Origin of the sequence: Peribacillus muralis (assembly GCF_001645685.2) — a bacterium.
Lineage (GTDB): Bacteria > Bacillota > Bacilli > Bacillales > DSM-1321 > Peribacillus > Peribacillus muralis_A.
Window position 1 is genome coordinate 1 of the sequence record NZ_CP017080.1, and the last position, 57,671, is coordinate 57,671.

General features: G+C 44.2%; 52 protein-coding genes, 1 tRNA gene, 5 rRNA genes, 1 other RNA gene and 1 other annotated feature (1 of these 60 running past the window's edge). Of the genes, 53 read left to right on the plus strand and 6 right to left on the minus strand.

The genetic code is table 11. The features are described 5' to 3' along the window. Positions 1 to 2,906 (plus strand): 23S ribosomal RNA (locus ABE28_RS00005). Between the two features lie 64 nt (positions 2,907 to 2,970). Continuing rightward, positions 2,971 to 3,086, plus strand: a 5S ribosomal RNA gene (rrf, locus tag ABE28_RS00010). A 71-nt stretch (positions 3,087 to 3,157) separates the two neighbouring features. Here rrf (ABE28_RS00010) and ABE28_RS00015 read toward each other — a convergent pair. Further along, entirely contained in the window at positions 3,158 to 4,123 is a 966-nt protein-coding gene (locus ABE28_RS00015; protein ID WP_064462564.1) for a YaaC family protein, read from the minus strand. 112 nt (positions 4,124 to 4,235) lie between these two features. Here ABE28_RS00015 and guaB point away from each other — a divergent pair, with 112 nt between their 5' ends. The 4 genes from guaB to ABE28_RS00035 all read left to right on the plus strand — a co-directional run bounded on the left by guaB (position 4,236) and on the right by ABE28_RS00035 (position 9,058). Then, entirely contained in the window at positions 4,236 to 5,699 is a 1,464-nt protein-coding gene (gene guaB / locus ABE28_RS00020) for an IMP dehydrogenase (protein WP_064462565.1), read from the plus strand. 174 nt (positions 5,700 to 5,873) lie between these two features. Further along, complete coding sequence (locus ABE28_RS00025) at positions 5,874 to 7,193, plus strand: D-alanyl-D-alanine carboxypeptidase family protein (protein WP_156775653.1); 1,320 nt, start codon at positions 5,874 to 5,876, stop codon at positions 7,191 to 7,193. A 68-nt stretch (positions 7,194 to 7,261) separates the two neighbouring features. After that, positions 7,262 to 7,487: a binding site (T-box leader), on the plus strand. Between the two features lie 62 nt (positions 7,488 to 7,549). Further along, on the plus strand, positions 7,550 to 8,827 hold the full coding sequence (gene serS / locus ABE28_RS00030) for a serine--tRNA ligase (protein ID WP_064462566.1): 1,278 nt from the start codon (positions 7,550 to 7,552) through the stop codon (positions 8,825 to 8,827). A gap of 138 nt (positions 8,828 to 8,965) precedes the next feature. Next, a tRNA-Ser gene (locus ABE28_RS00035) sits at positions 8,966 to 9,058 on the plus strand. 105 nt (positions 9,059 to 9,163) lie between these two features. Here the strand turns inward: ABE28_RS00035 and ABE28_RS24790 are convergent. From ABE28_RS24790 to ABE28_RS00050, 4 genes are all read right to left on the minus strand, one after another. Further along, positions 9,164 to 9,304, minus strand: coding sequence for a hypothetical protein (locus ABE28_RS24790; RefSeq protein WP_156775654.1), 141 nt, complete (start codon positions 9,302 to 9,304; stop codon positions 9,164 to 9,166). Between the two features lie 63 nt (positions 9,305 to 9,367). Beyond that, positions 9,368 to 10,039: a deoxynucleoside kinase gene (locus ABE28_RS00040; protein ID WP_064462567.1), complete on the minus strand. Its 672-nt coding sequence runs from the start codon at positions 10,037 to 10,039 to the stop codon at positions 9,368 to 9,370. After that, on the minus strand, positions 10,017 to 10,676 hold the full coding sequence (locus ABE28_RS00045; protein ID WP_064462568.1) for a deoxynucleoside kinase: 660 nt from the start codon (positions 10,674 to 10,676) through the stop codon (positions 10,017 to 10,019). Before ABE28_RS00045 ends, ABE28_RS00040 begins: the two co-directional genes overlap by 23 nt. A 174-nt stretch (positions 10,677 to 10,850) precedes the next feature. Next, positions 10,851 to 11,396, minus strand: a complete 546-nt coding sequence (locus ABE28_RS00050) for a cysteine hydrolase family protein (RefSeq protein ID WP_064462569.1) — start codon at positions 11,394 to 11,396, stop codon at positions 10,851 to 10,853. 140 nt (positions 11,397 to 11,536) lie between these two features. Between ABE28_RS00050 and tadA the strand changes: the two genes are divergently transcribed. The 21 genes from tadA (at position 11,537) to rsmI (ending at position 29,038) form a co-directional block, all read left to right on the plus strand. Further along, positions 11,537 to 12,034, plus strand: coding sequence for a tRNA adenosine(34) deaminase TadA (tadA, locus tag ABE28_RS00055; RefSeq protein ID WP_257390784.1), 498 nt, complete (start codon positions 11,537 to 11,539; stop codon positions 12,032 to 12,034). A 118-nt stretch (positions 12,035 to 12,152) separates the two neighbouring features. Then, positions 12,153 to 12,417, plus strand: an RNA gene (ffs, locus tag ABE28_RS00060) — signal recognition particle sRNA large type. Between the two features lie 184 nt (positions 12,418 to 12,601). Next, positions 12,602 to 14,290 (plus strand): DNA polymerase III subunit gamma/tau, encoded by a 1,689-nt coding sequence (gene dnaX, locus ABE28_RS00065; protein ID WP_064462571.1) that lies wholly within the window; start codon positions 12,602 to 12,604, stop codon positions 14,288 to 14,290. A 20-nt stretch (positions 14,291 to 14,310) separates the two neighbouring features. Next, positions 14,311 to 14,628: a YbaB/EbfC family nucleoid-associated protein gene (locus ABE28_RS00070; protein WP_053348895.1), complete on the plus strand. Its 318-nt coding sequence runs from the start codon at positions 14,311 to 14,313 to the stop codon at positions 14,626 to 14,628. 60 nt (positions 14,629 to 14,688) lie between these two features. Beyond that, positions 14,689 to 15,285 (plus strand): recombination mediator RecR, encoded by a 597-nt coding sequence (recR, locus tag ABE28_RS00075; RefSeq protein WP_034316264.1) that lies wholly within the window; start codon positions 14,689 to 14,691, stop codon positions 15,283 to 15,285. A 20-nt stretch (positions 15,286 to 15,305) separates the two neighbouring features. Then, positions 15,306 to 15,524, plus strand: coding sequence for a YaaL family protein (locus ABE28_RS00080; RefSeq protein WP_064462572.1), 219 nt, complete (start codon positions 15,306 to 15,308; stop codon positions 15,522 to 15,524). Between the two features lie 102 nt (positions 15,525 to 15,626). Next, positions 15,627 to 15,896 (plus strand): pro-sigmaK processing inhibitor BofA family protein, encoded by a 270-nt coding sequence (locus ABE28_RS00085; RefSeq protein WP_373921310.1) that lies wholly within the window; start codon positions 15,627 to 15,629, stop codon positions 15,894 to 15,896. Positions 15,897 to 16,253: 357 nt separating this feature from the next. Further along, positions 16,254 to 17,804, plus strand: a 16S ribosomal RNA gene (locus ABE28_RS00090). A gap of 173 nt (positions 17,805 to 17,977) precedes the next feature. After that, positions 17,978 to 20,910: ribosomal RNA gene (locus tag ABE28_RS00095) — 23S ribosomal RNA — on the plus strand. A 63-nt stretch (positions 20,911 to 20,973) separates the two neighbouring features. Next, positions 20,974 to 21,089: ribosomal RNA gene (rrf, locus tag ABE28_RS00100) — 5S ribosomal RNA — on the plus strand. The 16S, 23S and 5S rRNA genes sit together here, the layout of an rRNA operon. Positions 21,090 to 21,297: 208 nt before the next feature. Further along, positions 21,298 to 21,516: a sigma factor G inhibitor Gin gene (locus ABE28_RS00105; RefSeq protein WP_083231904.1), complete on the plus strand. Its 219-nt coding sequence runs from the start codon at positions 21,298 to 21,300 to the stop codon at positions 21,514 to 21,516. Between the two features lie 208 nt (positions 21,517 to 21,724). Then, positions 21,725 to 23,179: an aminotransferase class I/II-fold pyridoxal phosphate-dependent enzyme gene (locus ABE28_RS00110; RefSeq protein WP_064462575.1), complete on the plus strand. Its 1,455-nt coding sequence runs from the start codon at positions 21,725 to 21,727 to the stop codon at positions 23,177 to 23,179. Between the two features lie 39 nt (positions 23,180 to 23,218). Further along, positions 23,219 to 23,860 carry a dTMP kinase gene (gene tmk, locus ABE28_RS00115; RefSeq protein WP_064462576.1) on the plus strand — a complete coding sequence of 214 codons (642 nt, stop codon included), beginning with the start codon at positions 23,219 to 23,221 and terminating at the stop codon, positions 23,858 to 23,860. A gap of 102 nt (positions 23,861 to 23,962) precedes the next feature. Continuing rightward, positions 23,963 to 24,292 (plus strand): cyclic-di-AMP receptor, encoded by a 330-nt coding sequence (locus tag ABE28_RS00120; protein WP_064462577.1) that lies wholly within the window; start codon positions 23,963 to 23,965, stop codon positions 24,290 to 24,292. Positions 24,293 to 24,316: 24 nt separating this feature from the next. Beyond that, entirely contained in the window at positions 24,317 to 24,757 is a 441-nt protein-coding gene (locus tag ABE28_RS00125) for a YaaR family protein (protein WP_064462578.1), read from the plus strand. Positions 24,758 to 24,765: 8 nt separating this feature from the next. Beyond that, a complete protein-coding gene (gene holB / locus ABE28_RS00130; protein WP_156775655.1) occupies positions 24,766 to 25,770 on the plus strand; it encodes a DNA polymerase III subunit delta' in 1,005 nt (334 codons plus the stop codon). Between the two features lies 1 nt (position 25,771). Continuing rightward, positions 25,772 to 26,602, plus strand: a complete 831-nt coding sequence (locus ABE28_RS00135) for a competence/sporulation regulator complex protein RicT (protein WP_061144047.1) — start codon at positions 25,772 to 25,774, stop codon at positions 26,600 to 26,602. 14 nt (positions 26,603 to 26,616) lie between these two features. Further along, entirely contained in the window at positions 26,617 to 26,991 is a 375-nt protein-coding gene (gene yabA / locus ABE28_RS00140) for a DNA replication initiation control protein YabA (protein ID WP_064462579.1), read from the plus strand. A 167-nt stretch (positions 26,992 to 27,158) separates the two neighbouring features. Then, entirely contained in the window at positions 27,159 to 27,902 is a 744-nt protein-coding gene (locus ABE28_RS00145) for a tRNA1(Val) (adenine(37)-N6)-methyltransferase (protein ID WP_064462580.1), read from the plus strand. Continuing rightward, entirely contained in the window at positions 27,889 to 28,149 is a 261-nt protein-coding gene (locus ABE28_RS00150) for a GIY-YIG nuclease family protein (RefSeq protein ID WP_064462581.1), read from the plus strand. The genes ABE28_RS00145 and ABE28_RS00150 overlap by 14 nt, the downstream gene beginning before the upstream one ends. Position 28,150: 1 nt before the next feature. Beyond that, entirely contained in the window at positions 28,151 to 29,038 is an 888-nt protein-coding gene (gene rsmI / locus ABE28_RS00155) for a 16S rRNA (cytidine(1402)-2'-O)-methyltransferase (protein ID WP_064462582.1), read from the plus strand. Between the two features lie 48 nt (positions 29,039 to 29,086). Here rsmI and ABE28_RS00160 read toward each other — a convergent pair whose 3' ends face one another. After that, a complete protein-coding gene (locus tag ABE28_RS00160) occupies positions 29,087 to 29,371 on the minus strand; it encodes a transition state genes transcriptional regulator AbrB (protein ID WP_064462583.1) in 285 nt (94 codons plus the stop codon). A 606-nt stretch (positions 29,372 to 29,977) separates the two neighbouring features. On the opposite strand from ABE28_RS00160, the gene metG reads away from it, so the two are divergent. The 26 genes from metG to ABE28_RS00295 all read left to right on the plus strand — a co-directional run. After that, complete coding sequence (metG, locus tag ABE28_RS00165; RefSeq protein WP_064462584.1) at positions 29,978 to 31,939, plus strand: methionine--tRNA ligase; 1,962 nt, start codon at positions 29,978 to 29,980, stop codon at positions 31,937 to 31,939. Positions 31,940 to 32,111: 172 nt separating this feature from the next. Continuing rightward, a complete protein-coding gene (locus ABE28_RS00170; protein WP_064462585.1) occupies positions 32,112 to 32,879 on the plus strand; it encodes a TatD family hydrolase in 768 nt (255 codons plus the stop codon). A 278-nt stretch (positions 32,880 to 33,157) separates the two neighbouring features. Next, the gene (locus ABE28_RS00175; RefSeq protein WP_257390676.1) at positions 33,158 to 34,312 is read left to right on the plus strand and encodes a G5 and 3D domain-containing protein; all 1,155 of its coding nucleotides are present in this window, start codon (positions 33,158 to 33,160) and stop codon (positions 34,310 to 34,312) included. A 257-nt stretch (positions 34,313 to 34,569) separates the two neighbouring features. Then, the gene (gene rnmV, locus ABE28_RS00180) at positions 34,570 to 35,133 is read left to right on the plus strand and encodes a ribonuclease M5 (protein WP_257390677.1); all 564 of its coding nucleotides are present in this window, start codon (positions 34,570 to 34,572) and stop codon (positions 35,131 to 35,133) included. Next, entirely contained in the window at positions 35,126 to 36,004 is an 879-nt protein-coding gene (gene rsmA / locus ABE28_RS00185) for a 16S rRNA (adenine(1518)-N(6)/adenine(1519)-N(6))-dimethyltransferase RsmA (RefSeq protein ID WP_064462587.1), read from the plus strand. The genes rnmV and rsmA overlap by 8 nt, the downstream gene beginning before the upstream one ends. Before the next feature lie 192 nt (positions 36,005 to 36,196). Continuing rightward, a complete protein-coding gene (gene yabG / locus ABE28_RS00190) occupies positions 36,197 to 37,075 on the plus strand; it encodes a sporulation peptidase YabG (RefSeq protein ID WP_064462588.1) in 879 nt (292 codons plus the stop codon). Between the two features lie 313 nt (positions 37,076 to 37,388). Continuing rightward, positions 37,389 to 37,640 (plus strand): biofilm formation stimulator Veg, encoded by a 252-nt coding sequence (gene veg / locus ABE28_RS00195; protein ID WP_034316343.1) that lies wholly within the window; start codon positions 37,389 to 37,391, stop codon positions 37,638 to 37,640. 149 nt (positions 37,641 to 37,789) lie between these two features. Next, a complete protein-coding gene (locus ABE28_RS00200) occupies positions 37,790 to 37,966 on the plus strand; it encodes a protein sspF (RefSeq protein WP_155645575.1) in 177 nt (58 codons plus the stop codon). Positions 37,967 to 38,252: 286 nt separating this feature from the next. Beyond that, the gene (gene ispE, locus ABE28_RS00205) at positions 38,253 to 39,122 is read left to right on the plus strand and encodes a 4-(cytidine 5'-diphospho)-2-C-methyl-D-erythritol kinase (protein WP_064462589.1); all 870 of its coding nucleotides are present in this window, start codon (positions 38,253 to 38,255) and stop codon (positions 39,120 to 39,122) included. A 61-nt stretch (positions 39,123 to 39,183) separates the two neighbouring features. Further along, complete coding sequence (gene purR, locus ABE28_RS00210) at positions 39,184 to 40,008, plus strand: pur operon repressor (protein WP_064462590.1); 825 nt, start codon at positions 39,184 to 39,186, stop codon at positions 40,006 to 40,008. A 13-nt stretch (positions 40,009 to 40,021) separates the two neighbouring features. Then, positions 40,022 to 40,396, plus strand: a complete 375-nt coding sequence (locus tag ABE28_RS00215) for a RidA family protein (RefSeq protein ID WP_064462591.1) — start codon at positions 40,022 to 40,024, stop codon at positions 40,394 to 40,396. Between the two features lie 192 nt (positions 40,397 to 40,588). Further along, the gene (spoVG, locus tag ABE28_RS00220; RefSeq protein ID WP_064462592.1) at positions 40,589 to 40,885 is read left to right on the plus strand and encodes a septation regulator SpoVG; all 297 of its coding nucleotides are present in this window, start codon (positions 40,589 to 40,591) and stop codon (positions 40,883 to 40,885) included. 579 nt (positions 40,886 to 41,464) lie between these two features. After that, the gene (gene glmU / locus ABE28_RS00225) at positions 41,465 to 42,838 is read left to right on the plus strand and encodes a bifunctional UDP-N-acetylglucosamine diphosphorylase/glucosamine-1-phosphate N-acetyltransferase GlmU (protein ID WP_064462593.1); all 1,374 of its coding nucleotides are present in this window, start codon (positions 41,465 to 41,467) and stop codon (positions 42,836 to 42,838) included. A gap of 15 nt (positions 42,839 to 42,853) precedes the next feature. Further along, the gene (locus ABE28_RS00230; RefSeq protein ID WP_064462594.1) at positions 42,854 to 43,807 is read left to right on the plus strand and encodes a ribose-phosphate diphosphokinase; all 954 of its coding nucleotides are present in this window, start codon (positions 42,854 to 42,856) and stop codon (positions 43,805 to 43,807) included. A gap of 304 nt (positions 43,808 to 44,111) precedes the next feature. After that, positions 44,112 to 45,101, plus strand: a complete 990-nt coding sequence (locus tag ABE28_RS00240; protein WP_064462596.1) for a sulfonate ABC transporter substrate-binding protein — start codon at positions 44,112 to 44,114, stop codon at positions 45,099 to 45,101. Further along, positions 45,098 to 46,270 carry an FMNH2-dependent alkanesulfonate monooxygenase gene (gene ssuD / locus ABE28_RS00245; protein ID WP_064462597.1) on the plus strand — a complete coding sequence of 391 codons (1,173 nt, stop codon included), beginning with the start codon at positions 45,098 to 45,100 and terminating at the stop codon, positions 46,268 to 46,270. The genes ABE28_RS00240 and ssuD overlap by 4 nt, the downstream gene beginning before the upstream one ends. After that, the gene (gene ssuC / locus ABE28_RS00250) at positions 46,239 to 47,018 is read left to right on the plus strand and encodes an aliphatic sulfonate ABC transporter permease SsuC (RefSeq protein ID WP_156775656.1); all 780 of its coding nucleotides are present in this window, start codon (positions 46,239 to 46,241) and stop codon (positions 47,016 to 47,018) included. The genes ssuD and ssuC overlap by 32 nt, the downstream gene beginning before the upstream one ends. A gap of 13 nt (positions 47,019 to 47,031) precedes the next feature. Then, the gene (locus tag ABE28_RS00255) at positions 47,032 to 47,784 is read left to right on the plus strand and encodes an ATP-binding cassette domain-containing protein (protein ID WP_083231905.1); all 753 of its coding nucleotides are present in this window, start codon (positions 47,032 to 47,034) and stop codon (positions 47,782 to 47,784) included. Between the two features lie 176 nt (positions 47,785 to 47,960). Continuing rightward, entirely contained in the window at positions 47,961 to 48,599 is a 639-nt protein-coding gene (locus tag ABE28_RS00260; RefSeq protein WP_064462600.1) for a 50S ribosomal protein L25/general stress protein Ctc, read from the plus strand. A gap of 249 nt (positions 48,600 to 48,848) precedes the next feature. Continuing rightward, positions 48,849 to 49,409 (plus strand): aminoacyl-tRNA hydrolase, encoded by a 561-nt coding sequence (gene pth, locus ABE28_RS00265; protein ID WP_064462601.1) that lies wholly within the window; start codon positions 48,849 to 48,851, stop codon positions 49,407 to 49,409. 112 nt (positions 49,410 to 49,521) lie between these two features. Further along, positions 49,522 to 49,752 (plus strand): anti-sigma-F factor Fin, encoded by a 231-nt coding sequence (locus tag ABE28_RS00270; RefSeq protein WP_057915364.1) that lies wholly within the window; start codon positions 49,522 to 49,524, stop codon positions 49,750 to 49,752. A 145-nt stretch (positions 49,753 to 49,897) separates the two neighbouring features. Further along, entirely contained in the window at positions 49,898 to 53,434 is a 3,537-nt protein-coding gene (mfd, locus tag ABE28_RS00275) for a transcription-repair coupling factor (RefSeq protein WP_064462602.1), read from the plus strand. 190 nt (positions 53,435 to 53,624) lie between these two features. Next, positions 53,625 to 54,161 (plus strand): stage V sporulation protein T, encoded by a 537-nt coding sequence (gene spoVT / locus ABE28_RS00280; RefSeq protein WP_064462622.1) that lies wholly within the window; start codon positions 53,625 to 53,627, stop codon positions 54,159 to 54,161. A gap of 224 nt (positions 54,162 to 54,385) precedes the next feature. Next, complete coding sequence (locus tag ABE28_RS00285; protein ID WP_064462603.1) at positions 54,386 to 56,002, plus strand: putative polysaccharide biosynthesis protein; 1,617 nt, start codon at positions 54,386 to 54,388, stop codon at positions 56,000 to 56,002. Then, positions 55,999 to 57,471: a bifunctional methyltransferase/pyrophosphohydrolase YabN gene (gene mazG, locus ABE28_RS00290; protein ID WP_064462604.1), complete on the plus strand. Its 1,473-nt coding sequence runs from the start codon at positions 55,999 to 56,001 to the stop codon at positions 57,469 to 57,471. The genes ABE28_RS00285 and mazG overlap by 4 nt, the downstream gene beginning before the upstream one ends. 24 nt (positions 57,472 to 57,495) lie before the next feature. Next, positions 57,496 to 57,671: the 5' portion of an RNA-binding S4 domain-containing protein gene (locus tag ABE28_RS00295; protein ID WP_034316386.1), read on the plus strand. 88 nt of this gene lie beyond the right edge of the window; the window shows 176 of its 264 coding nt (coding positions 1–176); the start codon lies at positions 57,496 to 57,498; its stop codon lies off the right edge, out of view.

The following is a 57,671-nucleotide window of genomic DNA, read 5'->3' on the forward strand; positions in this document are numbered from 1 at the left end:
ATGCCTTGGCACTAGGAGCCGATGAAGGACGGGACTAACACCGATATGCTTCGGGGAGCTGTAAGTAAGCTTTGATCCGGAGATTTCCGAATGGGGAAACCCACTGTTCGTAATGGAACAGTATCTTTACCTGAATACATAGGGTACTGAAGGCAGACCCGGGGAACTGAAACATCTAAGTACCCGGAGGAAGAGAAAGCAAATGCGATTTCCTGAGTAGCGGCGAGCGAAACGGAATTAGCCCAAACCAAGAGGCTTGCCTCTTGGGGTTGTAGGACACTCAACATGGAGTTACAAAGGAACGGGGTAAATGAAGCGATCTGGAAAGGTCCGTCAAAGAAGGTAAAAACCCTGTAGTTGAAACTTCGTTCCCTCCTGAGTGGATCCTGAGTACGGCGGGACACGAGAAATCCCGTCGGAAGCAGGGAGGACCATCTCCCAAGGCTAAATACTCCCTAGTGACCGATAGTGAACCAGTACCGTGAGGGAAAGGTGAAAAGCACCCCGGAAGGGGAGTGAAATAGATCCTGAAACCGTGTGCCTACAAGTAGTCAGAGCCCGTTAATGGGTAATGGCGTGCCTTTTGTAGAATGAACCGGCGAGTTACGATTTCATGCGAGGTTAAGTTGATGAGACGGAGCCGCAGCGAAAGCGAGTCTGAATAGGGCGAATGAGTATGAGGTCGTAGACCCGAAACCAGGTGATCTACCCATGTCCAGGGTGAAGTTCAGGTAACACTGAATGGAGGCCCGAACCCACGCACGTTGAAAAGTGCGGGGATGAGGTGTGGGTAGCGGAGAAATTCCAATCGAACCTGGAGATAGCTGGTTCTCTCCGAAATAGCTTTAGGGCTAGCCTCAAGATGAGAGTATTGGAGGTAGAGCACTGATTGGACTAGGGGCCCCCAACGGGTTACCGAATTCAGTCAAACTCCGAATGCCAAATACTTATTCTTGGGAGTCAGACTGCGAGTGATAAGATCCGTAGTCGAAAGGGAAACAGCCCAGACCACCAGCTAAGGTCCCAAAGTATACGTTAAGTGGAAAAGGATGTGGAGTTGCTTAGACAACCAGGATGTTGGCTTAGAAGCAGCCACCATTTAAAGAGTGCGTAATAGCTCACTGGTCGAGTGACTCCGCGCCGAAAATGTACCGGGGCTAAACGTATCACCGAAGCTGTGGATTGACACCATTAGGTGTCGATGGTAGGAGAGCGTTCTAAGGGCGTTGAAGTCAGACCGGAAGGACTGGTGGAGCGCTTAGAAGTGAGAATGCCGGTATGAGTAGCGAAAGAAGGGTGAGAATCCCTTCCACCGAATGCCTAAGGTTTCCTGAGGAAGGCTCGTCCGCTCAGGGTTAGTCGGGACCTAAGCCGAGGCCGAAAGGCGTAGGCGATGGACAACAGGTTGATATTCCTGTACCACCTATACATCGTTTGAACGATGGGGGGACGCAGAAGGATAGGGTAAGCGCGCTGTTGGATATGCGCGTCCAAGCAGTTAGGCCGGAAACGAGGCAAATCCCGTTTCCATCAAGGCGGAGCTGTGATGGCGAGGGAAATATAGTACCGAAGTTCCTGATTCCACGCTGCCAAGAAAAGCCTCTAGTGAGATGTAAGGTGCCCGTACCGCAAACCGACACAGGTAGGCGAGGAGAGAATCCTAAGGTGTGCGAGAGAACTCTCGTTAAGGAACTCGGCAAAATGACCCCGTAACTTCGGGAGAAGGGGTGCTTTTTAGGGTGAATAGCCCAGAAAAGCCGCAGTGAATAGGCCCAGGCGACTGTTTAGCAAAAACACAGGTCTCTGCGAAGCCGCAAGGCGAAGTATAGGGGCTGACACCTGCCCGGTGCTGGAAGGTTAAGGGGAGAGGTTAGCGCAAGCGAAGCTTTGAACCGAAGCCCCAGTAAACGGCGGCCGTAACTATAACGGTCCTAAGGTAGCGAAATTCCTTGTCGGGTAAGTTCCGACCCGCACGAAAGGTGTAACGATCTGGGCACTGTCTCAACGAGAGACTCGGTGAAATTATAGTACCTGTGAAGATGCAGGTTACCCGCGACAGGACGGAAAGACCCCGTGGAGCTTTACTGCAGCCTGATATTGAATTTTGGTACAGCTTGTACAGGATAGGTAGGAGCCTGAGAAGCCGGAGCGCTAGCTTCGGTGGAGGCGTTGGTGGGATACTACCCTGGCTGTATTGAAATTCTAACCCGCGCCCCTTATCGGGGTGGGAGACAGTGTCAGGTGGGCAGTTTGACTGGGGCGGTCGCCTCCTAAAGAGTAACGGAGGCGCCCAAAGGTTCCCTCAGAATGGTTGGAAATCATTCGTAGAGTGTAAAGGCACAAGGGAGCTTGACTGCGAGACCTACAAGTCGAGCAGGGACGAAAGTCGGGCTTAGTGATCCGGTGGTTCCGCATGGAAGGGCCATCGCTCAACGGATAAAAGCTACCCCGGGGATAACAGGCTTATCTCCCCCAAGAGTCCACATCGACGGGGAGGTTTGGCACCTCGATGTCGGCTCATCGCATCCTGGGGCTGTAGTCGGTCCCAAGGGTTGGGCTGTTCGCCCATTAAAGCGGTACGCGAGCTGGGTTCAGAACGTCGTGAGACAGTTCGGTCCCTATCCGTCGCGGGCGCAGGAAATTTGAGAGGAGCTGTCCTTAGTACGAGAGGACCGGGATGGACGCACCGCTGGTGTACCAGTTGTCTTGCCAAAGGCATAGCTGGGTAGCTACGTGCGGACGGGATAAGTGCTGAAAGCATCTAAGCATGAAGCCCCCCTCAAGATGAGATTTCCCATGGCGCAAGCTAGTAAGATCCCTGAAAGATGATCAGGTTGATAGGTCAGAGGTGGAAGCGTGGCGACATGTGGAGCTGACTGATACTAATAGATCGAGGACTTAACCAACGCTTTTCAAAAAATGAAATACCTTCTCATTATCTAGTTTTGAAGGAACAACGTTCCTCATATGTTTGGTGGCGATAGCGAAGAGGTCACACCCGTTCCCATTCCGAACACGGCAGTTAAGCTCTTCAGCGCCGATGGTAGTTGGGGGTCTCCCCCTGTGAGAGTAGGACGCCGCCAAGCACAATAAAAAGATCAGCCATCCGGCTGGTCTTTTTCGCATTTTGGGGGCGTTTCCAAAATAGATGGAAGAATCAAAAGCCGAACCTTTCGGACTTCAGCCATTCAAATATTAGTAATGGCACCTTAGCTTGGCTTATTTTGAGGAATTGCACAATGCAAGGGTAATCATCGTTTGGCATTGTTTTCAGCAGTTCTGCCCACCATTCTGTTTCATAACGGGCTATAATACTTAGATTATAAGAAATCAAATAATGCAGCAAAAGTTCAGGTAATGAAAAAGCCGTGGACTCTTTATTTATAGAGAGCATGAATCGTCCTTCTGCCCAATTATAACGAATGGGAGAAGAGGCATTATGCAGTAGGCCATGATCAGTTTTTAGCAGGACGACCCCGGGACCTTCCGTAATATGGTAGCCTTGATTCGTTTTGGAATTTAAAAATTCCTCCAAACGGCTGCTGGACATCCGGTAGTTATCCAGTACGACAGGTGATAATTGAAATCCATCGGAGTACTGCAAAAGAGGAATGAAGCTTTTTCGGCTAGCGTCCCATGAGAGTGTTTCCATATCAGGTATCTCCTTCAATAGTGTATCCATGGAATATTTTTCACCTTCAAGATGTTTGATATGGAACATTTTTTCCGATATGCAGGTGAACAACCCGTTCTTTTGCGTTTTCACTTCATCCTTTAAAAACTCGTATTGCTGCTTTTTTCTTTTTCTCGTCGTGACCCCATGGGCAAGTAACGAAGTCGATTCAGGATAGTTAGGATCAATTGTGAGCAGACAAGCCTTTAGTAGTTGAGCAAGGCCATAAAAGGATAGGATTGGCTGGATGGAAAGCGGGGATATCGCAGCCTGTAAATAATAAGTTTTTGCATGCTCCAGGTGGTATATGAATGGATAACAATTTTCGTAACTTTTCATTTCCGCATCTGCAATTTTTTCGCGGTTGTAACATTTCTGTAAAAAAATTTGGGAGGAAGATGCGGAAAAAAAAGGTGTATATTTATTGAAATTATCATTGTTTTCAGGCATTGCAGCCTCTCCTTTGAATTAATAGAATAATCTAACATTTACTTCTCTTCTTGACAGTAGTATGTCCTATTGATAACCTACAAATAATATTTTTAAGCAGGAGGGGAAAATAATGTGGGAAAATAAATTTGCAAAAGAGGGTCTAACCTTTGATGATGTCCTATTAATTCCAGCGAAATCAGAGGTTTTACCGAAAGATGTTAACCTTCAAGTCAGTTTGGCCGAAAATTTAAAGCTTAACCTTCCTATCATCAGTGCAGGAATGGATACCGTGACAGAGGCTGAAATGGCGATTGCCATGGCTCGTCAAGGTGGACTGGGCATCATTCATAAAAATATGTCTATTGAAGCACAGGCTGAGCTAGTCGATAAAGTGAAGCGTTCAGAAAGCGGCGTTATTACAGACCCGTTTTTCTTAACCCCAGATCATCAAGTTTTTGATGCAGAGCATTTAATGGGCAAATATCGAATTTCCGGAGTACCGGTCGTAAACAATATTGAGGATCAAAAGCTTGTTGGTATCATTACTAACCGTGACTTGCGATTTATTTCCGATTTTTCCTTAAAGATTTCCAGTGTCATGACGGTAGAAAATCTGGTGACAGCACCTGTTGGCACTAACTTGGAACAAGCAGAGAAAATTCTTCAAAAATATAAAATCGAAAAACTTCCCCTAGTAGATGATCACGGCGTTCTTAAAGGACTTATTACGATCAAGGATATCGAGAAGGTCATTGAGTTCCCGAACTCGGCTAAAGACAAGCAAGGAAGATTACTTGCAGGTGCAGCTGTCGGCGTAACTAAAGATACGATGAAGCGTGTAGAAATGCTAGTTAAGTCCCACGTCGATGCAATTGTCCTTGATACTGCCCATGGTCATTCTGCTGGCGTCCTGGATGTGGTGAAGGAGATCCGTGAGACATATCCTGAATTAACGATCATTGCTGGTAACGTGGCAACTGCCGAAGGAACGAAAGCATTGATTGAAGCGGGAGCTGACGTGGTGAAGGTTGGAATCGGACCTGGGTCGATCTGTACGACAAGGGTTGTAGCCGGAGTTGGCGTCCCTCAAATCACGGCAGTATTCGATTGTGCGACGGAAGCAAGGAAACATGGTAAAACGATCATCGCCGATGGAGGGATTAAATACTCTGGAGATATCGTTAAAGCGTTAGCGGCAGGCGGACATGCAGTCATGCTCGGCAGCATGCTTGCCGGTGTAACCGAAAGCCCAGGCGAAACGGAGATTTTCCAAGGCCGACGCTTTAAGGTATATCGCGGCATGGGTTCTGTAGCTGCCATGGAAAAGGGATCTAAGGATCGTTATTTCCAAGAGGATAATAAGAAATTCGTTCCCGAGGGCATTGAGGGCAGGCTTCCATACAAAGGGCCGTTGTCCGATACTATCTTCCAGCTGCTGGGTGGCATCCGTTCCGGCATGGGTTATTGCGGTACAGCCTCATTGGAAGAACTAAGGGAAAACTCCCAATTCGTGAAAATGACTGGAGCTGGATTAAGAGAAAGTCATCCACATGATGTCCAAATTACTAAAGAAGCACCGAACTATTCCTTGTAATGGTTTTAACATCTAATCGTCATTAAAATTTATTGTGAAAATAGACAGAGTCCTCGATTACTCTGTCTATTTTTTTTATTTTTTCTGTGATAAACTAGACAAGGTGTCAAGGGAATTACATAAAGATTTTTCTTTGTTAATAGAGATTAGCTTAAAAGTTGGAGGTATTGGAAATTGAAAAAAATCAGCAAGATAACCCTCATTTTCACTTTTGTTTTTGTTCTTGTTATGTCGCAATTTGCCTATCAACCGGGGGAAGCTGTTGCTGAATCTGATAATTTAGGTTTAAAAGCAGAAGCAGCCATCATAATTGATGGTAAAACAGGTCAAATCGTGTATGAAAAAAATGCCGATAAAGTATTGGGCATTGCATCCATGTCGAAAATGATGACTGAGTACATCATTATGGAGTCAATTAAAAACGGGAAAATCAGTTGGGATCAGAAAGTAAAAATCAATAAGTATGTACATGATCTTTCAAAAGCACCGAATCTGTCGAATGTTGGTTTGACGGAAGGTGAGGACTATACAGTTAAGGAACTCTATCAAGCTATGGCTGTCTATTCAGGAAATGCAGCGACAGTGGCGTTGGCTCAGTTAGTTTCCGGAAGTGAAAAGAATTTCGTTAAATTAATGAACGAAAAAGCGAAAAAATTAGGCTTGAAAAATCATAGATTCGTTAATGCCAGCGGTTTAAACAATACCGATTTATTGGGTGAATACCCTACTGGTAAAGCAGATGATGAAAACGTCATGACAGCAAAGGATACGGCGCTGCTTGCTTATCGTTTAATCAACGATTATCCTGAAGTATTAAAAATCGCCAGCATCTCCAAATTGAAATTCCGTGATGGTAAGGAATATCCGAACTTCAACTGGATGCTGCCAGGCCTGATATTCGAATATAAAGGCGTGGATGGGCTGAAAACGGGATCGACTGACTATGCCGGTTATGGCCATACAGGAACGGTTATACAGAACGGTCAACGCTATATCACGGTAGTCATGAAGTCCACTAACAAGAATGAACGTTTCGCGGACAGCACCAAGCTGATGAACTATGCGTATTCAACCTTCAAAAAGGAAAAAATCCTTCCAGCCAAATATCAGGTGAAAGGCAAAGAAACCCTTTCAGTTGTTAAAGGTAAGGAAAAAAGCGTCAAGATCGAATCAGAAAAAGCAATTGAGCTGCTAGTTGAAAATGGCGGCAAAGATAACTATAAAACCGATCTAGTGATCGATAAAAACAAATTGAACGAAGATGGTAAGCTGACGGCACCAATCAAAAAAGGTGAAAAGCTTGGTTACATCACGATCACTCCTAAAAAGGGTGAAGATTACGGGTACATTAACGGCAATCAAACGAAAGTCAATGTCGTAGCTGCCGAAACGGTTGAAAAGGCAAATTGGTTCGTATTATCCATGCGGGCAGTTGGCGGATTCTTCGGGGATGTTTGGAGCAGTGTAGCTTCTACTGTAAAAGGCTGGTTTTAATATTCGTGTATAAAAGTGTTGCGTAATGTATAAAATTATAGTACATTATGGAAAACAATTTGATAATAAGAAAAGCAATGACAGGAATCAGTAACAATTATTTCTTTCTGAAGAGAGCCGATGGTTGGTGGGAATCGGTGTGGGAATGTTGTGAATCCCTCCTGGAGCAGAGTATGGAAAGCCTTTTTGGGTCAGTAATTACTTTCGGTTAAAAGCCGTTATCTTGGTAAGTGGTAGGCGTTTTTCATATGCCTTCAACTAGGGTGGCAACGCGGGTTAACTCTCGTCCCTTCTTTAGGGGACGGGAGTTTTTTGCGTTCATTTATAGATAGTGAAAAATAAGGAGGAACCAAAAGATGTTGGATTTGAAATATGTAAGAAATAATTTTGAAGAAGTAAAACGAGTGCTTCAATTCAGAGGAGAAGATTTAACCGATTTAGGTAAGTTCGAGGAGCTTGATGTCAAGCGCCGTACGCTGATTGCCGAAACGGAAAAATTGAAAAGCAAAAGAAATGAAGTTTCACAGCAAGTGGCCGTGTTAAAAAGAGAGAAAAAGGACGCGGATCAATTGATTGCCGAAATGCGTGAAGTGGGCGATCAAATCAAAGGTTTCGATGATGAGCTCCGTGTAGTGGAGGACCAATTGGGCATGTTACTGCTTTCCATCCCCAATATCCCTCATGAAAGTGTGCCAGTGGGCGAGATGGAAGACGACAATGTCGAAATCCGCAAATGGGGGGAATTGCCGGAGTTCAAGTTCGAACCTAAACCGCATTGGGATGTAGCTGGAGATTTAGGTATCCTCGATTTTGAAAGGGCGGCAAAGGTAACAGGAAGCCGATTTGTTTTTTATCGTGGTCTTGGCGCTCGATTGGAGCGTGCCTTAATTAGTTTCATGCTGGATCTTCACGTCGAAGAACACGGATATGAGGAAATGCTGCCTCCATACATCGTGAATCGTGCAAGCATGACCGGTACTGGTCAATTGCCTAAATTCGAGGAAGATGCCTTTCGGATCGAAAGTGAAGATTATTTCTTGATCCCTACTGCAGAAGTACCAGTGACGAATTACCACCGTGATGAAATCATGAGTGGCGACGATTTGCCGATTAGCTACGCGGCATACAGTGCTTCTTTCCGTTCCGAGGCTGGATCTGCCGGGAGAGATACGCGCGGGTTGATTCGCCAGCATCAATTCAACAAAGTCGAACTAGTGAAATTCGTGAAGCCGGAAGATTCTTATGCCGCGTTGGAGACACTTACAGGTCATGCTGAAAAAGTCCTGCAATTGCTAGGTCTTCCATATCGAGTGTTAAGCATGTGCACGGGCGACCTTGGTTTCACGGCTGCCAAGAAGTATGATATCGAGGTTTGGATTCCTAGCTATGATACGTATCGTGAAATTTCTTCTTGCAGTAACTTTGAGGCATTTCAGGCTAGACGGGCCAATATTCGCTTTAGACGTGATGCAAAAGGTAAACCGGAGCACGTCCATACTTTAAATGGCTCTGGGTTGGCGATTGGCCGTACTGTGGCAGCCCTTTTGGAGAATTATCAGCAGGAAGATGGAAGTGTCATCATTCCTGAAGTATTACGACCATATATGCGCGGTGTGGAAGTCATTAAACCGTAAGTATCAGTGTAAAAGGAAAATCAGCCGAGAAAAGAGGCTGATTTTCCTTTTTATTTGCGCTTATAAATTATTTCAAAAAAACGTTCAAGAGTGCTTGACTTTGGTTTTAAATGATTGTATTATAATAAATGTTGATACGGAGGTATACCCAAGTTCGGCTGAAGGGATCGGTCTTGAAAACCGACAGGGGAGTCAAATCCCGCGGGGGTTCGAATCCCTCTACCTCCTCCATAACTTATTAATAACCACAGCGCATAAATTGGATATCGATGAATCCCGTTACAGAAATGTAACGGGATTTTTGTTTGTTTTCTGCTATATTATTTGGCGGCTTTTTTAAGACATATGAATCCATTGATCAGCCGGTGCAGGCTTATTGATTTTACCGGATACATTCATAAGTGCCTGGTAGTTCAGGCGTGCTTGGAATTTGGCAAAAGCTTTAGGACAAGTTACATCGATCATATTGACAGCCAAAAAACGGCACCTTGGAATCATTAGCATGCAACTAACGCTTCCGCGGTGCCGTTTCATTATCGTTTACTTATTCCGTAATAAACTCGTTTGCTCCATATATTCGGCGATTCGCTTTATGAGAGGCTCAATGTTCGCTTCATCCTGCATAAGGTCATATTCGTTTATATTTAAACGGAGGACAGGGCAGGCGTTGAATTGATCGATCCATTCTTCATATCGGCCGTGCATCTCTTGCCAGTATTCAATGGGTGTATGCTGCTCCATCGGACGTCCGCGTTCCTGGATTCTTTCAAGGATATCATCGAGGGAACCTTCAAGATAAATCAGTAAATCAGGATGTGGGAAGTAGGGCGTCATGACCATTGCATTGAAAAGACTTGTATATGTTTCGTAGTCGACTTCATTCATTGTCCCTTTTTCATAGTGCATTTTTGCAAATATGCCTGTGTCTTCATAAATGGAACGGTCTTGGATAAAACCTCCGCCATACTCAAAGATTTTCTTTTGTTCTTTAAACCGTTCAGCGAGGAAGTAGATTTGCAGGTGGAAACTCCAACGATCAAAATCATCGTAAAATTTATCCAGGTAGGGGTTCGTATCAACCTTTTCGAAGGATGTCCTGAATTGAAGGGCATCGGCTAAAGCATTTGTCATGGTCGATTTTCCCACTCCAACCGTCCCTGCTATCGTAATGACGGCGTTGTTTGGAATATTATATTTCTTTCGTAAGTTCATTTGACTTTACTCCTTTTTGCAGGGCATTCTCTATTTGGCTGATTATCGTTTTCAAATCACCCTCGTTCCCGACGAAATCCAGTTCATCTCCATTAAAGGTGAGAACAGGTATGTCGGGGTGCTGTTTCTCGAACCTTTCCATGAATGTCTGATAATCCGCGGATAACTGCTCTAAATAAATGGAGGATATGTTCTTTTCAATCTCGCGGCCTCTTTTTCCAATCCGGGAAAGAAGTGTGTCTAGACTTGCATGTAAATAAATAACCATATTAGGTCTTGGCATATCTCGTGTTAAAATATTGAATATTTCAAGGTATTTGTTATATTGTTCGTTTTTTAACGTACGCTCAGCAAATATCAAGTTCTTGAATATATGGTAATCAGCCACCACGGCCTGTTCATTAGTGAGGTAATTTTTTTCGATATCTTCCAATTGTTTATACCGGTTACATAGAAAAAACATTTCTGTTTGAAAGCTCCACTCTTCGATATTGTCGTAGAATTTCCCCAGAAACGGGTTCTCATCTACGATTTCCCTCAAAAGTGATATCTGAAAGTGTTCTGCAATAACCTTTGCCAGTGATGTTTTTCCCACGCCGATTGGACCTTCGACTGTGATAAATGGGGTGGATTTCATCCAATCTGTCCTCCTTCAATGAGGTATCAAGCTGCAATTCCCAGTTTATTAGGTTTTTCAGCCAAGAGATATTGTATCACAGACTCGGGACTTTAGTGATATTTTTGTCAGGTTGATAATGAAGGAGAATGCAAGAGTATTGAGCGGGGAGCTTTGGAAGGTGTAATTTCTACCTTATTTGTCCCCGCTTTTCCTGATGGAAGCCTTGAGTACATGGTCCATCATTTTTAAGGCATAGTTGTTATCCGCCTCTGATGCCGATGCGATGCAATCCTCGGGTATCCATAATTGATATTCCCGCATATAAGCATCGTTTGCGGTAAAAAGCACGCAGATGTTGCCAGCTATGCCCGTGATGATCAAGGTCTCGACCTTCAGCCGTTTAAGCAATGTGTTAAGGGCTGTCCCATAAAATGCTGAGTGCTTCGGTTTGATGAGGAAAAACTCATCCTGCTGTGGCTTTATCCTTTCGATTAAAGAAGCATTTCCATCATTTTTACATCTATCGATTATTTTATCGAAGTCGGCCTGCCATAAATCGTAATGATCATTGACATAGATGATCGGGAAGCCTTGTTCTTTCATCTGCTTTTTCAACGTCAAGATCGGATCGATGATAAGCTTCGTATGTTCAAGGAGCATATCACCGTGCTTGAACTGAAAATCATTGATCATATCAATGATGAGCAAGGCGAAGGACGTTGATTTGTGTCGTTTCATGTTATATCCTCCTTATAGGGTGAGAATTTACTTGCGGCTCGGCTGCAGCTTGCGTTACTATTCATTAGAATAAGTAGTATGACCTTTATTTTGTCTTATATTTGTCTGTTTACTCCTACTTAATACGAGGGGGTTTTTTTATCAAGGATGATGTGTATTACATGAATTTAGCCTTAGAGGAAGCAGTAAAGGCACAGAGGCTGAATGAAGTCCCGATTGGAGCCTTAATAGTCATGAATGATCAAGTCGTAGCGACGGGGCATAATCTGAGGGAAACGGAACAGAACGCAACGGCTCATGCTGAGCTGCTTGCAATAAATGAGGCTTGCCGTGCCACTGGCAGTTGGCGCCTTGAGGATGCGACGTTATATGTCACGCTGGAGCCTTGTCCCATGTGTGCAGGGGCAATTCTGCAGTCCAGGGTAAAGCGGGTCGTATTTGGTGCGCATGATCCGAAGGCAGGCTGTGCCGGTACGTTCATGGATTTGCTTCAAGATGACCGATTCAATCATCAATGTGAGGTTACGAGCGGCGTATTAAGTAAAGAATGCGGTAGGATATTGACTGCTTTTTTTAGAGAGCTCAGGAATCGCAAGAAGGCGTTGAAAAAGGAAAAGGCCCTCAAGAGTGCAGAATGAAATGATTGCACGCGTTTTAGGATCTAACCGTTCAATGAACAACACTTGCGTTTTTTTTGTTACCTTAGTATAATGAATTATGCGTCGTTAAGATGCTTGAAAATTGGTATTACATTTGCCGTGCTAGACGGGGAGGTAGCGGTGCCCTGTACTCGCAATCCGCTCTAGCGAGGTTGAATTCCTTCTCGAGGTTAGCATTCTGTAGGGTCTGCCTTAAGTAAGTGGTGTTGACGCCCGGGTCCTGCGCAATGGGTCTCCATGAACCATGTCAGGTCCGGAAGGAAGCAGCATTAAGTGGAAGTTCTCATGTGCCGCAGGGTTGCCTGGGCCGAGCTAACTGCTTAAGTAACGCTTATGGCTGCTAATCGACAGAAGGTGCACGGCAGTTATTTTACATAATCAAAAAACTCATTCGTAGCGAGTGGGTTTTTTTTTGCGCAAAGAAAGTGCTTGGCTTGACGGTTCTTAAAAAAATGAGCCTTTCCATTAATTTTCGATATAGACTTTGAAATTAAGGAAATCAGTAATGTATAATAAAAAAGATGGAGAAAACAAGGAGGGATTTCCGTGGGGTATCAAGCATTATACCGGGTATGGCGGCCACAACAGTTCATTGATGTAGTGGGGCAGGAACATGTAACCAAAACGTTGCAGAATGCCTTGCTCTCCCAGAAGGTTTCGCACGCCTATTTATTCTCCGGTCCACGAGGAACAGGGAAAACGAGTGCTGCCAAAATTCTATCCAAAGCAGTGAATTGTGAGCATGCACCGACAAGCGAGCCCTGTAACGAATGTGCTACCTGCCGCGGAATCACTGATGGCTCCATATCAGATGTGATAGAAATTGATGCAGCATCCAATAATGGTGTCGAAGAAATCCGTGACATTCGTGATAAAGTAAAATATGCACCGAACGCGGTCACATATAAAGTTTATATCATCGATGAAGTACATATGCTTTCGCAAGGGGCCTTCAATGCGCTGCTGAAGACATTGGAAGAGCCTCCAAAGCACGTTATCTTCATTTTGGCGACTACAGAGCCGCATAAGATACCGCTGACGATCATTTCGCGTTGCCAACGATTCGATTTTAAAAGGATCCAGCCACAGGATATAGTCGGCAGGATGTCACAAATCATCGAAGAGACAGGTGTATCGTGCGATGACCAAGCCTTGCATATCATAGCCAGGGCGGCCGAAGGCGGAATGCGGGATGCACTAAGCCTGCTTGATCAAGCGATTTCCTTCAGTTCCGAGACTGTAACTGTGGAAGATGCACTAACTGTCACCGGGTCCGTTTCGCAGGCGTTTTTAAGTCGGTTGGCCAAAGCGATATATGATAAGGAAGTGGCAGTGGCCCTTGAGGTCCTTGAAGAATTGCTGGCGATGGGAAAAGACCCGGCCAGGTTCATAGAAGACATGATTTATTATTTCCGTGACATGCTTTTGTATCAAACGGCACCAGCTCTCGCAGAGTCCTTCGAGCGAGTATTGATAGATCCCCAATTTAAGGAATTGGCAGAAGTGATAGCCGCGGAAACCATTTACTCCATTATTGAAAGCTTCAATCAAACCCAGCAGGATATGAAGTGGACAAACCATCCAAGGATATTCCTGGAGGTCGCACTCGTAAAGCTATGCAATGAGCAGCGAATAAATCAATTGGATAATGGCCAGCTTCAGCAATTGCAGCTGAAAATTGAGGAGCTGGAGTCGAAATTACAGGAAATGCAGAAAAATGGCATTCCCGCGGCCATGATTGATAGACCTGCAGAACAGCCGAAAACGCAGAGGGCCGTAAAAAAGGCGTATAAAGCACCTGCCGGCAAAATCAATCAAGTTTTGAAACAAGCTACAAAGGCAGACCTTAATACTGTGAAAGGCAAGTGGGGCGAAGTGCTTGAACAGCTGGGCATGCAAAACCAAAAGTCTTTGGCAGCTTTATTGTCGGAGGCGGAACCTGTTGCTGCGTCAACTGAAGCTTTTGTGGTAAAATTCAAATATGATATTCATTGTCAAATGGCAATGGAAAATAACCGTTTCGTGGAAGTGATCGCCTCGATCATGCAACAATTGACCGGTCATCGAATGGAGATAGCCGGTGTTCCGGATAGTCAGTGGCAAGGGTTGCGTGAGGACTTCATTTCAACCCAGCAGCTTGATGGTCAGGAAGAAACGGATTCAAAAGAAGAAGACCCTTTTATCGCGGAGGCCAGAAAACTAGTCGGCGATGATTTACTTGAAATTAAAGAATAATTGGAGGTTAGGAAATGGGAATGCGTGGCGGTAATATGCAAAATATGATGAAACAAATGCAAAAGATGCAAAAGAAAATGGCAGAAGCACAAGAAGAACTAGGTGAAAAAAAGATTGAAGGAACGGCAGGCGGCGGAATGGTAACGGTTATCGTGACGGGCCATAAAGAAATAGTCGATGTAATCATCAAGCCGGAAGTTGTTGATCCAGATGATATTGATATGCTTCAGGATTTAGTTCTTGCTGCAACTAATGATGCCCTGAAAAAGGCGGAAGAACTGACAAATCAAACGATGGGACAATTCACTAAAGGGATGAACCTTCCAGGTATGTTTTAAGCAAGTTCAAAAGAAACTTCCTTTCAGGAAGTTTCTTTTGGGATTTTTAGGAGGAATACGATGCATTATCCAGAACCAATTTCCAAGCTTATTGATAGTTTTATGAAATTGCCGGGGATTGGGCCAAAAACGGCTGCACGTTTAGCCTTTCATGTATTGAGCATGAAGGAAGATACTGTTTTGGATTTTGCAAAGGCACTCGTTAATGCTAAGCGGAATCTGATGTATTGTTCAGTCTGCGGTCATATTACCGATCAAGATCCCTGTTATATCTGCGAGGACCAAAAAAGGGATAGAAGCTTGATTTGTGTTGTGCAGGACCCCAAGGATGTAATAGCGATGGAAAAGATGAGGGAATTCAATGGCTTATATCATGTCCTGCATGGCAGTATTTCACCGATGGACGGAATCGGTCCGGAAGATATAAATATTCCCGATTTACTGAAGCGTCTGCAAGATGAAACGGTGCTGGAGGTCATTTTGGCGACGAACCCTAACATTGAAGGCGAAGCGACCGCCATGTATATTTCGCGGCTGCTTCGACCATCTGGAATCAAAGTGACCCGGATAGCCCACGGTCTCCCTGTTGGCGGCGATTTGGAATATGCGGATGAAGTGACGCTATCAAAAGCAATAGAAGGAAGAAGAGAAATATAAGATAGCTGGGAGGACCTCACTTGTTCTTTCGTAAAAAAAAGAGGCTTCGAAATGAATTCAATGAGTCATTGATGGAAGAGCTGGAACAATTGAAATGGAATTGGCATAATCAAAAATCACTGCTTGAAAAAAGCGTGGATCCATCCGAGGAAGTAATCGCACAGGCGAGGCTCGCGGAAGTGAAATATTTCTATTTATTTAGGGAAGTTAAAAGAAGGAATGTCCGCCTTAAGAGGTAATGGGGGTGGCTATGAAGGAATGCGCTTCATAGCCATTTTTTTGTTTAAGTTCTTAATCCGAACTTCTCCACATATAAGTGTAGTACAAGCTTGCGGGGAGGAATGAGATTGGAACCTGTTGTCTTTGTTGCTGTAATTGGCGGCCTGATTTTGATGTTACTCATTATCGGGGCTCCTTTAAGGCCTGTCCGATTCATCGGGCAGGGAATTATCAAGCTCATTATCGGGGCAGCCTTTTTGTTCTTTTTGAATACACTAGGGAATCAGGCGGGAATTCATGTACCCATCAACCCCGTTACCTCCGCAGTGGCCGGCCTGTTAGGGATTCCAGGAGTCGCAGCGTTGGCGGCCATCGGGTATTGGATCATTTAACCGGTTTGTTTTGGTGTCATCTTGACGAAAAAGCCGCATGGATAATCCCATGAGGCTTTTTATCAATGCGTTCATCAATTTATGTTTTTTGAAAAAAAACAAATTAAACATTGACGGAATCAAATCAAGCTGATAATATATTAGGAGTCGCCAATAACGACAGTGCTACATAAACTATAAATCGAAAAAATCTTGAAATAAACATTGACTTAAGGTTTTATAGATGATAAGATTACAAAGTCGCTTACGAAGTAACGACAACAAATCGCTCTTTGAAAACTGAACAAAACAAAGCGCCAACGTTAAATTTTAAGTGAGCACACACTATCAAAAAAGCAAATGAGCAAGTCAAACATTTCTTCGGAGAGTTTGATCCTGGCTCAGGACGAACGCTGGCGGCGTGCCTAATACATGCAAGTCGAGCGAATGGATGGGAGCTTGCTCCCTGAAGTTAGCGGCGGACGGGTGAGTAACACGTGGGCAACCTGCCTATAAGACTGGGATAACTTCGGGAAACCGGAGCTAATACCGGATACGTTCTTTTCTCGCATGAGAGAAGATGGAAAGACGGTTTACGCTGTCACTTATAGATGGGCCCGCGGCGCATTAGCTAGTTGGTGAGGTAATGGCTCACCAAGGCGACGATGCGTAGCCGACCTGAGAGGGTGATCGGCCACACTGGGACTGAGACACGGCCCAGACTCCTACGGGAGGCAGCAGTAGGGAATCTTCCGCAATGGACGAAAGTCTGACGGAGCAACGCCGCGTGAACGAAGAAGGCCTTCGGGTCGTAAAGTTCTGTTGTTAGGGAAGAACAAGTACCAGAGTAACTGCTGGTACCTTGACGGTACCTAACCAGAAAGCCACGGCTAACTACGTGCCAGCAGCCGCGGTAATACGTAGGTGGCAAGCGTTGTCCGGAATTATTGGGCGTAAAGCGCGCGCAGGTGGTTCCTTACGTCTGATGTGAAAGCCCACGGCTCAACCGTGGAGGGTCATTGGAAACTGGGGAACTTGAGTGCAGAAGAGGAAAGTGGAATTCCAAGTGTAGCGGTGAAATGCGTAGAGATTTGGAGGAACACCAGTGGCGAAGGCGACTTTCTGGTCTGTAACTGACACTGAGGCGCGAAAGCGTGGGGAGCAAACAGGATTAGATACCCTGGTAGTCCACGCCGTAAACGATGAGTGCTAAGTGTTAGAGGGTTTCCGCCCTTTAGTGCTGCAGCTAACGCATTAAGCACTCCGCCTGGGGAGTACGGCCGCAAGGCTGAAACTCAAAGGAATTGACGGGGGCCCGCACAAGCGGTGGAGCATGTGGTTTAATTCGAAGCAACGCGAAGAACCTTACCAGGTCTTGACATCCTCTGACAACCCTAGAGATAGGGCGTTCCCCTTCGGGGGACAGAGTGACAGGTGGTGCATGGTTGTCGTCAGCTCGTGTCGTGAGATGTTGGGTTAAGTCCCGCAACGAGCGCAACCCTTGATCTTAGTTGCCAGCATTCAGTTGGGCACTCTAAGGTGACTGCCGGTGACAAACCGGAGGAAGGTGGGGATGACGTCAAATCATCATGCCCCTTATGACCTGGGCTACACACGTGCTACAATGGATGGTACAAAGGGCTGCGAACCTGCGAAGGTAAGCGAATCCCATAAAGCCATTCTCAGTTCGGATTGCAGGCTGCAACTCGCCTGCATGAAGCCGGAATCGCTAGTAATCGCGGATCAGCATGCCGCGGTGAATACGTTCCCGGGCCTTGTACACACCGCCCGTCACACCACGAGAGTTTGTAACACCCGAAGTCGGTGAGGTAACCTTCATGGAGCCAGCCGCCTAAGGTGGGACAGATGATTGGGGTGAAGTCGTAACAAGGTAGCCGTATCGGAAGGTGCGGCTGGATCACCTCCTTTCTAAGGATAATACGAGTGCGCTTTTGTTTTGTTCAGTTTTGAATGAGTAATTCATTCAATCACGGAAGAAGCATCACGTTGTGATGGGTTCTCTCCACTTTGTTCCTTGAAAACTAGATAATAGATAGAAGGCAATTAATTTTTTTTCAAAGCATCTGTAAGACTTTTTTAACGGTTAAGTTAGAAAGGGCGCACGGTGGATGCCTTGGCACTAGGAGCCGATGAAGGACGGGACTAACACCGATATGCTTCGGGGAGCTGTAAGTAAGCTTTGATCCGGAGATTTCCGAATGGGGAAACCCACTGTTCGTAATGGAACAGTATCTTTACCTGAATACATAGGGTACTGAAGGCAGACCCGGGGAACTGAAACATCTAAGTACCCGGAGGAAGAGAAAGCAAATGCGATTTCCTGAGTAGCGGCGAGCGAAACGGAATTAGCCCAAACCAAGAGGCTTGCCTCTTGGGGTTGTAGGACACTCAACATGGAGTTACAAAGGAACGGGGTAAATGAAGCGATCTGGAAAGGTCCGTCAAAGAAGGTAAAAACCCTGTAGTTGAAACTTCGTTCCCTCCTGAGTGGATCCTGAGTACGGCGGGACACGAGAAATCCCGTCGGAAGCAGGGAGGACCATCTCCCAAGGCTAAATACTCCCTAGTGACCGATAGTGAACCAGTACCGTGAGGGAAAGGTGAAAAGCACCCCGGAAGGGGAGTGAAATAGATCCTGAAACCGTGTGCCTACAAGTAGTCAGAGCCCGTTAATGGGTAATGGCGTGCCTTTTGTAGAATGAACCGGCGAGTTACGATTTCATGCGAGGTTAAGTTGATGAGACGGAGCCGCAGCGAAAGCGAGTCTGAATAGGGCGAATGAGTATGAGGTCGTAGACCCGAAACCAGGTGATCTACCCATGTCCAGGGTGAAGTTCAGGTAACACTGAATGGAGGCCCGAACCCACGCACGTTGAAAAGTGCGGGGATGAGGTGTGGGTAGCGGAGAAATTCCAATCGAACCTGGAGATAGCTGGTTCTCTCCGAAATAGCTTTAGGGCTAGCCTCAAGATGAGAGTATTGGAGGTAGAGCACTGATTGGACTAGGGGCCCCCAACGGGTTACCGAATTCAGTCAAACTCCGAATGCCAAATACTTATTCTTGGGAGTCAGACTGCGAGTGATAAGATCCGTAGTCGAAAGGGAAACAGCCCAGACCACCAGCTAAGGTCCCAAAGTATACGTTAAGTGGAAAAGGATGTGGAGTTGCTTAGACAACCAGGATGTTGGCTTAGAAGCAGCCACCATTTAAAGAGTGCGTAATAGCTCACTGGTCGAGTGACTCCGCGCCGAAAATGTACCGGGGCTAAACGTATCACCGAAGCTGTGGATTGACACCATTAGGTGTCGATGGTAGGAGAGCGTTCTAAGGGCGTTGAAGTCAGACCGGAAGGACTGGTGGAGCGCTTAGAAGTGAGAATGCCGGTATGAGTAGCGAAAGAAGGGTGAGAATCCCTTCCACCGAATGCCTAAGGTTTCCTGAGGAAGGCTCGTCCGCTCAGGGTTAGTCGGGACCTAAGCCGAGGCCGAAAGGCGTAGGCGATGGACAACAGGTTGATATTCCTGTACCACCTATACATCGTTTGAACGATGGGGGGACGCAGAAGGATAGGGTAAGCGCGCTGTTGGATATGCGCGTCCAAGCAGTTAGGCCGGAAACGAGGCAAATCCCGTTTCCATCAAGGCGGAGCTGTGATGGCGAGGGAAATATAGTACCGAAGTTCCTGATTCCACGCTGCCAAGAAAAGCCTCTAGTGAGATGTAAGGTGCCCGTACCGCAAACCGACACAGGTAGGCGAGGAGAGAATCCTAAGGTGTGCGAGAGAACTCTCGTTAAGGAACTCGGCAAAATGACCCCGTAACTTCGGGAGAAGGGGTGCTTTTTAGGGTGAATAGCCCAGAAAAGCCGCAGTGAATAGGCCCAGGCGACTGTTTAGCAAAAACACAGGTCTCTGCGAAGCCGCAAGGCGAAGTATAGGGGCTGACACCTGCCCGGTGCTGGAAGGTTAAGGGGAGAGGTTAGCGCAAGCGAAGCTTTGAACCGAAGCCCCAGTAAACGGCGGCCGTAACTATAACGGTCCTAAGGTAGCGAAATTCCTTGTCGGGTAAGTTCCGACCCGCACGAAAGGTGTAACGATCTGGGCACTGTCTCAACGAGAGACTCGGTGAAATTATAGTACCTGTGAAGATGCAGGTTACCCGCGACAGGACGGAAAGACCCCGTGGAGCTTTACTGCAGCCTGATATTGAATTTTGGTACAGCTTGTACAGGATAGGTAGGAGCCTGAGAAGCCGGAGCGCTAGCTTCGGTGGAGGCGTTGGTGGGATACTACCCTGGCTGTATTGAAATTCTAACCCGCGCCCCTTATCGGGGTGGGAGACAGTGTCAGGTGGGCAGTTTGACTGGGGCGGTCGCCTCCTAAAGAGTAACGGAGGCGCCCAAAGGTTCCCTCAGAATGGTTGGAAATCATTCGTAGAGTGTAAAGGCACAAGGGAGCTTGACTGCGAGACCTACAAGTCGAGCAGGGACGAAAGTCGGGCTTAGTGATCCGGTGGTTCCGCATGGAAGGGCCATCGCTCAACGGATAAAAGCTACCCCGGGGATAACAGGCTTATCTCCCCCAAGAGTCCACATCGACGGGGAGGTTTGGCACCTCGATGTCGGCTCATCGCATCCTGGGGCTGTAGTCGGTCCCAAGGGTTGGGCTGTTCGCCCATTAAAGCGGTACGCGAGCTGGGTTCAGAACGTCGTGAGACAGTTCGGTCCCTATCCGTCGCGGGCGCAGGAAATTTGAGAGGAGCTGTCCTTAGTACGAGAGGACCGGGATGGACGCACCGCTGGTGTACCAGTTGTCTTGCCAAAGGCATAGCTGGGTAGCTACGTGCGGACGGGATAAGTGCTGAAAGCATCTAAGCATGAAGCCCCCCTCAAGATGAGATTTCCCATGGCGCAAGCTAGTAAGATCCCTGAAAGATGATCAGGTTGATAGGTCAGAGGTGGAAGCGTGGCGACATGTGGAGCTGACTGATACTAATAGATCGAGGACTTAACCAACGCTTTTAAAAAATGAAATACCTTCTCATTATCTAGTTTTGAAGGAACAACGTTCCTCATATGTTTGGTGGCGATAGCGAAGAGGTCACACCCGTTCCCATTCCGAACACGGCAGTTAAGCTCTTCAGCGCCGATGGTAGTTGGGGGTCTCCCCCTGTGAGAGTAGGACGCCGCCAAGCACAATAAAAAGATCAGCCATCCGGCTGGTCTTTTTTCGTTTTGGTTAAAAATCCTCGGATATCACTCATTTAGTCATTATCGAAACTTTTATATAGAGACATACACGTATTGAAAACCTTCATCATACATTGTTAAAAGCAGCCCCGGTTCTCTTAAACTATTTAAAATCGATGTATGTGAACGATGGTTTTTGGGGAGAATGCAGGTATGGAGGTGGAGATGTTGGGGACAACAACAACCAAAACAACGGCAGGGGAATCGTGCGTGGTTTGTGAACAGATAAAGGAAATGGGAATACATGTTTACACGACTTTCATTTGTGAGGAATGCGAGAGGGATATGATTGGTACGGATACAAATGATCCTAGGTATAAATATTACTTAAAGCAATTAAGAAAAATAACCCATCCGGAAATATTTTCATGAATGGATAGCTATGGAAAGTCGAAGAGTCAGAGAATGAAGAAATGCAATGTTTCTTCATTCTCTGACTCTTTTTATAGTACTTTAGCAAAAAAACTTGGTGACAGCGGCTGGCCGCGTTAAGGACTGGATTTCCTTTTAATCGCCAGAAGAGATAAAATCGAACTTATTTGATAAAATAAAAAAATAAAATGATTTGAGGGAAGATTAAATGAATCAATTACAGACACCATTGTTCGATGCGATGAGTGCTTTTTATAAAAATGAACCAATTTCCCTCCATGTCCCCGGACATAAAAATGGACGGGTGTTTAGTGAAAAAGGACAAGCGTTATATAACCCTCTGCTGGGCATTGATGCTACGGAACTGAATGGCCTGGATGATCTGCATGCCCCTGAGGGTGCCATTTTGGAGGCCGAGCAGTTGCTTGCGGCCTTATATGGAGTAAAGAAGAGTTATTTTCTGGTCAATGGGTCAACCGTAGGCAACATGGCGATGATCCTCGCGACCTGCAACGAAGGAGATAAAGTGCTTGTCCAAAGGAACTGCCATAAGTCGATATTACATGCCTTGATGCTGGCGAATGTACAGCCGATTTTTCTGAGACCGGTTTTTCATGAGGAGTGGGGGATTGCAGGCGGGGTGGCACCAAAGTTGATTGGTGAAGCTTTGCGTGCCCACCCAGATGCAAAGGCCATCGTCGTAACCTATCCCAATTATTATGGACTAGGTGAGGATATGAGCGAAGTGGTGAAGCTTGCCCATCAAAAGGGAATACCAGTGCTTGTTGATGAGGCACATGGGGCACACTTTCAACTGGGAGATCCGTTTCCCAATACCGCTATTATGGCCGGAGCGGATGCCGTCGTTCATTCAGCACATAAAACATTGCCAGCCATGACCATGGGTTCATATCTTCATATTCATTCGGCTTACATTGATGTCGATCAAGTATCCTTCTATTTACAAATGCTTCAATCAAGCAGTCCATCCTACCCAATCATGGGGTCGCTTGACTTGGCCAGGGCATACCTGGCTTCCTTCAACTTAGATGATAAAAATGAGCTGAAAAGAAAAATTAAGGATTTCAGAGGAAAATTGTCCGCTTTAAGGTCAATTAAATTGTTGGAGGCACCAGCGGGAACTCTTTATGATCCATTAAAGGTGGTCATTCAATCGAAAAATGGTTTAAGCGGGTTTGAACTGCAGCAGTTATGTGAAGCGAAGGGGATTTTTACAGAATTGGCTGACCCTAATAATTTGCTGCTAATATTACCTTTATTGAAGATGAATATCGATTTTCCTTTTCATGAAATCATTCAAAATATAAATAACGCGACTTCCGGTATTAGTGGCAGCGGAGATGGCATTCAGGCAAATGGTTGGGTTGATGGAAGCTCAATGATTGGTCTTGAAATGCCCTATTCGCTAATGAAACTAAGAAAACCGAAATCGGTTGGTTTTAGGGAGGCCATAGGGAAAGTATCGGCAGAAATGGTCATTCCTTACCCACCGGGGATCCCATTAATTATGTCCGGGGAAATGATCGCTGCCGAGCATATAACGAGTTTGAAAGGCTTGATGGGACTTGGAGCGAGGTTTCATGGAGGTTCCACGCTTATAAATGGAGAATTATTAGTTTTTGAAAGCGGACAATCAGGTTAAAATGATATACTACAAACAAAGAACCTTGGAGGTACATCGATGAAGCGTGGTATTTTTATAACAATGGAAGGGCCGGAGGGTGCCGGGAAAACGACGATTACCCAAATGCTTGGCAAGGCTCTGCAAGAAGAAGGCTATCAAGTGTTGTTGACACGTGAGCCAGGTGGGGTTCCCATTTCGGAGCAAATTAGGGAAGTCATTCTTAATAAAAAAAATACAGCCATGGATCCGCGAACGGAGGCCTTATTATATGCAGCAGCAAGACGCCAGCATTTAGTGGAAGTGGTCAAGCCGGAGCTGGATCGAGGCGGTATTGTCCTCTGTGATCGATTTATAGATAGCTCATTGGCCTATCAGGGCCATGCTAGGGGCTTGGATATAGAAGAAGTATACAGCATCAACAAATTTGCAATTGGTGACATGATGCCCGATGTCACATTCTTTTTCAATATTGATCCAGAAGAGGGATTGAAGCGCATACAGTCCAATGGGGAACGCGAAGTGAACAGGCTTGACCTTGAAGCTCTGGACTTTCATGAAAAGGTTTGTGAAGGATACCAAATCATCATAGATAGATGGAGAGAACGTTTTATTATCGTGGATGCAGGACGGTCCATTGAGGAAGTTCTCGAAGAAACGAAAGCCGGCTTAATCGGTATCTTGAAAGAGTCGGGAAGGTAGCCTTATTCGTTTCCATAATATTCAACGGAATACTATTCCAGACAATGACTAGTTGCTATAATAGAATTAGAAAAAATTCAGAGTAATTGGAGGGTGATAAGAATGAAAATGATCATTGCTGTCGTTCAAGACAAAGATAGCCATCGGCTGCTTAATGAATTAGTGGAAAATAATTTTGGAACGACCAAGCTTGCCAGTACGGGCGGGTTTCTAAAATCCGGTAATACGACTTTTATGATCGGTACCGAAGATGAACGTGTTGATCAGGCCATTCAAATCATCAAACATAATTGCCAGTCTCGCTCCCAATTAGTATCACCGGTTTCACCGATGGGCGGCAATGCCGAATCCTATGTACCTTACCCGGTGGAAATACAAGTAGGCGGTGCGACCATATTCATTTTGCCTGTTGAAAACTTTTTACAGTTTTAACGGGTGAATGCATGGAGGTCCATAATGAAAATCAACCATGATATCCCCATTAAGTTGGATAAGGCGCGACAGGATGCCAAACAGTTTCAGACCGCAAATGGAAGGTTTCAGCAAATGGTCCAGACTCAGGATCAAAAGATGCAAATCCAAACCCTAAACCGTTTGATAGGGGATATTGAAGGTGCGGGTCAGCGATTAGTTAGGTCACGCACCTTTAGGGAATTGGCAAAATATAAAGCGTTGGTTAAACGGTTCGTTAAAGAGGCGGTCGAATATGGCTTGGAACTGAAGCAGTCCACGAGCTGGAATCAATATGGTCAAAGCCGGCCATTGAAAACAGTTGAAACGATAGATGCAAGATTGCTTGAATTAAGTGAGCAAATTCTTAATAAAGAGAAAAGTTCACTTGAAATATTGGAAATGATAGGTGAAATTAAAGGCCTACTGATTAATTTATATACTTAAGTGAGTTGATGGTTTTGGATAAAACATGGCAGGATATGAGTACAATTCAGCCGCAGGTGATGACCATGCTTCAAAATAGCATAACGAAGGACAGAGTGGCACATGCCTATTTATTTGAAGGGGAAAAAGGAACAGGTAAACAAGATATAAGCAATACCTTTGCAAAAAGCTTACTTTGTGAAGCCCCGACAGCAGGTTACAAGCCATGCGAAGCATGCCGGAATTGCAAACGGATATCGAGTGGCAATCATCCAGACGTTCATCTGATAGAAAAAGATGGACTCTCCATCAAGAAGGAACAAATCAAGGGTCTCCAAGAGGAATTCTCGAAAAAGAGCGTGGAGGCAGATCGCAAGGTTTATATGATTGCCGATGCGGAAAAAATGTCGGTAGGCGCTGCCAACAGTTTGCTGAAATTCTTGGAGGAGCCCTCGGCCGACACCGTGGCGATATTGATGACCGAACAGCTTCAGAGGATTCTGCCGACGATATTATCAAGATGCCAAGTGATTTCGTTCAAGCCTTTGTCGCCTGAGAATGTGAAACGGAAGCTGATGGAACAGGATTTGGAGCCGCAGCTTGCCTCGGTTATTGCACATATAACACAGAATGTGGATTCGGGAATCGAGCTTAGCCATGATGAATGGTTTGTACAAGCTCAAAAAATAGTGGTAAAATTATATGAAGTGCTAAAACTTAATTCCTTGAAGGCATTGTTGTACCTTCAAACGGATTGGTTTTCACACTTTAAAGAAAGAGATCAGGTTGACAGAGGTCTTGATTTGTTACTTCTTATATATAAGGATTTATTATACATTCAGTTGGATAAAAAGAATCTTGTTGTCTTTCAAAGTAAACTGAAGGAATTTGAAACTCACGCTCTTCATCTTTCCTCAAGACGCCTTGCCGAGCATATGGCGTGTATTTTGGAAGCAAAAAGAAAACTGATGTCCAACACGAATCCACAGCTGTTGATGGAACAGCTTGTGCTGAATTTGCAGGAGGGATCATGATTTGTATGATGTTGTAGGTGTCCGCTTTAAAAAAGCGGGCAAAATATACTACTTTGATCCGGGTGAATTCGCTATTCCTAAGGACGATTTTGTAATAGTGGAGACTGTCCGCGGTGTTGAATTCGGTAAAGTTGTTACAGCCCGTAAGCAAGTAGATGAAAATGATGTTGTCCTGCCATTGAAAAAAGTACTTCGGGTAGCTGATGCGAAAGATAAGCTCATTGTTGATGAAAACAAGGCTGCTGCAGAAGAGGCTTACTCAATATGCTGTCAAAAGGTCATTGAGCATAAGCTGGATATGAAGCTAGTCGATGTGTCATATACATTCGATAGAAATAAAGTCGTGTTCTACTTTACAGCGGATGGTCGAGTCGATTTCCGCGATTTAGTCAAAGATTTAGCTGCCATATTCAGAACTCGGATAGAACTGCGCCAGATTGGGGTAAGGGATGAGGCAAAGATGCTTGGCGGAATCGGGCCATGTGGCCGGATGCTTTGCTGCTCCACATTTCTTGGGGATTTTGAACCGGTTTCCATCAAAATGGCGAAGGATCAAAATTTATCATTGAACCCTACAAAAATCTCAGGATTATGCGGTCGATTGATGTGCTGTCTGAAATATGAAAATGACGAGTATGAAAGTGCGAAGGAAATGCTTCCTGATTTAGGTGAAATGATTAATACGCCTGGTGGAAAAGGCAAGGTAGTTGGGCTTAATATTCTAGAACGCGTACTTCAGATTGAACTAATCGAGCAGGAAAGAGTATTAGAGTATACTCTAGATGAGATTCTAAAAGAGGGAGCCGTTTCTATTCAAGCCACAGATTATTAAGGTGGTGGGAGAGCGTGGATAAGAAAGCTATTTTTGAGTCGGTGACCAATATGGAAACCCAGATAGGTCAATTATATAAGCAGCTTGGGGAATTGAAGCAGAACCTGGCTGAAATTCTTGAGGAAAACCAGTCGCTCAAGCTGGAAAACGAGCACTTGCGTCATCGGTTAGGACTTGCGGAAGTCGAAACTGCGCCTGCTGCGGTAAAGATGAAGCAGAAAGTGAAAAATCGCACCTCAAGTGCGGACAAGGTTATGGATATCGGAGAAGGCTATGATAATTTAGCCCGTATCTATCAAGAGGGCTTCCATATTTGTAATCTGCATTTTGGCAGTTTACGAAAAGAAGGAGATTGCCTGTTCTGTTTATCGTTTTTAAATAAGAAGTGATAAAGGAATAATATGAAAGAGTGCACCATCTCTTTTAAAATGATAGATAGTCCGTTTACAATATATAGTGATTCGGGGTCTGACGCATACCATGGGTCAGGCCCCTTTTCGTACGAGATGAATGTCGAAGCATGCTTGTTCCATGCATAATTAGGAGGGTAACAGCAATGGTAGAACTTAAAGGTGATGAACGCCTCGATTATCTTTTGGCTGAGAATTTAAGGATCATCCAGAGCCCATCGGTTTTTTCTTTTTCACTGGATGCCGTTTTATTATCCAGATTCGTAAATGTACCGATCCAAAAAGGGAAAATCGTCGATCTCTGCTCGGGGAATGGAGTGGTACCATTACTGCTGAGTACAAGAACGAAAGCGGCAATCACGGGCGTCGAGATTCAAGAACGGTTATATGACATGGCCCAGAGAAGCATGGACCATAATGGCCTATCCTCCCGGATTGAGGTGATCCATGGGGATATAAAAGAGATGCCAGAACAGATAGGTTATAGCAAATATGATGTGGTTACTTGCAATCCCCCTTATTTTCCGACACCATCGGTCGAGGAAATAAATAAAAATGAGCATTTTGCCATTGCCCGGCATGAGATCATGTGTAATCTGGAAGACGTCATGCGCGTTTCCAGCCAGCTCCTGCGTCAAGGGGGAAAGGCCGCATTTGTCCATCGGCCGGGCCGCCTGATGGATATCCTGCATTTCATGAGGATGTACAGGCTTGAACCGAAGCGGTTGCAATTCGTTTATCCTAAAAGTTCAAAGGAAGCCAATACGATTCTCATTGAAGGAATTAAGGATGGGAACCCTGATTTGAAGATTTTGCCTCCGCTTGTTGTATATAATGATGATAATGAGTATAATCCAGAAATCAGAAGGATTTTATATGGAGAAGAATAAGCATTATTTTTATGTTGTAAGATGCAGGGATGGCAGCTATTATGCAGGATATACAAATGACTTGGAGCGAAGGCTTGCTGCCCATAATCAAGGCAAGGGGGCAAAGTATACACGAGGACGCACCCCGGTTGAACTGATTCATCATGAAATTTTCGAAACACAGACATTGGCCATGCAGGCTGAATATAAATTCAAGCAACTATCAAGAAAGCAAAAGCAAATGTGGATGGATAAGGAGGATATATGATATGTGGCAGCAGAAGAGTTTTGAAAAAGAAGGATTGGAACCAGCGCTATATCTTGTCCCTACACCGATAGGGAACCTTGAGGATATGAGCTTTCGGGCTTTAAGGATCTTAAAGGAAGCGAATGTCATTGCTGCAGAGGACACACGGAATACGAAGAAATTATGCAATTACTTTGAAATTTCGACACCTATCGTCAGCTACCATGAACATAATAAGGAATATAGCGGAAAGCAGATGTTAGAGAGGCTGCGGTCAGGAGAGGTCATCGCTTTGGTAAGTGATGCAGGCTTACCGACAATCTCCGATCCTGGATATGAACTGGTCAAGGATGCAATTGCCGAGCAGTTTAAAGTCATACCGTTGCCGGGTGCCAATGCCGCATTGACGGCATTGATTGCATCGGGGCTTGCGCCGCAGCCCTTTTACTTTTATGGATTTTTACAGCGTGGAGCTAAAGAAAAGAAGCGTGAATTGGAAAAGCTGAAAAAGATGGAATCTACTTGGATCATATATGAATCGCCGCATCGCTTAAAAGAAACATTGAAACATATGCAGGAAATTCTAGGTGAGCGGCGCATTGTATTATGCCGTGAATTAACCAAGAAATTCGAAGAGTTCATTCGTGGGACAATAAGTGAAGCGTTGACGTGGGCAACGGATTCTGAAATCCGTGGCGAATTCTGTTTAATAATCGAAGGCGGGCAATTGCCCGACGTTGAGGCTTCCGACGCCTGGTGGATGTCCCTTGATTTAGTCGGGCATGTCAATCATTATGTAGAAGCCGAGCAGTACACTTCAAAGGACGCCATCAAGCAAGTCGCCAAGGATCGCGATATTCAAAAACGCGAGGTGTATCAAGCGTATCACATTGATGTCGAAGATAAATGAGCACAAAAAAACTTCCGAGGTTCGGAAGTTTTTTTATGTATAGCATTTTTATTTAGAAGTCGTGAAACTTTGTTGAATTTCTTGGATAAGCAATTCAGCACCTTCACGGCTAAGAATCAATTTACCGTTGGCAAGTGTAAGGTTGTTATCGGAAACTTCACCTGTAACTTGGCAAGTCATGTTTGGTTTGTATTTTTTCAAGATGATGCGCTCGTCATCAACATAGATTTCAAGAGCGTCTTTCTCGGCGATACCCAATGTGCGACGAAGCTCGATTGGAATAACGACCCGGCCTAATTCATCAACTTTACGAACAATACCTGTAGATTTCATTATAGAATTTCTCCTCTCAGATTACAATCTAGTACCCTATTTCTATTTTTTTCGCCAATATTCGACAAATTTTTTTATAAATTTATAATACCAGCCATTCCCATATCCGTCAATGATTTATTTTCATTTTTTTGTAAGAAAAGAGCATGACAGCATTTCCTTGGATTAAAAAGGCTTTTAAGGAGCAAAAACCGAATATGCCTTCAGTATGGTTTGATCAATTATGCCTATCTCCACAATTCGACAAAAGACTTCTTTATTATATGACTAAATGCAATTTAGTTTCAAAGCAAAAGTCCTCAATTAAGGATAATTTCCTAAAAAAAAGCCTTCAAATATGTGATTTGTTGCACAGAAACAGCTTTTTAGGTATATTTTGTGGAGGTAAGAGGTAATGCTGACAAAAAGGAAGTTACCTTCTGAACATTATATTTAATGACATCATTCCAAACTATCCTTATAACAATATCATGATGATTTGATTTGTGATTATTGTCGCGTAGAATCGCATATAGCGTTAAAATAGAGATAATAGCTTTTAATATAGTCTGATGGCTTTGGCAAGTCCCATAGCCAGTTTTTTTAAAAAGATGAGGAGGGAACGAAGTGCAAGATAAACTAAAAACATTTTATATCACGACACCCATATATTATCCGAGTGGTAATTTACATATAGGGCATGCGTACACGACAGTGGCAGGTGATGCCATGGCCCGCTATAAAAGGATGCGGGGCTTTGATGTCATGTATTTGACAGGGACTGATGAGCACGGGCAAAAAATCCAGCGTAAAGCGGCTGAAGAAGGAATCACCCCACAGCAATACGTGGATAATATCGTAACGGGGATTAAAGAGCTATGGGAAAAGCTTGATATTTCATATGATGATTTCATTCGAACGACGGAAGATCGCCATAAAGAGGTTGTAGCCAAAATTTTCAAAAGGCTTCTTGACCAGGGCGATATTTACTTGGACCAATATGAAGGCTGGTATTGTACACCTTGTGAATCTTTCTTCACGGAACGTCAGGTAGAAGAAAGCAATGGAAATTGTCCGGATTGCGGCCGACCTGTCGAAAAAGTGAAAGAGGAATCTTACTTCTTTAAAATGAGTAAATATGCAGATCGATTATTGAAGTTTTACGAGGAGAACCCTGATTTCATCCAACCGGAATCCCGTAAAAACGAAATGATCAATAACTTCATTAAACCTGGATTGGAAGATCTGGCCGTTTCCCGTACTACGTTCGATTGGGGAATCAAGGTGCCGGGAGATCCAAAGCACGTCATTTATGTATGGATTGACGCCTTGACCAATTATATAACGGCTTTAGGATATGGGACGGATAATGATTCCAAATACTTGAATTATTGGCCTGCTGATGTACATCTAGTCGGAAAGGAAATCGTTCGTTTCCATACCATATATTGGCCGATCATGCTGATGGCTCTGGATGTACCGCTTCCTAAGAAAGTCTTTGCCCATGGCTGGCTTTTGATGAAAGATGGTAAAATGTCGAAATCAAAAGGGAATGTGGTCGATCCCGTTACATTGATTGATCGTTACGGCTTGGATTCTTTACGTTATTACCTATTGCGTGAAGTTCCCTTCGGTTCTGACGGGGTATTCACTCCTGAGGGATTTGTGGAACGAATCAATTTTGACCTGGCAAATGATTTAGGGAATTTGTTAAACCGAACGGTGGCCATGGTCAATAAATACTTTGATGGTGTGATTCCTAGCTATCAAGGGTCCGATCGTGAATTCGAGAAAGCTTTGCTGGAAATGAATCATGATACGGTTGGCAAGTATGAGGAAGCGATGGAAAACATGGAGTTTTCAGTTGCGCTGACGTCCATTTGGCAGCTTGTGAGCAGAACGAACAAATTCATTGATGAGACGCAGCCATGGACGCTTGCCAAAGATGAAGCAAGAAAAGAAGAACTAGCCAGTGTGATGGTTCACTTGGCTGAATCATTACGCAGGACGGCCATCCTTTTGAAGCCATTCTTGACACAAACGCCGGAAAAAATCTTTGCCCAGCTCAGCATCAAGGATGAAGTGTTAACTTCCTGGGATAGCTTGGCGGAATTTGGCCAAATCCCTGCTGAAACGAAAGTGTTGAAGGGAGAACCGATCTTCCCGCGCTTGGACATGGAAGAGGAGGTTTCGTATATTAAAGAGCAAATGCAAGGCAGCACCCCCGCAGCGCCGGAAAAAGCGGAAGAGACCATTCAAGAGGTTGATGAAATTACAATAGATGACTTCACAAAAGTGGAGCTTCGTGTCGCCCAGGTCATTGAGGTGGAACCGGTGAAGAAGGCGGATAAGCTTCTAAAACTGCAACTTGATTTAGGCTATGAAAAACGCCAAGTCGTATCAGGCATCGCCCAGCACTATAAACCTGAAGAATTAGTCGGTAAAAAAGTGATATGCGTAACGAATTTAAAGCCTGTTAAGCTTCGTGGTGAGCTCTCGCAAGGTATGATTTTGGCTGGCAGTCAGGACGGCAAGCTTTCAGTCGCTACCATCGATTCATCTATTCCAAATGGATCTAAGGTGAAATAAATCCCCGAAAAACATAAAGGTGTTTCATATGAAACATTTTTATGTTTTTTTCTTTATGGTTTTGGAAAAAGTAAAGAGGCGTACATTACCCTCTGTAATCTGTTTGTTATCCAATTGTGAAACATAATACATTCATTCTTAAATAAAATAGTGCTAGAAAGGAAGAAAAATAATGTTATTCGATACTCACGTTCATGTAAATGCGGAGCAATTCAACGAAGACCTTGAGGAAGTTATTGAAAGGGCCAAGGAAGCAGGAGTGAATAATATGGTCGTAGTCGGCTTTGACAGACCAACTATTAAAAGGGCGATGGAGTTGGTAGAAACTTATGATTTCATGTATGCTGCAGTCGGATGGCACCCGGTTGATGCCATAGATATGACCGAAGATGACTTACAATGGATCGAGGAGCTATCCAATCATCCAAAGGTCGTGGCCATTGGTGAAATGGGACTTGATTATCATTGGGATAAATCCCCTAAAGATATTCAAAAAGAGGTATTCAGAAAGCAAATCCGATTGGCGAAAAAAGTGGGGCTGCCCATCATCATTCATAATCGCGAGGCGACGGCAGATATCGTGAATATTTTGAAGGAAGAAGAGGCCTCCAGTGTGGGCGGCATCATGCATTGCTTTAGCGGCAGTGCGGAAACGGCCTTGGAATGCGTTGATATGAATTTTTATATTTCGTTAGGTGGTCCCGTGACCTTTAAAAATGCCAAAAAACCAAAAGAGGTAGCAGCTGCCGTGCCTTTAGACAGGTTGTTGATCGAGACCGATTGTCCATATTTGGCACCGCATCCTTTTAGGGGTAAACGTAACGAACCTTCTTATGTGAAGCTGGTTGCCGAACAAATCGCGGAAATCAAACAGTTATCGATAGAGGAAGTTTCCAAGACCACGACGGAAAACGCCAAAAAATTATTCGGCATTAACTGACAGCTTTTTTGACAATTCCCATCGGGATTCGCTAGCGAAAATCGCATTTTTTTGGATTTGAACCAATCTCACTCCCTTTATGGGCTTATTATGTCGAGAAGTCGCCCTTTCCTTTTGATTCCGTACTATGCATAATAGGTAGTAATTTCCTGAATGAGAAGTGAATGGGTTGACAGCTTGATAACTAAGTCTATATAATCACCGGGAGGAAGGAGGAGTTTTTCATTCTATTAAAAACTATGAAAAGCCTTATTCCCAAACCGCTTGGGAAGAAGAGAATGGCAATGGCCATATGCAGTGCGATTCTTGTTTCTGCAGCATTGGGATTACTAATCCATCAAGGAACGAAGCATACAGTCACAATCATGCTAGACGGAAAAAAAGAGGTAGTGCGGACACACGCGGCTACTGTAAATGATATGTTGAAAGATTTAGAGATTACCGTTCAAGCCGCGGATTATGTCCACCCATCAGGAGAAAGTAAGGTGGGCGATAATTTAGAGGTGGTCTATAAGCCTGCACAAAAAATCGTCATGAATGAAGATGGTAAAACCGAGGAAGTTTGGTCGACGGCTGATACGGTTAACGAATTTTTACAAGAACAAGATCTTAATCTGAAGGAACAGGATAAGATCACGCCTTCAAAAGATACGAAGCTAAAAGAGAATATGGAAGTTGCCATAGACAAAGCCTTTTCTCTGAAATTGGTGGTAGGCGGTAATGAAAAACAGGTATGGTCAACTTCGACTACTGTCGCTGACTTTTTAAAGCAACAAGGAGTAAAACTCAATGATTTGGATCGAGTTGAGCCAGAACTAGCCAAGAAAGTTGAAGCTAAGAATACGGTAAACGTAATTCGAATTGAAAAAGTCACCGATGTAGTGGAAGAACCAGTTGACTTTGCTGTCATTACGAAAAAAGATGACTCCTTATCAAAAGGGAAAGAGAAAATTGTCAAAGAGGGCAAAGACGGACTCATTTCCAGGAAATTCGAAGTTGTCAAAGAAGATGGCAAAGAAGTCAAAAGAGAATTACTATCAGAAAAAGTCGTGAATGAAAAGCAGGATAAGGTTGTGACGGTCGGAACGAAAACGACGGTTGCCCAAGCCTCACGCGGCGTAACCAACGTCAGTTCGCCAAATGGAAAAGAGATATACGTTTCATCAACGGCCTATACGGCCAGTTGCAAGGGCTGTTCAGGTGTCACGTCTACAGGGGTGAATCTCAAGAGTAATCCCGGTGCAAAAATCATTGCTGTCGATCCAAGCGTAATCCCCTTAGGGTCGAAAGTCTATGTAGAAGGCTATGGCTATGCAGTGGCTGCTGACAAAGGCGGCGCCATCAAGGGGAATAAGATCGACGTTTTCTTTTCCTCGAAAAATGACGCCTACCGTTGGGGTGTAAAGCAAGTGAAGATTCGCGTATTGGACTAATAAGGTTTCTCTCGCAGGAGATGAATTCGTCTCCTGTTTTTTGACGTTTTATTTTCCATTTGTTGAAAAACCTCATGTAAAACTGTTTTAATAAGATAGACGTGTTAAAACCGATAAGATGTGATGATGGACGTGACTGGATCCCGTTGCCCAGTCCCCGATTTACATTCAGCGAATGGGCAGGCATCTTCCGGTGACCCAAGTGTATGTATCAAGAGCGATTCAAAGCGTTTTCGCTTTTCTGTATGGAGGATAACATGAAAAAAATCAAAGAAATCATTGTTGTAGAAGGTAAGGACGATACCGTAGCGATAAAAAGGGCTGTTAATGCCGATACGATAGAAACGAACGGATCAGCGGTGAATGAATCATGTATTGAGCAGGTTAGGCTTGCACAACAGACCCGAGGTGCGATCATTTTCACAGATCCCGATTTTCCCGGTCAAAAAATCAGGAATATCATTTCAGAACAGGTAAAAGGCTGTAAACACGCCTTTTTAACGAAGAAGGAAGCCCTCCCTAAGTCGGGCAGGGGGATCGGTGTGGAGCATGCTTCCCCTGAGGCAATCCGTAATGCTTTGAAGGATGCACAATTGATGGATGAAGAGGCTTCGGAAGAAATTTCACAGCAGGATTTAATCGATGCAGGTTTAATAGGCGGTCCTGGTGCCAAGGAACGAAGGGAAAGACTTGGAACCATTTTGAAAATCGGATTCACCAATGGAAAGCAGTTATATAAACGACTGAAAATGTTCCAAATATCAACCGAGACTTTTTATGAAGCGATGATACAGATCAATCAGGAGGAAAACCATGAATAAGGATATTGCAACCCCCGTCAGGACGAAGGATATACTGAAAAAGTACGGATTCTCCTTTAAAAAGAGCTTAGGCCAAAACTTTTTAATCGATACGAATATTTTGAAGCGCATCGTCGATCATGCCCATTTGACAGAGGAAAGCGGAGCGATTGAGATCGGCCCGGGAATCGGAGCTTTGACGGAACAACTTGCGAAAAGCAGTAAAAAGGTTACGGCATTCGAAATTGATCAGCGTTTACTGCCGATCTTATCGGATACATTGGCCCCTTATGACAATGTGAACATCATTCACGGAGATGTTCTAAAGGCGGACGTGAAAAAGGTCATCGAGGAAGAATTCACTGGCTTCTCGGATATAATGGTCGTGGCAAATCTGCCGTACTACGTGACGACGCCAATCATTTTAAAGCTATTGTCCGAGAATCTTCCGATCAGGGGCATCGTGTGCATGCTGCAGAAGGAAGTGGCTGACCGAATTGCGGCTAAACCCGGAACGAAGGAATACGGTTCCTTATCGATTGCCATTCAATATTATACGGAAGCCGAGACCGTGATGATCGTTCCCAAAACGGTATTCATGCCTCAGCCTAATGTCGATTCAGCAGTAATTCGTCTTACTAAGCGGGTTAATCCTATCGTAGAGGTCCTTGATGAGGAATTCTTCTTCATTGTCACAAGGGCCAGCTTCGCGCAGCGCCGGAAAACGATTTTAAACAACTTAACGAGCCAGCTTCCGGATGGAAAAACGAAAAAAGAACTTATAATTGCTGCTCTCGAAGCATCGGAAGTGGATCCGTCCAGACGTGGTGAAACATTGAGCATTGCCGAATTTGGCCGCTTGAGTGATGCACTTTTGCCAAATTTCAAATAAGGAAATAGAAAAAATCGGAAGGGGGTCACTCCCAGCTTCCGGTTTTTTTGTTTGGTTGTTAATCCGCATAATGGCAACGGAACGATGAAGATGTTCGAGCCCACCTTTCACCATTCATGTTTGGCTTGCATAACTTAAGAGTGAAAATAAACTAGGGCGGGCTGAAAATAAGTCTTCTCATGGGGTGGGGCCATGAATATTCAAATAAACGATATTGTTGGTCGGGTTTCTTATAAATGTGACGTGCTGTTCCGGGTAATCGATATCCGTGATATTGCCGGTAGACGTGAAGCAGTCCTTTATGGGGAAGATATCCGACTGATCGCAGATGCACCTTTTCAAGATTTAATGATCATTAATGATCATGAAAGAAATGATCGCCAAAGGTCGAATGAAGCGTTACAAGAACAATCTTACCGCTTATTGACACAAGACCTTGAGCTGCAGCAGCAAAAAAATGGCTATCAATCCAGTAATGGTTATCGCTATAGCGGTGAATATTTTCAGATACCAGGCAGGGTCCTCCATGTTGATGGAGATGCATCTTACTTAAGGAAATGCCTTGATTTATACCAAAAATTCGGCATTCCGGTCAATGGTGTCTATTGCAATGAAAAGGAAATGCCTCAACGCATCGGGGGGCTGCTGGACCATTACAGACCGGATATCCTTGTTGTCACTGGTCACGACGCCTATTCAAAATCAAAAGGGCCGATGTCCGATATCAATGCTTACCGTCACTCAAACGACTTTGTCCAGACAGTGAGGGAGGCGAGAAGGAAGGTCTCGCATTTAGACCAGCTGATTATATTTGCCGGTGCTTGTCAATCTCATTTTGAATCACTTATCCAAGCTGGGGCAAATTTTGCGAGCTCTCCTTCGCGTGTCAATATTCATGCTCTTGATCCCGTATATATCGTCGGAAAAGTTAGCTTCACTCCTTATATCGAGAATATTCATGTATGGGATGTCCTTCGGAATACGTTAACGGGTGAGAAAGGATTAGGCGGGATTGAAACAAGAGGGGTGTTACGGACCGGACTGCCATTCAAGCCATTTCAGGAAGAATGAACGGGCTGCATTTTTAAAAGAATGCAGCCTGCTTTTAACTTAACAGGATTCGGAAACTCTCCTGGAAAACCTGTTAATTAAGGAAATGTCGACGAGAGATAACGATTTAGTTACGAAAATTCGGCTGATTGAATAACGAAATAGTTCGTTTACATATTTTTTCATTTCCCAGGATATAATAAAATTGTTCGCGATTTTGCCGAATTTCAGGAAAAAAATATTGACTACATTTTTAAGTGCTGATATAATTTATTATTTTGTTTGCGTATATTTGTAAATTGTGATATACTTAACTTAGTGAGGTGGACCGAAAATGCCAAAAACTCTAGCTGATATTAAAACTGCACTTGATTCAAACCTGGGTAAAAGATTGCTCTTAAAAGCAAATGGTGGAAGAAGAAAGACTGTAGAACGTTTTGGAACTTTGGCGGAAACTTATCCGGCTGTTTTTGTAATTGAGCTCGACCAAGATGAAAATGCGTTTGAAAGAGTATCTTACAGCTATGCGGATGTTTTAACGGAAACCGTAGAACTAACATTTTTAAACAAACAACAAGAGATGTAACTTAGAGGAGGCAGCGAACAATTGTTTGCTGCTTTTTGTTTTGGGTCGATGATCTCAAGAAACAAAATCGAAATTCCTAAAAGGTGTAATGAAATACGTTATGATGCAAACACTAGGGATGTGACAGCATGTGAAAGGGGTCGTTTCGCTTGAGCAGGAGAAAAGGGATTATGTCAGATGGTCTTAAAGAGGAATTGGCAAAAGAACTTGGATTTTACGATGTGGTCCAGAAAGAAGGCTGGGGAGGAATCCGGGCCAAGGACGCAGGGAACATGGTGAAGCTTGCTATCGAAAAAGCACAACGTCAATTGGTGAACAAAGAGTAAATTGAACACTAAATTGTAACATGCTGCCACATTTAAAGAAACCGGGCTCCCGATACAATGTATAGCACGATTCATTTTTGCTTACATTGTAGATAAGGAGTCTGGTTTTTTTTACGTAAGCAGAGAGGAGCTGCTCTTCCGTAAGCCTACTACATGTGTCCATTCGCCTCTTAAGGTATCTCTTAGCTTCAATACCTTGAAATTACGATGAAAAAACCTTTAGAATATAAACAAATATGATAGAATAGGACAAGAACTTTTAAGAACGTTAAAGTAGGTGGACATATTGAAGCTTATGGAAAAAGCCCCGGCTAAGATTAACTTGGCTTTGGATGTGCTTTTCAAACGGCCTGACGGGTATCATGAGGTGGAAATGATCATGACGACAGTCGACCTTGCCGATAGAATTGAACTGAAGGAAATAAAGGGAAACCATATACAAATTCTATCACATAATCGATTCGTTCCGGATGATCATCGGAATTTAGCTTATCAAGCCGCATTTATTCTAAAGGAACGTTTTGGGATCAAAAAAGGTGTTTCTATAACTATAGAGAAAAATATACCTGTAGCAGCTGGATTAGCTGGTGGAAGCAGTGACGCCGCCGCTACCTTGAGAGGCTTAAATAGACTGTGGAAGCTTGGGCTTTCCATGGATGAACTTGCGGAAATAGGAGCTGAGATTGGCTCTGATGTGTCATTTTGTGTATATGGGGGGACGGCATTGGCGAAGGGGCGCGGCGAAAAGATCACGCATCTGCCGGCACCGCCGAAATGCTGGGTCATTTTAGCGAAGCCGACAATCGGCGTTTCCACGGCTGATATATACAAAAGGCTCCAAATTTCAAAAATGGACCATCCGGATGTACCTGGAATGATCTCGGCCATCAAGGAAAACAGTTACCAGGATGTATGTGCTGGGTTAGGTAATGTTCTGGAGCAAGTGACATTGCAGTTATATCCAGAGGTTGCAAATATTAAAGATCAAATGAAGACATTTGGTGCAGATTCGGTATTGATGAGCGGTAGTGGTCCGACCGTTTTCGGTTTGGTGGAACATGACTCGCGGATGCAAAGAATATATAACGGTCTGCGCGGATTTTGTGATCAAGTCTATGCGGTTCGTTTATTGGGCGATCGAAACAATCTTGAATAGAAACGTACATTAATGGTATAGTTGCTATATAATATTCGGAATTCACAAAGGGGGTGTCTCAATGAAATTTCGTCGCAGCGAAAGGCTGGTCGATATGACCAATTATTTATTAGAACATCCGGGGGAGCTTGTCTCACTGACCTATTTTGCTGAAAGGTATAGCTCGGCTAAATCCTCGATCAGTGAAGATTTGACAATCATCAAGGATACCTTCGAACAGCGCGGGATCGGATCGTTAACGACCGTTCCAGGTGCGGCAGGCGGCGTGAAATATATCGTTTCCATCAAGGAAGGCGAAGCAAATGCCTTCATTGACGAATTATGCGAAACGATTGCCAGTCCCGAAAGACTTCTTCCTGGCGGCTATCTGTATATGACAGATATATTAGGGCATCCGCAAACCGTGAATAAGGTTGGCAGGATCATCGCTTCCATGTATGCCCGGAAAAATGTCTCTGTCATCATGACCATGGCAACCAAAGGGATCTCATTGGCCTATGCCGTGGCGAACTATTTGAACGTTCCGGTCGTCATCGTAAGAAGGAATAATAAAGTGACGGAAGGTTCTACGGTGAGCATCAATTATGTTTCGGGATCTTCAAAGAGAATTCAGACGATGGTGCTTTCGAAAAGAAGTTTGGTTGAGGGTTCGAATGTATTGATTGTGGATGATTTCATGAAGGCTGGGGGCACCATTAATGGCATGGTCAGTTTATTGGATGAATTCAAGGCGACAGTAGCCGGAATCGCGGTACTTGTTGAATCGGAGCATACCGAGGAATGCCTTGTCGAGGATTATGTATCCTTAATCAAGTTGACACAGGTAGTCGAAAGAGACAAAAAAATCAATGTCAGCCGTGGAAATTATTTTTCTAAAAAGGAATAGGGGGAATTCTTTCATGAAAACGATACATACGAATGAAGCACCAGCAGCAATCGGCCCGTACTCACAAGGCGTAATCGTCGATAAGTTATTTTTCAGCTCTGGACAAATACCGCTTACTGCTGCCGGTGAAATGGTGACGGGTGATGTCAAGGAACAAACACACCAAGTGTTCAACAACCTTCAAGCTGTATTGAAAGAAGCGGGGGCATCCTTGGAAACAGTCATAAAAGCTACTGTATTCATTAAAAGCATGGACGATTTCGGATCGATCAATGAAGTTTATGGAGAGTATTTTTCCAGTCACAAACCTGCACGATCTTGTGTAGAGGTTGCACGCCTCCCTAAAGATGCACTGGTGGAAATAGAAGTGGTTGCGCTCGTTAAATAAACGGGCGTTTTTTTAAATTTTAAGGGGCATACGTAATGGGTATTTTTCCTGAAATTTATGGATGTTTTCTATAATTATTGAAAACTAGGCTGAATTTTCTAAAAAAATTACAGATAATAGAAGGAGTTCACGATTTTTTGTTGAATATGTACTTTAAGTTTTAACAACAACAAAAAGGGATGGTGAGCTTAAATGGAAGTAACTGACGTAAGATTACGCCGTGTGACTACGGATGGTCGTATGAGAGCTATCGCATCAATTACATTGGATAATGAATTTGTGGTTCATGATATTCGTGTAATCGACGGAAACAATGGTTTATTTGTAGCAATGCCAAGTAAACGAACTCCAGATGGAGAATTCCGGGATATCGCTCATCCAATCAATTCCTCGACACGCGGTAAAATTCAAGAAGCTGTCTTGACAGAATATCATCGATTGGGAGAACTTGAAACTGAACTAGAGGAAGCTGGAGCTGGGGCTTCTTAATCAAATCTTACTCTTGACATTAAAATTTAAACTCGTGCACCTAGAGCCTACTTCATAAGTAGTGCTCTTTTTTAGTTTATTCGAAAGCGGCAGCCTTAGAACCCTTCCGATTTGCGTTGGTTCTTCAAAATTTAATTACCCTGCCTTTTTATTTTTCAAACCTTTTTAATGATTTTTTTCACTATCCGGTCAGTCCATTCATTTAAAAAAAGGGCGTTCAAGCGGATTGTAGCTGGTGAAGAACGGACGATGCAATGCTGCTTTAAAGAGTTCGCATAGGGTGTGTAGGCGTATCCCATCTTTTGAGATAAATCGGTGGAGAGAGCTTTCCAGGAGGGTGAGACTCGGTTTCTGCGTGATTATGCTCATGAAAAGAAGTGCCTAACAGGAATCTAGCATTTTTTCATGGAATTGAAGGCTGCCAAAGGATGAACCGTAAAGCAGAATGGCTAACGGAAATCGAATCTTTTCTGATTGGGGCGGTTGACAATAATATGTACTTTTAATTGTTACCTTGAAATGAATCACTATTTGAGATAATATTTTTAGTGGATAAAAAGGTGAAAATGGAGGCCTGTTATGAGTAATCGCTATGCAATAATATTGGCCGCTGGGCAAGGTACTAGGATGAAATCTAAGCTTTATAAGGTTTTGCACCCTGTTTGCGGGAAACCAATGGTACAACATGTTATCGATCATGTCAATCAACTTCAAATAGAAGATATTGTAACAGTCATCGGCCATGGAGCTGAAAAAGTTCAGGAGCAGCTTGGTGATTCATGCAAGTATGCCTTACAGGATCAGCAATTAGGTACGGCACATGCTGTCATGCAAGCGGAGGATGCATTATGCGGTAAAAGCGGAACGACCCTTGTAATTTGCGGTGATACTCCCTTGATCAAAGCAGAAACGATGGAAGAGCTCATAGCATTGCATGAGCAGAGTCAGGCGAAAGCAACAATTTTAACGGCTTATGCAGATAACCCAACTGGCTACGGAAGGGTCCTTCGAGGTGAAGGTGGCCTTGTAGAAAAAATCGTCGAGCATAAGGATGCCTCCGATGATGAAAGATATGTTAAGGAAATAAATACCGGTACATATTGCTTCGACAACCAAGCCTTGTTTAGCGCGTTGAAAAAGGTTTCAAATGAAAATGTCCAGGGCGAATATTACCTGCCGGATGTTATTGAAATTTTAAAACAAGAAGGCGAAACAGTGACGGCATTCCAATCCAGTGATTTCGAGGAGACATTGGGTGTAAATGACCGTGTGGCTTTATCGCAGGCCGAGCAGATATTACGGAAACGCATCAATGAATCGCATATGCGGAATGGTGTAACGATCATCGACCCACTGACTACTTTCATTGAAGCGGATGTGCAAATCGGGCAGGATACGGTCATCAACCCAGGATCATGCATCAAGGGGAACAGTGTGATCGGCCAAGATTGCTTGATTGGCCCGAATACGGAAATCTGCGATTGTGAAATTGGTGATGGAACGGAAATCTTCCAATCGGTCGTGCATGAAAGCAGGATTGGAAGTGCCGTTAAAATCGGGCCATTCGCTCATGTGAGACCTCATTCGGAAATTCACGATTCCGTTAAAATCGGTAATTTTGTCGAAATCAAAAAGGCCGTTTTTGGCAATGGAAGCAAAGCCTCGCATTTGAGTTATATCGGTGATGCAGAGGTTGGAGAGAATGTTAATATTGGCTGCGGATCTATTACCGTGAACTACGACGGTAAAAATAAGCATTTGACGAAGATTGAGGACAATGTCTTCATAGGCTGCAACTCTAATCTCGTTGCACCTGTGACAATAGGAGAAGGGGCATATGTGGCTGCAGGGTCAACCATAACGCAAGATGTACCGCAGGAAGCCTTGTCAGTAGCCCGGGCTCGTCAAGTCAACAAAGAAGATTATGTGAAGAATTTAAAATTCAATAAATAACCGACGGAGGTCATCATGTCAAATCAGTATTTAGATCCTAATTTAAAGGTATTCTCGTTGAATTCAAACTTTGATCTAGCTCAAGAAATTGCAGCTGCAATCGGTGTTGAACTTGGAAAATGCAGTGTAACCAGCTTCAGTGACGGTGAAGTCCATATTAATATTGAAGAGAGCATTCGTGGCTGTGACGTATATGTGATTCAATCAACAAGTCAACCAGTTAATGAAAATTTAATGGAACTTCTAATTATGATTGATGCTCTTAAACGTGCTTCAGCTAAGACGATCAATATTGTTATGCCATACTATGGTTATGCAAGGCAAGACCGTAAAGCACGCGCACGTGAACCGATTACGGCTAAACTAGTTGCAAACCTTTTGGAAACGGCTGGTGCCCATCGTGTCATCACTTTGGATCTTCACGCGCCACAAATCCAAGGTTTCTTCGATATTTTAATCGATCACCTTGTTGCCGTTCCAATTTTAGCTGATCATTTCAAAGAAAAAGATCTAAGTGATATTGTCATCGTTTCTCCTGATCACGGCGGTGTAACGCGCGCCCGTAAAATGGCAGATCGCCTAAAAGCGCCTATTGCCATTATCGATAAGCGCCGTCCAAGGCCGAACGTGGCTGAAGTCATGAACATCGTTGGTAATATTGAAGGGAAGACGGCAATCCTGATCGATGACATCATCGATACGGCAGGTACCATTACACTAGCTGCCAATGCACTTGTGGAAAATGGCGCTAAAGCGGTGTATGCTTGCTGTACTCATCCGGTCCTTTCAGGTCCTGCCATCGAAAGGATTCAAAATTCAACGATCAAGGAATTGGTCGTGACGAACTCGATCGCCCTATCCGAAGACAAGAAAATTGATAAGATCGTTGGACTTTCCGTAGCACCTTTGATTGCTGAGGCCATCATTCGTGTACATGAGGAACAATCGGTCAGCACATTATTCGATTGATATAAATAAATGCGCATACGTAAAAAATGGTGGGCCCTTAGGCTCACCATTTTTTAGGTTAATGGAACCAACATGGGGAAACGTCTAATTCTTAGTTGACAGGTTGGAATACTAATAATAAAATGAATATACAATTTTCATCCATTTTTATGAAATGGGAAATAAAGAAAAAAGCTGATCGGGCTACCGAAGGCTCCTTTTTACTTACCGATGAATATGAGGCATTTTGCTGTGCCTTTTTACTCATGGTAAAGAAAAGGAGCTTTTTATTTTATCTAAAAAGTGGGGGAAGGGTGTGCAGAATATGAAAAGAAAGCAAATATGGCTGCTGGCCATTTTTAGTGTCTTCTTGCTGGTGATAGGGGGGTGCGGACAGGAGAAAACCAGCTCCAAAAGTGGCAATGTAAAGGAATCGGCTAAAACGATTCGAATCGGTTATCAAAAATTCGGGACATTAAATATCTTGAAATCGAAGGGAGAGCTGGAAAAGCGTTTAAAAGATGCTGGATATACAGCCGATTGGACAGAATTCCCCGCAGGACCTCAGCTGCTTGAAGCCTTGAATGTCGGCAGCATTGATTTTGGTCACACAGGGGAGGCACCGCCGATTTTTGCCCAGGCAGCCAACGCTCCCCTTGTCTATGTTGCCAATCAACCGGCAAATCCTGCGGGAGAGGCCATAGTCGTACAAAAGGACTCCCCCATTAAAAGTGTAAAGGAATTGAAAGGCAAGAAGGTCGGATTGAATAAAGGTTCCAATGTTCACTACCTACTGGTCAAGGCTTTGGAGGAGGCGGGCCTTACACTGGATGATATTAAACCTGTCTATTTGCCACCGGCTGATGCAAGGGCCGCCTTTGAAGGAAATCAAATTGATGCATGGGTAATATGGGACCCTTTCTTATCAGCAGCGGAGTTGGAGCTTAAAGCGAAAACGATCCAGAATGGAGAAGGACTTGTCGCGAATCGTGAATTCTTTTTGGCTACCGAAACCTTTGCAGAGGATGAAGAGGCTTTGAACATCATAAAAGAGGAAGTGATAAAAATTGATAAATGGATCGAAGAAAATCCTGGCGATGTAGCTGAGTTTTTATCACCGGAAATAGGCATGAGTGTTGAGGCATTGGAAAAAACATTAAAAAGAAAGAAATACGGTCTGGAGGAGATTTCCGATTCCGTCTTGGATGATCAACAAAAAATCGCCGATACATTTTACAATCTCAAATTAATCCCAAGCAAAATAAATGTGTTAGATGCATCCAGTAAAAAGAACGAAGGGGGAAATGGAGAATGAAAGTTTTTTGGTTTTTACCATCACATGGGGAAAGTCGCTATTTAGGAACGACAAAGGGCGGGAGAGCGATTACACTTCCATATTTGAAACAAATTGCACAGGCGGTCGATCAATTAGGTTTTGAAGGAGCCTTGCTGCCGACGGGCCGGTCATGTGAGGATGCTTGGGTAGTGGGTTCCTCATTGATTTTGGCAACTGAAAGGATGAAATTTTTAGTGGCGGTACGTCCGGGATTAATGTCGCCGACCTTGGCTGCCCGGATGGCTGCTAGCTTCGATAGATTGTCTGACGGCCGTCTCTTGATCAATGTAGTTACTGGCGGGGACCCTGTCGAATTGGCAGGCGATGGCGTATTTCTTGATCATAAGGAACGTTATGGGCAAACGAATGAATTCCTTGATATTTGGAGAGAGGCTCTGGCAGGTGGAAAAGTTGATTTTGAAGGGGAGCACTTGAAAGTTAAAGGGGGCAATATCTTGTTGCCGCCGGTACAAAAGCCTTATCCTCCCCTTTATTTCGGCGGCTCATCAGAACCAGCCATTGATATAGCCGGAAAGCATATCGACGTGTACTTGACTTGGGGTGAGCCACCAGGGCAAGTAGCTGAGAAAATCGAGAAGGTACGTAAGAAGGCAGCGGAGTATGGACGAGAGGTTAGGTTCGGCATAAGGATGCATGTCATAGTGCGAGAAACGGAAGAGGAAGCATGGCAGGCGGCGGAGGAACTCATTAAATATGTGGACGACGAAATGATTGAAAATTCACAAAAAATATTCGAGCGCTTTGACTCAGTGGGCCAAAAAAGGATGTCACAACTTCATAATGGAAGCAGGGATTCGCTGGAAATCAGCCCTAACTTATGGGCAGGGGTCGGCCTTGTGCGAGGCGGGGCAGGTACGGCGCTAGTCGGCAGCGCCGAGAATGTGGCTGCCCGAATGAAGGAATATGAAGAGATCGGGATAGAATCCTTTGTTTTATCCGGGTACCCTCACCTGGAAGAAGCATACCGTGTGGCGGAATCATTATTTCCTTTGCTCCCGATTGAACAGCAGCAGGCATCCGTTTCAAAAGCGGTGAGCCCTTTCGGTGAAATACTGGCAAATGACCACTACCCTACAAAAGGAAGTGAAAGTGAAGATGCAGGAAAAGTTAAACAAAAAGCTCAATAAGTCATATTTCCTCTCATGGCTCGTCCCCCTGCTCTTGTTGTTAATTTGGCAGCTGCTGTCTTTGTGGGGAATTTTGTCGGAGCGAATATTGCCTGCGCCGACCGAGGTGCTTCAAGCAGGTGCATCGTTATTAAAAACCGGAGAGCTTGCAGATTATATCGGCATCAGTGCACAGCGGGCCTTCATTGGCTTTTTAATAGGCGGGTTCATTGGTTTTTTCCTAGGGCTGTTAAATGGAATATCCAACATCGCGGAAACATTATTCGACACCTCCTTGCAAATGTTGCGTAACATACCGCATTTAGCGTTAATACCGCTTGTGATCCTTTGGTTTGGGATAGAAGAAGAGGCCAAGATTTTTCTTGTAGCCTTGGGAGTCCTTTTCCCTATCTATTTAAATACCTTTCATGGTGTGAAGTCGGTGGATAAAGATTTAATCGAGGCAGCGAGGGTTTATGGGCTTCATGGCTTTTCTCTATTCTGGAATGTGATTCTTCCGGCAGCCCTTCCTTCCATTTTGGTCGGTATCCGTTTCTCGCTTGGAATCATGTGGGTGACATTAATTGTCGCAGAAACGATATCCGCCAATTCAGGGATTGGCTATATGGCAATGAATGCACGTGAATTCATGAGGATGGACGTCGTTGTGCTTAGTATTCTCTTATATGCTTTATTAGGGAAAATATCGGATGTATTTGCCAAAATGGTCGAAAAAAGATGCTTGAGATGGCATCCATCATACCAATGAGGAGGCCTTTATGATGAAAAGTGGAAATTCGTTGGAGTTGCACGGCGTAGCAAAAAGCTTTGGTGATCATGATGTATTAAAGGGTGTTGACCTTTCTTTTAAAAAAGGGGAGTTCGTGGCCGTCGTCGGCAAGAGCGGATGTGGCAAGAGTACCTTACTGCGTCTTGTCGCTGGGCTGGATGAACCGACTGGGGGAAAGATCTTTGTGAATGGAATGCCACTGAACGGCTTGAATAAATCGTCACGGACGATGTTTCAGGACGGGAGGCTTTTCCCTTGGAAAAAGATCCTTCAAAACGTTGGTGTAGGCTTAAGTGGGGATTGGAAGCGGTATGCCATGGATTTACTGGAGCAGGTTGGCCTTGCCGACCGTGCGCATGAATGGCCTTCCGTTTTATCGGGAGGACAAAAACAAAGAGTCGCCTTAGCGAGAGCGTTGGTGAATCAACCTGACATTTTGCTTCTTGATGAACCATTAGGGGCATTGGATGCCTTGACAAGGGTCGAGATGCAACGTTTGATTGAAGAACTATGGCGGAAAAGGGACTTTACTGCCTTACTCGTTACACATGATGTCGAAGAAGCCGTTACTCTGGCAGATCGGGTCCTTTTGATCGAGGAAGGCGAAGTTGTCATGAATAAGGAAATCAATCTGCCTAGACCACGGCAAAAGGATCATCTTCAGTATGTTTCATTAGCTTCCCAAATCCTTAACAGAGTCATGCAAGTTGACGGAGCAGTGGGGAATAAGGCGATACATGCTTAGAAACCTACAATAAATTCACGGGTGGGTTTTCAATCGCGAGCCCTTTGTCAGCAGTTGTCCATGCCTGCCCTTTAGCCTTCCGATTTTTACCTTTCATGTTTAATGCCTGGTCATTTAGGGAAATGTAAAATATATAGAGAATCTTGCAATGAAAATAATAGGAAGGCGGAGGATGTATGAGTAACTTATTAGCTGCGAAAGAACGTACGGATTTAAAACATTCGAATTTAAGGAATTTGCGCGAAAGCGGAGAAATTCCAGCCGTGGTATATGGCAATCAAAACGGCAGTACGGCCATATCGGTCAATAATGGTGAGCTTCAGAAGACACTTAAGGAAATAGGCCGTAATGGCATCATTTCCTTGGATCTGGAAGGTAAGAGTTATAAGGTCATGCTCTCCGACTATCAAAAAGATCCGATAAAGAACCTCATTTTTCATGCGGACTTTTTAATCGTCGATATGTCTGCCCAATTACAGGCGCAAGTCCGCATTAATCTTGTAGGCACTTCTAAAGGCGTGAAAGATGGCGGAGTGCTTCAGCAATCCCTTCATGAAGTGACGGTCACGGCCAAGCCGAATGACATTCCTGATGCCATCGACGTTGACGTTACAGAACTTCAGGTAGGTGATACAATCTACATATCCGATATTCAATCGAATCAGAAAGTTACGATCGATAATGATGGAGAAGAAGTGGTTGCATCTGTTTTGGCCCCTCGTCAGGAAGAGGAAATAAATACTGGTGAACAGCAAGATGGCGGGATCCCTGAAAATGAAGAAGGAAGGGAAACGAAGCCCTCATCAGAGTCATGATGCCGAGATTAAACAATTGAATCGTGATATAATAGGCGTAGCTCTTACTGGAGTTACGTCTTTTCAACCTTTCGGCATATGGGTTTTACCGGGAATTAATTCCTTTATTTAGAATTTTTCCCTAATTAGTTCTCCGGTCGCTTGCAAGTCAGCTTGAAATTAGGGTACTATTTTTCTAAGGTCAATGACACTTGGAAATCTTCGTCCCGACGTAACACCATAAATAACCGTAACGACGGAGTGTGAATCATGAAAATTATTGTAGGGTTAGGAAACCCGGGGAAACAATACGAAAAAACCCGGCATAACGTCGGTTTTGAAGTAATAGATGAGTTATCCAGTAAATGGTCGATTCCACTTGATCAAGCAAAGCATAAGGGAATCTATGGTGTAGGGATGGTTAAAGGTGAGAAAGTTCTATTGCTTAAGCCCCTCACGTACATGAATTTATCAGGAGAATCGATTTCGGCAGTCATGCATTTCTTTAAGGTGGAAGTCGAGGATGTGGTCATTATTTATGATGACCTCGATTTGCCGCCAGGGAAACTTCGGCTTCGTCAAAAGGGAAGCGCGGGCGGCCATAATGGAATCAAGTCCACCATTGCTCATTTGGGTACGCAGGAGTTCAACCGGATCAGAATCGGGATTGGCCGTCCAATTGGCCGCATTCCGGTATCGGATTACGTTTTAGGGCGTTTTACGTCTGAAGAGTGGGATCATGTAGGGGCGACAATCGAAAAAAGTGCAGCTTCTTGTGAAGCCTGGATGGAAAAACCATTCATACAGGTCATGAATGAATATAATCAATAGGCCCTGAGTAGACATAAGTAAATAAGTAAAGAATAATATCTTCCTGTTTCGCTGAATAATTTCCCCTTATTTTTGTACATACTAACACTATTACAAAATAGGGGGTTACGAAATGGCTCTCCATTATCGATGCCGACATTGCGGAACTAAGCTAGGCTCAATCGAGGCACACTCATTGAGCACGGAGCAGTTAGGTTTTAACCAACTTACTGATGAAGAGCGACAAGAGATGATCGTTTATGATTCCGAGGGAGATATGCATGTAAAGGCAATATGTGAAGATTGTCATGAGTCGCTGCAACGATACCCTGAATTATATGAAAACGATTATATTATTCATTAGCGGGAGAGGGCTTTGGACAAAATCCAAAGCATTTTTCCGTTTGTCCATTTGTAAATACTCAATAAAAACCCGCTTGGTCGAAAGGGTCAGGTTCAAATACAAATATTATTTGGTTTTCGCATGATGAAGAGAGGGGGGAAAGAAAATGAATGGATTACAGAACTTGTTCTCTAAACAAGATGATGTTCATTCGTTGATAGCCGGTATCGATGAAGGGCTCAAAGAACAAATAGTTTCTGGTTTGACCGGTTCTTCGAGATCGCTATTGCTGGCTTCAGTATATGAAAAGACGAATAGGCCGATATTATTGGTCACCCATAATTTATTGCAAGCTCAAAAATTCCATGAGGACTTATCGAGCTTCATTCCTGAGGAAGAATTATATATTTATCCGGCCAATGAATTGATTGCGGCTGATTTAAGCGTGGCCAGTCCGGAATTAAGGGCCCAGCGTGTAGAGGCCTTGAATTTTTGGGCTGAAGGAAGGAAAGGAATTGTCATCGCTCCGATTCCGGGGGTTCGCCGAGTGCTTCCCTCAAAGGATATTTGGAAGAGGCATCAGCTTACCTTTAAGCTCGGTGAAGACATTGATCTAGAACCAACGCTGAATACATTTATATCCATGGGGTATAGCCGGTCTGAAATGGTAGCATCCCCAGGGGAGTTCAGCATTCGCGGCGGTATAATCGATATTTATCCGATTACGGAGCCTAACCCGATCCGTATCGAATTATTCGATACCGAAATAGATTCGATCCGGACGTTTTCAAGTGAAGATCAGCGCTCCATCGAGAAACTCAATAAGGTGATGATCGGCCCTGTAAGTGAAGCATTGCTCGAGCCAGAGCATATCCAAAGAATCATCACAAAGCTTGAAAGCGGTTTAAGTAAAAGCTTGAAGAAGCTTAAAGACGAGAAAGCGAAGGAACAGCTGGTTCAAACGATCGGCTATGAGCTTGAGCAGTTGAAAATGGGGGATAAACCTGACCAAATTTATAAATACTTAAGCTTGGCTTATGAAGAACCAGCTAGTTTGATAGATTATTTACCAGTCAATGGCTTGGTGTTCTTGGATGAAATAAGTAGAATCCAAGAAATCAATGATTCCCTCGAAAAAGAAGAAGCTGGGTGGTACACGGACCTTTTAAGTCAGGGACAGATCATTCATGATATAAAATTGGCCCATCCGATGCAGGAATTGATCATGAAATCCAGTAGGCCTTTTGTTTACCTTTCTTTATTTTTACGCCATGTACCGCACACTAATCCTCAGAATATCCTGAATTTTGCCAGTAAACAAATGCAGAATTTCCATGGACAGATGAATGTATTCAAATCTGAACTGGAGCGGTGGAAAAAGGGGAAATATACAATCGTCATACTTGGACAGGATGACGAGCGGGTTAAAAAACTGCATTCGGTTTTGGCCGATTATGATATAGAAGCTGCCGAGCTTTTTGATGCAAACAGCATCCTTCCGGGTAAAGTGCAGATTTTACGTGGCAGTCTTAATAGCGGGTTCGAATTGCCTATGCAGAAATTCAGCATCATCACGGAAACGGAATTATTCAATAAGAAATCCAAGAAATCGATCCGGAGACAGAAACTATCGAATGCCGAGCGAATCAAGAGTTATTCCGAGCTGAAAATCGGAGACTACGTCGTTCATGTTAACCATGGTATCGGAAAGTATCTGGGCATTGAAACACTCACGATAAATGGCGTTCATAAAGATTACTTACATATTCGTTATCAAGCGGATGACAAATTGTATGTTCCTGTTGACCAAATCGACCTTGTCCAAAAATATGTCGGTTCAGAAGGGAAGGAACCGAAGCTCTATAAGCTTGGCGGGACGGAATGGAAGCGTGTCAAAAGTAAGGTTCAGTCATCGGTGGAGAACATTGCCGATGATCTAATCAAGCTATACGCTGAACGCGAAGCTGCAAAAGGCTACGCATTTTCCCCCGATGGCGATATGCAGAGGGAATTTGAAACTTCATTCGCCTATAACGAAACGGAAGACCAATTGCGATCGATCGTCGAAATCAAAAAGGATATGGAACGCGAAAGGCCGATGGATCGCCTATTATGCGGAGATGTTGGTTATGGGAAGACGGAGGTGGCGATTCGTGCCGCCTTTAAAGCGATCATGGATGGGAAGCAGGTTGCCTTTCTTGTTCCGACCACGATTCTCGCCCAACAGCATTATGAAACACTAAGGGAGCGTTTTCAAGATTATCCCATATCGATTGGCCACATGAGCCGTTTCCGGTCAAAAAAACAGCAAACCGAAACGATCAAAGGATTGAAGGCTGGAACGGTGGATATAGTCGTTGGCACCCACAGGATCTTATCCAAGGATATCGTCTATCGTGATTTGGGCTTGCTTATCATTGATGAGGAGCAGCGCTTTGGAGTTACGCACAAGGAAAAGATCAAACGACTAAAAACCAATGTCGATGTCCTGACATTGACTGCGACCCCCATTCCAAGAACACTTCACATGTCGATGCTCGGTGTTAGGGATCTATCCGTCATTGAAACACCGCCTGAGAATCGTTTTCCAATCCAAACGTATGTTATGGAGTATAATGGCTCGTTGGTAACGGAAGCGATAGAAAGGGAGTTGGCAAGGGGCGGACAGGTTTATTTTCTATACAATCGGGTAGAAGATATAGCAAGAAAAGCAGAAGAAATTTCCATGTTGGTTCCTGATGCCCGGGTCACATTTGCTCATGGTCAAATGACAGAGCAAGAACTGGAGGCTGTCATGTTCGGCTTTTTAGAAGGTGAGTATGATGTGTTGGTGAGTACGACCATTATCGAGACCGGCGTCGATATACCGAATGTCAATACGCTTATAGTAAATGAAGCGGATCGAATGGGACTTTCACAGCTCTATCAACTACGTGGTCGTGTAGGACGGTCGAACCGGGTGGCTTACGCATTCTTCACTTATAGGAAGGATAAGGTTTTGACTGAAGTGGCGGAAAAACGACTTCAATCGATTAAGGAATTCACTGAATTGGGTTCAGGGTTCAAAATTGCGATGCGAGATTTATCGATCAGGGGAGCAGGAAACATTCTTGGTGCCCAACAGCATGGATTCATCGATTCCGTCGGTTTCGATCTGTACTCGCAAATGCTTAAAGAGGCGGTTGATGCGAAACGTAATGACCAGCCTGCCGAAGAAAAAAATACCCTGGAGATCGACGTTGAATTAGATGCGTATATCCCTGATGCCTACATAATGGATGGCCATCAGAAAATTGAAATGTATAAAAGGTTCAGAGGCATTGCTTCTCTTGAAGAAGTGGAGGAGCTGCAAGATGAAATGCTCGATCGATTCGGGGAGTACCCAGAGGAAGTCGCCTATCTATTCCTGATTGCCGAAATGAAGGTATATGCTTACAATGCCGGCATTGAAAGCATCAAACAATTGAAGCAGGAAATCAGCATCCTTCTCAGGGAAAAGGTAAGCAGCGACGTGGATGGGCAAAAAGTGTTTGGGCTTGGCTCGAAATATGGCCGGATGGTCGGCTTCGGAATGGATGGCAACAGAATGAAGCTAGTCTTGCATATCAAAGGTGTCGAGCAAAGCAAATGGCTCAATATCCTATTTGAGATGACGAAGGGCTTACAGCATGTAAAAAAAGAAACTCAAGCAACCAAAAACTAATCATGATTGATGGTCCTCTTGCAGTAAATGTTTTTAAGATACCATGGTAATAAAATGCAATTAAAAGAAAAATTTTTTCAAAGTGCATAGAACTTACCATTAGAAAAATACTATGTACAATAGCTGGTGATGATTATGCTACAAAAAGAGGATTTATCAAATCAATTAGATGAAAGTGAGGCAACATTTGATGAAAGCAACTGGTATCGTTCGCCGAATTGATGATTTAGGAAGAGTCGTCATCCCGAAGGAAATTCGAAGGACACTTCGCATTCGTGAAGGGGATCCATTGGAAATCTTTGTCGACAGAGATGGTGAAGTGATCTTAAAGAAATACTCTCCCATTAGTGAATTAGGCGATTTTGCAAGGGAGTATGCAGAAGCACTTTATGATAGCCTTGGAAACCCAGTTATGATATGTGATCGGGATACTTACATTGCAGTCGCAGGCGGCTCCAAAAAAGAATACTTAAATAAAAGCGTTAGTGAACTTGTCGAAAAAATCATGGAAGAAAGAAATCCAGTTTTGGAATCACCAAATGGACAAATTTCCTTCGTTGATTCAAATGATGAAGAAGTGCAATCGTATACTGCAGCTCCGATCATTGCGAGCGGCGACCCGATCGGTGCTGTCCTGATTTTCTCCAAAGAAAGCGCCATAGGTGAAGTCGAACAGAAATCTGTCGAAACAGCAGCAAGTTTCCTAGCCAGACAAATGGAACAGTGAGCTTGGACATGCCATTATATTTTTAGATGCAAAAAGGGCAGCGATCGCTGTCCTTTTTGCTTTTCATAACGACTGAATGTAATCTATGGGAAGGGCCCATGAAAATGGAGCAAATTCTCCGTAAGTGAATATGGAAAATCGTATACAGTATCGGTGCAAATGAAAAATCCTCCCAAAAATTATGCTATAATAACTACCACATATGAGTGAAAAGAGGAAAAAGAATGGCTGAAAAGCCTAATAAAACGTCAAATGAACTTTTTCGAGGTGCGTTGATTCTTAGCGCAGCGGCAATCATCGTAAAAGTTTTGAGCGCGGCTTACCGCATACCTTATCAAAATATTGCCGGTGACATCGGATTTTACATCTATCAACAAGTATATCCCTTCTACGGTGTTGCTTTAACGTTATCGACACTGGGCTTCCCTGTCGTCATATCCAAGCTGATTGCAGAACGGGAGACTTCGAATAACGATTTTGCGGTCAAGGACATTCTAGTGTCTTCCTTCCTCGTCTTGAGTTCGATAGGAATCATCATGTTTGCAGTATTGTTCCTTGGTGCTGATTGGATTGCCGGCTTGATGGAAGACCCAAAATTAAGCAGTCTGCTGAAGATCATTGCCTTTTCCTATTTAATAATGCCGGTATCCTCAGTATTGAGGGGCTACTTCCAAGGAATAAATGATATGTTCCCAACGGCAAGTTCGCAAGTTGCTGAACAATTCATCCGGGTATTGACGATATTGGTGCTGTCCACATTATTCGTGCATCTGGGTTACTCTCATTATGTGGTCGGCAAGGGGGCTGTCTTCGGATCGATTGCCGGCGGCATAACAGGTCTTGCATTGCTCCTTTTTTTCATTATCTTAAAAGAAGAATGGCAGCTTTTCTTGCGAATGGATATTAAACCAGTGAATTTCGTTAAAATATCCAAAGCCTTGGTCTTTCAAGGCTTGGCCTTTTGCATAACGGGCCTGATTCTCATCCTGTTTCAGTTTGTCGACTCGCTGCACTTATATTCCTTATTAAGGGAAACGGGTATGGGGGAAGATGAAGCAAAAGGGTGGAAAGGGGTATATGACCGTGGTCAGCCTTTGCTTCAACTAGGGACTGTTGCAGCCAATTCTTTTGCATTGGCGCTTGTGCCTGTAATATCCAGCTTCCTCCAAAAGCGTGAAGAGCATGAATTACTCAATAAAATTAAGTTGGCTCTTCGTGTAAGTGCCTCGCTGGGCCTGGCGGCAGCGGTTGGCCTGGCGGTCATGATGGGTCCGGTCAATCAAATGTTGTTCACGGATGCCAAAGGGACGGTTACTTTAGCCATTTTTTCATTATCGATTTTATTCTCCTCCCTCATCATGACGACGGCTGCTGTGATTCAAAGCCTCGGGTATTCGGTCGTACCGGTGATCATTACGATCGTAGGTGTGTTCAGCAAGTGGATGTTGAATCTTGTTCTGGTGCCTTCATACAAAATCGCCGGTGCTGCCTCGGCGACAGTATTGGCCTTCATGGTCATGTCAATATTATTTTATGCGGTATTGAGAGTGCATATCAAAAAGCCTTTAATGGAAGGGAAGTACATATTCATCATCGTTAAGAGTGCGATCTACATGGCTATGGCAGTTCTGCTATTCAATGCCTTGTTTCACATGATGTTCCCAGGTGAGGACAGGCTGCTTGCCGCGATTCAGTCGTTGATCGGTGTAGCAATCGGGGCAGCCGTCTTTATTGGGAGCGCCATACGTGCAGGTTTGTTTGAGGAAGAGGAGCTTTCGCTTATACCTTTAGTATCCAAGCTTAGACGATTTATAAAAAAGAATAGAGGTAAAACTATATGAATGAGATAACGATAATCGGCCTCGGTGCAGGGGACTTGGATCAGCTTCCGCTAGGGATTTATAAAAAATTGACAAAAGCCGGACGATGCTTTTTAAGGACGATCGATCATCCGGTGATTGCGGATCTGAAAGGGGAGGGCATCCATTTCACGTCTTTCGATTCGATTTATGAAAAGCACGACCAATTTGAAGCGGTATATGAAGAAATTGCCGGGACACTATTACAAGAAGCATTAAACCACTCCGTTTTATATGCGGTTCCTGGTCATCCGATGGTTGCGGAAAAAACGGTCCAGCTCCTGCTTGAAAAGGGACCTGAGCTTGGAGTGGACATTAAGGTGGAAGGCGGACAAAGCTTCTTGGATCCTCTGTTCCAGGCTGTTCGGATAGATCCGATCGAAGGGTTCCAGCTGTTGGATGGAACGGATCTCTCGCCCAATGACTTGCACATCACCCAGCATATGATAATCGGGCAGGTGTATGATGCATTCAGTGCGTCCAATGTGAAGCTCACTTTAATGGAGAAGCTTCCGGATGATTACGAGGTATTCATCGTCACAGCGGCTGGCAGCAGCCAGGAAAAAGTGACGAAATGCTCTTTGTTCGAGCTCGACCGCCAGTTGGAGTTAAGTAACTTGACGAGTGTATATGTCCCGCCTGTAAAAGAAGAAGCGCTGCAATATCGGGAATTTTCCAAGCTGCGGCAAATCATTGCCCAGCTTAGGGGACCTGACGGTTGTCCTTGGGATAAGAAACAAACACATGAAAGCTTGAAGAAATACTTGATAGAAGAGGCCTACGAGCTTATTGATTCGATTGATGAACAAGACGATGAGGGAATGGTCGGCGAGCTTGGGGATGTCCTCCTTCAAGTGATGCTCCATTCGCAAATCGGTGAAGATGAAGGCATGTTCACGATAGATGATGTGATCGAGGGCATCACAGCCAAAATGGTCCGACGCCATCCCCATGTATTCGGAGATGTTGAAGTGAATGGCGAGGAAGACGTAATGGTGAACTGGCAGAGAATCAAAGCGGAGGAAAAAGGCAGTGAAACAACACTCCAGCCTTCGATCTTGGACGGAATCGAAAAATCCTTGCCAAACTTGCTTCGCGCCGAAGAATATCAAAAAAGGGCTACAAAGGTTGGCTTCGATTGGGACGAGGTTTCCGAAGCCTGGAAAAAGGTTATAGAGGAAGTGCAAGAATTAGAAGAGGAAATGGTATCCCCGAATCGTGATATTGAAAGAATTCAGTCGGAGCTTGGCGACCTCTTTTTTGCGCTTGTCAACATTTCACGTTATTATGACATACAAGCGGAAGAAGCCGTCTACAAAGCGAACCGGAAATTTTACCAGCGTTTTACATATATAGAACAATCCATCCTAAAGGCAGGCAAAAAGTTCGAGGATCATACTTTGGAGGAGCTCGATTCATACTGGGATGAGGCAAAGGCCAAAGGACTTTAATCAAAGGGGAGAAAAAGAATGTCGATGAGATTGGATAAATTCCTAAAGGTATCAAGGTTGATCAAGCGCCGCACACTTGCGAAGGAAGTTGCGGACAAAGGGAGGATCACGATTAATGGGCAACAGGCGAAAGCAAGCTCGAATGTGAAGGATGGCGACGAATTAACGGTACGTTTCGGTCAAAAGCTGGTGACGGTACG

What these genes read in the sequence shown, in the direction of transcription:
- ABE28_RS00015 (WP_064462564.1), bottom strand. Translation starts at nt 4,123, where the DNA reads ATGCCTGAAAACAATGATAATTTCAATAAATATACACCTTTTTTTTCC.
- ABE28_RS00045 (WP_064462568.1), bottom strand. Translation starts at nt 10,676, where the DNA reads ATGAAATCCACCCCATTTATCACAGTCGAAGGTCCAATCGGCGTGGGA.
- mazG (WP_064462604.1), top strand. Translation starts at nt 55,999, where the DNA reads ATGAATGAGATAACGATAATCGGCCTCGGTGCAGGGGACTTGGATCAG.
- yabG (WP_064462588.1), top strand. Translation starts at nt 36,197, where the DNA reads ATGAATATTCAAATAAACGATATTGTTGGTCGGGTTTCTTATAAATGT.
- tmk (WP_064462576.1), top strand. Translation starts at nt 23,219, where the DNA reads ATGAAGCGTGGTATTTTTATAACAATGGAAGGGCCGGAGGGTGCCGGG.
- ABE28_RS00085 (WP_373921310.1), top strand. Translation starts at nt 15,627, where the DNA reads ATGAGATTGGAACCTGTTGTCTTTGTTGCTGTAATTGGCGGCCTGATT.
- ABE28_RS00070 (WP_053348895.1), top strand. Translation starts at nt 14,311, where the DNA reads ATGCGTGGCGGTAATATGCAAAATATGATGAAACAAATGCAAAAGATG.
- ABE28_RS00255 (WP_083231905.1), top strand. Translation starts at nt 47,032, where the DNA reads ATGAAAAGTGGAAATTCGTTGGAGTTGCACGGCGTAGCAAAAAGCTTT.
- rsmA (WP_064462587.1), top strand. Translation starts at nt 35,126, where the DNA reads ATGAATAAGGATATTGCAACCCCCGTCAGGACGAAGGATATACTGAAA.
- rsmI (WP_064462582.1), top strand. Translation starts at nt 28,151, where the DNA reads ATGTGGCAGCAGAAGAGTTTTGAAAAAGAAGGATTGGAACCAGCGCTA.
- ABE28_RS00105 (WP_083231904.1), top strand. Translation starts at nt 21,298, where the DNA reads ATGGAGGTGGAGATGTTGGGGACAACAACAACCAAAACAACGGCAGGG.
- serS (WP_064462566.1), top strand. Translation starts at nt 7,550, where the DNA reads ATGTTGGATTTGAAATATGTAAGAAATAATTTTGAAGAAGTAAAACGA.
- ABE28_RS00215 (WP_064462591.1), top strand. Translation starts at nt 40,022, where the DNA reads ATGAAAACGATACATACGAATGAAGCACCAGCAGCAATCGGCCCGTAC.
- ABE28_RS00175 (WP_257390676.1), top strand. Translation starts at nt 33,158, where the DNA reads ATGGCAATGGCCATATGCAGTGCGATTCTTGTTTCTGCAGCATTGGGA.
- spoVT (WP_064462622.1), top strand. Translation starts at nt 53,625, where the DNA reads ATGAAAGCAACTGGTATCGTTCGCCGAATTGATGATTTAGGAAGAGTC.
- ABE28_RS00260 (WP_064462600.1), top strand. Translation starts at nt 47,961, where the DNA reads ATGAGTAACTTATTAGCTGCGAAAGAACGTACGGATTTAAAACATTCG.
- purR (WP_064462590.1), top strand. Translation starts at nt 39,184, where the DNA reads ATGAAATTTCGTCGCAGCGAAAGGCTGGTCGATATGACCAATTATTTA.
- ABE28_RS00285 (WP_064462603.1), top strand. Translation starts at nt 54,386, where the DNA reads ATGGCTGAAAAGCCTAATAAAACGTCAAATGAACTTTTTCGAGGTGCG.
- rnmV (WP_257390677.1), top strand. Translation starts at nt 34,570, where the DNA reads ATGAAAAAAATCAAAGAAATCATTGTTGTAGAAGGTAAGGACGATACC.
- ABE28_RS00040 (WP_064462567.1), bottom strand. Translation starts at nt 10,039, where the DNA reads ATGAACTTACGAAAGAAATATAATATTCCAAACAACGCCGTCATTACG.
- ABE28_RS00170 (WP_064462585.1), top strand. Translation starts at nt 32,112, where the DNA reads ATGTTATTCGATACTCACGTTCATGTAAATGCGGAGCAATTCAACGAA.
- ssuC (WP_156775656.1), top strand. Translation starts at nt 46,239, where the DNA reads ATGCAGGAAAAGTTAAACAAAAAGCTCAATAAGTCATATTTCCTCTCA.
- ABE28_RS00120 (WP_064462577.1), top strand. Translation starts at nt 23,963, where the DNA reads ATGAAAATGATCATTGCTGTCGTTCAAGACAAAGATAGCCATCGGCTG.
- ABE28_RS00110 (WP_064462575.1), top strand. Translation starts at nt 21,725, where the DNA reads ATGAATCAATTACAGACACCATTGTTCGATGCGATGAGTGCTTTTTAT.
- ABE28_RS00145 (WP_064462580.1), top strand. Translation starts at nt 27,159, where the DNA reads ATGGTAGAACTTAAAGGTGATGAACGCCTCGATTATCTTTTGGCTGAG.
- ABE28_RS00240 (WP_064462596.1), top strand. Translation starts at nt 44,112, where the DNA reads ATGAAAAGAAAGCAAATATGGCTGCTGGCCATTTTTAGTGTCTTCTTG.
- mfd (WP_064462602.1), top strand. Translation starts at nt 49,898, where the DNA reads ATGAATGGATTACAGAACTTGTTCTCTAAACAAGATGATGTTCATTCG.
- ABE28_RS00230 (WP_064462594.1), top strand. Translation starts at nt 42,854, where the DNA reads ATGTCAAATCAGTATTTAGATCCTAATTTAAAGGTATTCTCGTTGAAT.
- ABE28_RS00050 (WP_064462569.1), bottom strand. Translation starts at nt 11,396, where the DNA reads ATGAAACGACACAAATCAACGTCCTTCGCCTTGCTCATCATTGATATG.
- ABE28_RS00150 (WP_064462581.1), top strand. Translation starts at nt 27,889, where the DNA reads ATGGAGAAGAATAAGCATTATTTTTATGTTGTAAGATGCAGGGATGGC.
- ssuD (WP_064462597.1), top strand. Translation starts at nt 45,098, where the DNA reads ATGAAAGTTTTTTGGTTTTTACCATCACATGGGGAAAGTCGCTATTTA.
- ABE28_RS00270 (WP_057915364.1), top strand. Translation starts at nt 49,522, where the DNA reads ATGGCTCTCCATTATCGATGCCGACATTGCGGAACTAAGCTAGGCTCA.
- glmU (WP_064462593.1), top strand. Translation starts at nt 41,465, where the DNA reads ATGAGTAATCGCTATGCAATAATATTGGCCGCTGGGCAAGGTACTAGG.
- recR (WP_034316264.1), top strand. Translation starts at nt 14,689, where the DNA reads ATGCATTATCCAGAACCAATTTCCAAGCTTATTGATAGTTTTATGAAA.
- ABE28_RS00125 (WP_064462578.1), top strand. Translation starts at nt 24,317, where the DNA reads ATGAAAATCAACCATGATATCCCCATTAAGTTGGATAAGGCGCGACAG.
- holB (WP_156775655.1), top strand. Translation starts at nt 24,766, where the DNA reads ATGGTTTTGGATAAAACATGGCAGGATATGAGTACAATTCAGCCGCAG.
- veg (WP_034316343.1), top strand. Translation starts at nt 37,389, where the DNA reads ATGCCAAAAACTCTAGCTGATATTAAAACTGCACTTGATTCAAACCTG.
- ABE28_RS00160 (WP_064462583.1), bottom strand. Translation starts at nt 29,371, where the DNA reads ATGAAATCTACAGGTATTGTTCGTAAAGTTGATGAATTAGGCCGGGTC.
- spoVG (WP_064462592.1), top strand. Translation starts at nt 40,589, where the DNA reads ATGGAAGTAACTGACGTAAGATTACGCCGTGTGACTACGGATGGTCGT.
- pth (WP_064462601.1), top strand. Translation starts at nt 48,849, where the DNA reads ATGAAAATTATTGTAGGGTTAGGAAACCCGGGGAAACAATACGAAAAA.
- guaB (WP_064462565.1), top strand. Translation starts at nt 4,236, where the DNA reads ATGTGGGAAAATAAATTTGCAAAAGAGGGTCTAACCTTTGATGATGTC.